Origin of the sequence: Planococcus ruber (genome assembly GCF_022819085.1) — a bacterium.
Lineage (GTDB): Bacteria > Bacillota > Bacilli > Bacillales_A > Planococcaceae > Planococcus > Planococcus ruber.
This window is the reverse complement of sequence record NZ_JALHAG010000001.1, coordinates 602,912-660,200: the sequence shown is the minus strand read 5'-3', so window position 1 is coordinate 660,200 and position 57,289 is coordinate 602,912. Positions and strand designations below refer to the sequence as shown.

The following is a 57,289-nucleotide window of genomic DNA, read 5'->3' as shown; positions in this document are numbered from 1 at the left end:
CGGATAAAACTCGCATTGGAAAAGGTTTTCCAAACTGTTTTTTATTTCCTCGTAGACGAAGTAATGCTCTGATTCATCCCAGTAGCCCTCGCTGTCTTTTCGGCATTTCTCCAAGTCCGCACGGGTTTGGAACGCAATGTCCCCGATATAGATTTTGCCTTCTGCCGAAAGCAGCGGCAGCAAGCTCTTGAGGAAGTCGACTTTTTGTTCATCCGAGAGGTGATGCAAAGCGTAAGTGCTGACAATCGCATCGTATTTCCGGCCTGCCAGCTCGTTCGGCAAACCTTTCGTGATGTCCCATTCCAACAAGTTGGCGAACGGCATTTTCGCTTTCGCAATGGCAATCATTTCCGATGAAAAATCGATGCCGTCGATCCGGTGGCCGTTTTCATATAATCGGCTCGCCAATATCCCCGTTCCGAAACCGATATCCAGCACCTCTGCATTTTCCCGTTCTCTGATTTCGTTATAGATGGCATTTAAAATTTCCTTGTATCCGGCAAACGGGTACTGATTATTTTCCTCACTCTGCTGAACTGTTTCGTCATACTGCCCTGCCCATAAATCAAAACCTTGTTTACTCAACATTGAATACTCCTCCTGTTAGCTGGACCAAACCGAGAGTATTCCCCACTCTTCAGCTGGTTCGCTGTTTTCCTCGTTTTAATTGCCCTTTACTTAATCTTGCCTGTTTCATTCCAATCTCCACCTTTCATTGTTAATCAAATATTAGCATAATTTTACAGAAAAATACCCTTAAACTTTCAATGCATAGACCCATACTTCTTTTTCATTCATGACGATTTTTTTCTCCAATGCCATGCCGATCGATTCAGCTACTTTTTGCGAAGCGATATTCCCGGGTTGGATGAGGGAAATGAAGCGTTTTTTCGCCAGGTAATGTGTGCCGTAATAGCGGAGGCCATTCGCTGCTTCTTTTGCATAGCCTTGCCCCCAGAATTCCTTGGCGATCCAGTACCCGATTTCCAGTTCCGGCTGCCCTTCGACTGTCTGTCTGACAAGCCCCGCATGTCCAATCGGCTTCCCGTCGCTTTTCCGGATAAGCACGCGCAACCCGAAATCCGGATCTTCCCGGTACGAGCGGTAAATCCAGTACAAAAACTCCACTGCGCCTTCACGGGTCCGTGTATTGCCGTTGCCGATATAGCGGACGACGTCAGGATCCGACAGCATGGAATAAAGAAATTCGAAATCTTCATCCCGATAGAGCCGGAAATCCAATCTTTCTGTCTGTATTTTCATGGTGATAGTCCTTTCGCTAACTGTTTTGGTTCACCTGATAAATCGTTAATCTTGGCCATCTTAAAAGCCAGTTCTTTGTCTTCAGGCGATTTTCGTAAACCGTTCCCAGTTCTTTATTTTCAATGAAATGCGGTGTCGGCCTTACGATTAAATTCAATGCATCACTTATTCCGCAAGGAGCTGCTAAAATCAATTGTCCCCGTTCATCCAGTTTAACTGCAAGTGCCGTTGCGGTTTCCGGAAATTTTGAGATGGCATCGATAGAAGAAGCGTATGGCGGAAGATCATTGATGCGTTGCATCCTCGCCTCATTCTTCACCGACCAAGGCAAATCAGGCATCAGCTGATGAAGCTTTTCTTCATAGCGCTTTTCCTCCGCTTCATCCACCGCTTCCGGATTAAAGTAAACCACATCAATATCCCCAAGCGGCGTCCGTTCGTTAAAGCCGTGCAACGCATCCCAGAGTTTGGTGCGGACAAAGCCTGCGCAAATCCACCAATCCGGCAGATCCAATCGCTTTGCCGCTTCCAATACAGCCATCATCCACGCGTCAGCTTCGATCGCTTGCAAAATATCCTGTTCGTTTTTCATTTATTCTCAGCCTTTCTGATCCCCCAGATACACGACAGGCAATTCGACTTCCTGCAAAGCCTCTTTATAAGAAACTTCATACGCTTTTGCAGCCTGCCGGGAACTGACAACCCGATGGAGTTCTGTGCCGATATAATGCAAGGCGGCTCCATCATCTGCGGCTATTCCGCCTTTTATCGCTTTTAATGTAATTGAGCGCTGGTATACCGGCCGCCGGTTTTCTTCTCCGTCGTAATGCGGGCAATTGCTTCCGGCTAAAAAACCGAGGCAGTGAATCGGCTCCAAGTGGTCTCCGTAGGAATCCGTGATGCCATCTTCAAACCAGCAAAGGGATCCGGCACTGATGCCCGCAAGCACCGTCCCTTGCTCCCAAGCTTTTCGAATGATGGCGTCCAATCCCCAGTCTTTCCATAGAGCCAAAAGGTTTTTGGTATTACCGCCGCCAACGTAGAGAATATCCTGAGCGAGGACAAATTCTTCAAGATCTCCGGCAGGCGGTTTGAATAGTGAAAGGTGCGTCGGCGAACAGTCCTGCTGCTCAAAAAAATCATAGAAACGCTGCGTGTACGTTTCCGAATCCCCGCTCGCTGTCGGGATAAAACAAATTTTAGGCTTTATTTTTCCTGATTGCCGAAGAATGTATTGATCCAATAATGGGTTTTCCGGCTCCATCGAAAAACCGCCTCCCCCAAGCGCAATAATCTGTTTCATTCTCTTTTCTCCCATTCCGGCTTCAATAGAGAAAAAATCAAGGCATCATGCGACTCGCCTCTTTGATAGATGTAGCCGCGCAGCCGTCCTTCTTCGCTGAATCCAAGTTTTTTCAAGAGCCCGCTTGATGGTTTATTCTCCGGGAAAGTTACGGCGCCTAACCGGTAAAATCCGCGTTCTTCAAAGCAATACCTCAAGATTTCACTGACCGCCTCTTTCGTAATTCCTCGTCCCCAGTAATCCGGATGCAGTTCGTAGCCGACTTCCGCTTTCTTCGAGCGGTTATTTAAATTATTCAATCCTATTGTTCCAAGAAATTGCCCGTTCTCTTTCCAGATGATTCCCCAGCGCATGCCCTGGCCGCTTTCGTAGCCGAATTGGAAGGCATCAATGAGACGGGCAGCTTCTTCCGGATCGGTCAGACTTTCACTCCCGTAATATTTCGTTACTTCATCCCGTGACATGATATCAAAAAACTCGTCTTTGTAGCGCTGTGTAATATGTACTAAATTTAATCGTTCCGTTTCGAATACCGGAAATGCCATGTGGTCGCCTCCTTAAGAAATCCATCTACCTGTCTTCGCCACGAGGAGCGATTTCCCCTTTTTACGCCCAAGTTTAGTTGAAATACGCCCAACTCCGCCGATTGGCCGCGCTCCAATAAAAAACCTGAACTGCCGGCCGGCAGTTCAGGTTTTGTTTTCAGATGAATTTTGCTACGTCTTCCAACGGCAGACGCGTTGTGCCGAATGCTGGAGCTGCTGCTTTTCCGACAGCGATCAACACAATCGGGAAAAGATGTTCCGGCAGTTCGAATCTCTCTGCGAATTTCGCTTTGTCGAAGCCGCCCATCGGAATTGTGTCATAGCCGCGCTCTTTTGCGACCAGCATCAACTGCATGGAGACAAGGCCCGCATCAAATGCCGCAATGTTCATGCGCGCTTCTACAGGAGCGTTCGGGTACATTGCATACGTATTAGCGACGGTCCGTTCTTTGATGGACTCGTCCATATGCCCGGCTTCCACATTTTGCGTGTAGATTTTCTCAACGTTCTTGTATGCGTCGATATTGCCGAGCACAGCGATGACCGCTGATGATTGCTCGACTTGCGCTTGGTTGTTCGCAATCGCGCGCAATTCTTTTTTGACTTCCTGGTCTTGGATCACGATGAAGTTCCAAGCTTGAAGGTTGCTGGAAGATGGTGCACTTGTTGCAAGCGTCAGCATTTCTTCCAATTCTTCTTTTTCAATCTTAAAGTTCGGATCGTAGACACGCACCGACTTTCTTTCTTTCATTACTTTATATAAGGGTGATTCTACGTTTACTGACATGAAAATGCCTCCTCTATTTACACTTACTTTTAGTAAGTCGCAAAGAGTAATTTATCACGCAGCTTTTAAGGTGTCAAAGAAGTTGAACCGAACGCCTTCTGTCAGTCGTTCGGGTTGATGATGGCGAGCATTTGATGGTCTTCCCAGACGCCATTGATCTGAACGTTTTTCTGGCTGATGCCTTCTTTATGAAAGCCTGCTTTCTCCAGAACCCGGATGGACGCGATATGATCCGGTTTCACCCCTGCTTCGATGCGGTGCAGCAATAATTCTTCAAACGCATAGCCGACGAGCAGTTTCACTGCGTCTGTGGCATAGCCTTTGCCGTTATGGTCCTGGTCCACCGTATAGCCCATAATAGCGCTTTGCACAGGCCCGCGGACGACTTGGACCAAATTGATGCTGCCGATCAAGGTGCCGTCTTTTAAGAACATCCCAAAATTGTATTCTTTGTCTTTTTGACGGTTTTCTTCTTGCCTTTGAAGCCTTGCTGCCTGGCCTTCCAGCGAATAGTAATCCGGGCTTCGCGTCACCGAAAATTGTTCAAAGAGTTCCTTGTTCTTGATCTCCACTGCTAAAATGTCTCCCAAATCTGCTTCTGTTAATTTCCGCAGCATAATCTTTTCGCTTTCCATACTTTTCCCCATTTCTACTGGAATCATCTTATCCTTCAACTTTATCACATTTTTAAAAATTCCATGGCGGCCTGAACCTTCCATTTCAAATAAATAAAAGCCGGCCCTTTTATGGACCGGCTTGAAAGATTCTTTTTACTGCAGCCCACTCGAAAGTTCGCCTGCGGATTTATTCCATTGTTTGATTTTATGGATTTCGACCGGCTTCGCGTAGTAATAGCCTTGGACTTCCTGGCAGATCAGCTGGCGAAGGAAGGTGCTTTCCTCTTCCCGTTCAATGCCTTCTGCGAGACAAGTCAGTTCAAAACGCTCAGCCATAGACGTGATCGTTTCCACAATGCGCTGGCTGTTTTGGTTGCTGTCGACCCGATCGATGAACTCGCGCGGCACTTTGATTTTATCCACTTTGACTTTTGCCAGAATGCCGAAAGAAGAGTAGCCCGTCCCAAAGTCGTCGATGGCAATTCGAATGCCGTGGGACCTTAGTTCTTCAATTTTTTGCAAGTCTTCCATCCGGTTTTCAAACAGCGACCGCTCCGTCAATTCAATTTCCAGGCGTTCCGGCGGGAATCCGGTCTTTTGCAGGATGGCCAAAGTTTCTTCGACGAACTGCTCTTGCTGGATTTGAATGAAGGATACGTTCACCGCCAAATTCAACGGCTCTTCCGAAAGCTCCGTCAGTTCTTGCACTTGCCGGCAGGCACGTTCTAAAATCCAATTTCCGAGCGGCACGATAAAGCCGTTCTTCTCAGCAATTTCGATAAAGATTCCGGGAGAGATGATGCCCAGCTCCGGATGCTGCCAGCGCACGAGCGCTTCGACGCCCACCATCCGGTTTGTCTCCAATTGAACTTGGGGCTGATAAACGACACAGAATTCCTTTTCTAAATCCGCTTGGTATAAAGCTTCAGAAATGGTGACTTGGTTCATGCTGTCGCGTTTGATTTCTTCTGAACAATATACCCAGCGGTTGATGCCCGAATCCTGTGCTACGTCGAGCGCGAATTGCGCATGCCGCATCAATTCATCGCTGGTCTGGCCGTCTGTTTTGGAACAGCTCGTCCCGATGCTGAAGGTCAGCATGTAACGGTGGTTTTTCAATTCGTAAGGGGCGGACAGAGCCTGCAGGATGTCTTCAAAATAGGACGTCACTTCTCTCTGCCCCAACTTATTTTCTACGGCAATCAAAAATCTGCTGCCTTCCGCTTTTGCCAAATATGAATCACCTGTCAATTTCCCTTCCAAACGCTGCTTCACCAATTTCAACAGTTCATCACTCTGTTGATGCCCAAGCACATCATAAACCGATTGGAAATGATTGATTTCAATTTTGCCGACGATGAAATGCTTTTCTTTTAGCATGTAATCTATGTATAAGTTAAAATCCATCCGGTTCGGGATTTTCAGAAATGGATCCTGATACGCCACCTCTTCTGCTTGGTCCATATAATGAACCAGCATCTTTTCCCGCTTGTTCATCGATCTCAGCCCCCAGTAAGCGAGGCCGGCAGCCAAAATCATCAACGACAGACGGAAAATATGATGGTCTGTGCCAATGGCGACGATCTGCTCTTTCGGCATGAGGACGGCCAAGCTCACCAATACGGCAAGTGACACCGCCAGTACGTAGGAAACCAGCAAAAAGCTTTGCAGGATCAATGCCACCATTAAATATAAAAAGACGACTGCCCAGATTGAAACTGCCACTTCATCGATAAAATAAAACAGAATAAGCGGAATCGACACGTAGTTAATGGCATATAAATGCTCTATAACCGTCCCCTGAATCGTCGTTCTCCCGAGCCATAGCGAAAACCCGCCTAAAATAAGCATGGCAAGAGGCACCGGATATTCGTTGAGCGTAGCGCCTTGTTCATTGGCGACCACAAACCAGCCAAACGCCAAGCCGCCTATAATATTCCCCCAACCGATGACATACCCGATCAAACTGTAGAAACGTTCCTTCAATCGATCCGCTTCACTTATGTAACTTCCATTCATGCGATGAATGTTCATCTATTCAAACTCCATTCAAAAAAACTTTTGCTGCTCCGTTACGACGCTTTTTTTCGGTTCGCCTTCCGGGCTTTCATTCGCCAAAGCTCTTCTGCTGCTCCTGAGCCAAAAAGCACGCCGAACATGATGACGATAAATCCGACCACATGCAGTCCCGTAATCGTTTCCCCAAGGAAAACGGCTGAACCGAGCAAAGCGAACAATGTATTTAAATTTATGAAGACCGCAGCTTTGGGCGGTCCGACTTGGCCTAGTGAATAATTGTACAGCATATGCCCAAGTGCTGTCGCGATTACCCCGGAGGCAATCATCAACAGCCAAAACGCCGCATTCATTTCAGCAAACATCCGCCATTCCCCCGGCTCTTGGATCAAACTGATGAGAAACAGGCCGACCGAACCCATTAAAAACATATAGCCCGTCTGCAGCCTTGGATCCAAGGTTTTCGAAGCTCTGCTGATGACTAAAAAACTCAGCACCTGTCCAAGAACGGCGAGGACGACGTATATATCACCGAGAGAGATCCGGCTCGTTTCGCTGTTTCCGGATAAGACCATCGCTGACACGCCAATAAACCCGAGCATCAGGCCGATCCATTGCAGTTTGGACGGGCGCAAGCGAAGAAGCGACAAGCTGAAAATAGCGGTTAAAATGGGGCTGGCTCCGAGGATCAATCCTGCATTTGTACCGGAAGTCAGCGACAGCCCCACCGAAATAAAGTAATGGTGGATGACGACATTGAGCAGCGATCCGATCCCTACGTACCGCCATTCCTTTATCGTGAGCTTTCGGACCAGGCCAAAGGAAAAGAGGACCCCAAAGACCATAAGCGCCGCCAAAAAAATACGGAGGGACGTCATGGTCACCGGCCCCATTTGCGCCGTTAAATATTTTACCGCCGGAAGATTGACGCCCCAGACGAACATAATGGCGATCAATAATAAATAAATTTTAAACCGATTCATGTGCACCCCTCTTTTTATCGGCTGCCGTTCCCTTTTTCTTAACCTTAAGCTGTCAAAAAGGGGGGCTTATCACCATGTAATGTCTTAGATTTCCCTTTATCCAGATCCTTGTAAACACATTTTTGGCTGCTTTAATAGAAAAGTATCAAAAAAGCCGTTCCGCTGAAGCCGGAACGGCTATTCTTTCCATGTTTTCCGGAAACCGTAGAATGGCCGGAATTGCTGTTTTTCATAGAAGGCCTTTGAATTTGCACTTGCCAGCAGCTCCATCCGAGTTTTCGGATAAAGCGCATGCACATGTGCCAGAAGCGCTTGGCCAATGCCGCTGCCGCGCTCTTTTTCATCGACGAGCAGCTCACATATATACAAAGTGACATATCCGTCCGTCAGCCCTCTGACGCAGGCAATCACTTTTCCGTCTCGCTCGGCAACAAATGCAATTTGAGAGTAGTGCCAGGCGGATTTTGTTTCTTCTTGCTTAGCTGCCAGATTGGTCCACCCTTCTTTTTCGTTTAAGCGGTGGATGGCAGGGAAATCTTTTTCTTCGTAAAGGCGTATTGAATAATTGGATGTTTTGATTGTCATGATTGGGATTCCTCTATTCTAAACTGAATAATATTTCTTGCAGAAACAATAAAATATTAAGCACTCAGCAACTCCCCTACAACATCCGGAAATGCTGCATAAGCCAACGTGATAATCACGAGGATCGCCAGCGGGAACTGGATCAAAGTGAAAAGGTAATCATTCGGATTTTTCGCATGCTTTTTCTCCATAACAGCGCGGACGGTTTCCTGGATCGCACCAAATATGATAAAGATGAAAAACATGTAAATTTGAATTGAGTAGAACGCAAAAATGGCAGCGACGACAATCGCAAAGACCGCCACCATCCGAATGGTCCAATCGATTCTTTGATGCTTTTCATTTACATAATTATTAGAAAACTTTTTTCTTCGCTCGACGCCTAACATTTTTCGCAACAGCATATTCAGAAGGAAAATCACCACGGCGCTTCCTATTAAGAAAAACGCCATGCTCCACCAGAATTCCGAGGTGTGTTGAGTGGTGTATTCAGGCGGCAAGCCGCTCGGATAAGTATTCAAGCCCATCTTCTCCTTTCAGCTTTCGTGTTATTTTGGTCGATTCGCTATCGCACGGCCTGCCACTCTTCCTGAAAACAGGCAGCCGCCAAGGAACGTCCCTTCAAGCGAGCGGTAGCCATGGACACCGCCGCCGCCAAAACCGCATACTTCTCCCGCAGCATAAAGTCCGGGAATCGGCTGGCCGGTTTCATCAAGGACGCAGGCGGACAAATCCGTCTGCAAACCGCCGAGCGTTTTGCGGCTGACGATGTTCAAACGGACCGCAATAAGCGGACCTTTCTTGGGATCGAGTATTTTATGCGGCGCCGCTACCCGAATCAGCCGGTCGCCCCGGTAGTTTCTCGCGCCCCGCAATGCCGTGATCTGAAGGTCTTTTGTAAACGCATTATCCATTTGCCGGTCTCTGGCCATGATTTGGCGCTCAACTTCTTTATAATCCACTAGATTTTCGGCGGTCAGCCGGTTCATGCCAGCGACCAGCTCTTGTAATGTATCCGCGACGATAAAATCTTCCCCTTTATCCATGAAGGCCTGAACTGGTGCCGTCGCTCCTTTTCGCACGCGCGACAGCACTTGCGGAATGCTTTTGCCGGTCAAATCAGGATTCTGCTCCGAACCGGACAGGGCGAATTCCTTCTCAATCATCGCCTGCGTTAAAATAAACCATGAATAATCGAAGCCGCTCTTTTGAATGGTTTCAAGGGTGCCTAAAGTATCGAATCCCGGAAAGTTGGGTGCCGGAAAACGTTTGCCGGTGGCATCAAACCACATGGATGACGGCCCTGGCAAAATCCGGATGCCGTGTTTGTGCCAGACCGGATTCCAGTTTTTGATGCCTTCCGTGTAATGCCACATCCGGTCGCGGTTCACAAGCCGGCCGCCTGCTTTTTCGGTGATGGCGAGCATGCGCCCGTCCACATGGGCCGGAACACCCGACAGCATATTTTCAGGAGCAGCACCTAAGCGCTCCGGCCAATTCTTCCGAATCAATTCATGGTTTCCGCCGATGCCGCCGCTCGTCACCAAGACCGCTTCTGCATGATAAAGAAAGTCTCCCACCGCGTTTCTGGAACTCGCTTCTCCTCTGGCTGCGCTGCTCGGCTCAAGCACCGACCCAAACACTCCTGTAACGTTATGGCCGTCTTTGACCAATCCGTCTACTTGATGGCGCGGCTTATAGTCGATCAATCCGGCTTTTATATGCGCACGCACGCGGCGTTCAAAAGGTGCTACAATTCCCGGGCCGGTTCCCCAGACAATATGGAAACGCGGCACGGAATTGCCATGCCCTTCCGCCAAATAGCCGCCGCGTTCTGCCCAGCCGACGACAGGAAAAAACCTGATGCCCATACTTGCCAGCCATGCCCGCTTTTCGCCCGCTGCAAAACCCACGTAGGCTTCTGCCCATTTTTTCCCCCAATAATCTTCGTCTTGTTCCCGGTCAAAACCGGCTGCCCCAAGCCAGTCCTGCCAAGCCAGTTCTTTTGAATCCTTGATGCCCATCCGTTTCTGTTCAGGTGAATCCACCAGAAACAATCCGCCAAATGACCACCATGCCTGCCCGCCGATTGAAGCTTCAGGTTCTTGGTCCAATAATAAAACCGTTTTTCCCGCATCGGCAATTTCCGCTGCCGCTACCAACCCTGCTAAACCGGCTCCCACTACAATCGCTTCGTATTCCACGCCGCCATCCCCTTTGCAGTCCGCTATTCTTTCTTCTCTCATCGTAGCAGAAACGATTGGTAAATTATAGGTATTTTCTGTCAATTTGTCGGATTGGGTATAGAATCAGCAAGGATAGAGAATTTATTTCGCTTCGGATTTGGTTGATATTGGAATATTTTCTTGTCGTTTAAAAAAATTTTAAAGAAAAGCGGTCGAAATTGCGGCGAACGCGCGCAAATCACTTTGAACGCGCGCATTTCTGTTTGAACGCACGCAAATTTCAGTGAACGAGCGCATTTTCATTTGAACGCGCGCAAATGCACGGTCATGGAGAAAACGCAGCTTTCAAATAAAATAAAAGAAAATATTTCCACACACAATTTCCGGAGCAATAAAAAAAGCCGAAACCATCAATCGGTTTCGGCTTTCTGCTATCCTTCCAAATGCTTTCGCTGGAATTCAGAGATGCTTTCGTATTCCTCCGTCAATAAACGCGATAAACGGATGTAGATCGGCAGCAATTCCCGGTAGATTTCACTCGTCGCAGCTTCCGGGTGATGGGTATGGGTTTCGCCGATCATTTCCGAAACGATGGAAAAGTCATGGATTTCACCAAGCGCATACATGCCAAGCACGACGGCGCCAAGGCAGGAACTTTCGAAGCTTTCCGGTACGATGACCGGCTTATCGAACACATCCGCCATCAGCTGGCGCCACATTTCCGAACGCGCAAAGCCGCCGGACGCTTGAATCCGTTTCGGTTCGCCGGTTAATTCCTCCACTGCCAGAAGGACGGTGTATAAATTGTAGACGATGCCTTCCAGAACGGAGCGGATCATGTGCTGTTTCTGATGGTGGATGCTGAGTCCGAAGAATGAGCCCCGGGCATTGGCATCCCATAGCGGCGCCCGTTCCCCGGTCATATACGGATGGAACAGGAGTCCGTCCGATCCCGGGTTGACTGTAGAAGCAATTTTGGTCAATACGTCATAAGGGTCGATGCCAAGGCGTTTCGCCGTTTCCACTTCGGAGGAAGCGAACTCGTCCCGCAGCCATCTTAAAACGATGCCGCCGTTATTGACCGGCCCGCCGACGATCCAATGGTCTTCCGTCAACGCATAGCAGAATGTCCGCCCTTTTGGATCCGTTTTCGGAACAGGTGAAACGGTGCGGATAGCGCCGCTTGTGCCGATGGTGACGGCGATGACGCCCGGTTCGATGGCGTTCACGCCTAGATTCGCCAAGACGCCGTCGCTCGCCCCCACGACAAACGGCAGCTGTTCAGGAATTCCCATGAATGCGGCGTATTCCGGAGCCATGCCTTTCATTTGATGGGTCGTCGGCACAGGCCGCGACAATTTGTCTGGTGAAATGCCGGCCAGTTCGAGTGCTCCATGGTCCCAATCCAATTGCTCCAAATTAAACAAGCCGGTCGCAGAAGCGATGGAATGGTCCACTGCATATTCACCGAACAGCTTATAGAAGACATATTCTTTAATGCCGATAAATTTAGCGGCTTTTTCACAAACTTCCGGCTTTTCGTCTTTCAGCCAAACCAATTTCGCAAGCGGCGACATCGCGTGGATCGGCGTTCCGGTGCGCAAATAAATGGCATGTCCATCATGCTGTTCCTTGATTTTTTTCGCATGCCTTGAGCTTCTCGTATCCGCCCACGTGATGCTTTTCGTCAGCAAGTTTCCTTCGCTGTCTACCGCAATCAGGCTGTGCATCGCCGAACTGAATGATACCAATTTCAATTGATCCGGACCGATTCCGCTTTTTCGGATTGTTTCCCGTACGGTTCCCAGCACAGCGCGGAAAATTTCTTCCGGATCCTGCTCCGCGACGATCGGGCTCGGTGTATCCAGCGGATAAAGAATCGTATCGCTGGCGATAACGCTTCCTTTTTTATTGAATAAAACCGATTTTGTTGATGTCGTGCCAATATCGACTCCTAAGTAATATGCTTGTTCAGGCATAATGGCCCTCCTTTTGAATACAAGAAAAAGAAAAAGGCACTCTCCCTTTTTCTTTTTCAAAATTGTTTAAATGAAGAAACTGATGACGAGCACCACGACGAATCCGGTTAGCCCGATAATCGTTTCCATGACCGTCCATGATTTCAGTGTATCTTTCACATCAAGCCCGAAATACCGGTTCACCAGCCAGAATCCGGAGTCGTTGACGTGTGACAGGACGGTCGCACCAGAAGCGATGGCAATAACGACAAGGCCCAGTGCCGGACCGGTCATATTCACCATTTCCAAAAGCGGCGTGATCAAGCCGGCTGCAGTTACCATCGCAACGGTTGCCGACCCTTGTGCCACACGTACAGCGGCAGCGATCAAGAATGCCAAAACGATTGGCGGAAGCGGCGAACCCGCCATCATATCTCCAAGCACTTCTCCAACGCCTGAATCGATTAAAACTTGTTTGAACACACCGCCGGCTCCAGTGACCAGAATGATGATTCCGGCTGGCTCCAGCGATTTCGTTGCAATGTCTTGGACTTCCTGGCGTGTATAGCCGCGTTTCGTTCCAAGAATGTAGAAAGTTAACAAAGTAGCGATTGTCAAAGCCACAAACGGGTGGCCAAGGAAGGTTAAAATATCCCGTACTGTATTTCCCTCTTCCAACATAACCCCTGAAACCGTATTCATCAAAATTAAAATAAGCGGAATGAGAATCAGGAACGTGATCAAGCCGAAACTTGGCAGTTCCTTATCGTACTCTTTCTGTTCCAATTCCATATATTCCGGAATGGCCACATGAATTTTCTTTCCTATGTACCGGCCGAATAGGGGTCCGGCTAAAATCATTGCAGGAACCCCCGCAATCGCACCGAATAAAATGACCCAGCCCATGTCCGCATTGACCAATTGCGCTACCGCGATCGGTCCTGGAGTTGGCGGGATAAAACTATGTGTAACGGCAAGACCCGCTAACAGCGGAATGCCGTAATGGAGTAGCGACTTTCCTGTTTTTCTCGCCAAGCCATAAACGATCGGCACCAAAATGATAAAACCGACATCGAAGAAAACCGGAATCGCGACGATAAATCCGGTAAGTCCAAGAGCCCATGGCGCTTTTTCCTCTCCGAATTTACTGATCAAAGTACCAGCTAAACGCTCAGCACCGCCCGAGACTTCGAGCATTTTCCCGAACATCGCACCAAGCCCAACGACGACTGCGACGAATCCGAGTGTTCCGCCCATTCCGCTTTGAACCGATTCGACGACTTCACCGAGCGGCATGCCCGCTGCGATGCCGACCAATAAGCTGACAAGCAATAAAGCGACAAACGCATGCAATTTCGTGCGCATGACTAAAAACAATAAAAGAAAAATACCTGCTACTGCTACCAAAATTAATGTTGAACCTGACATTTTCGTCCCTCCTCTTTCTCTAAACCGCTGTGTGCCTTATTTTTTTTCTACTGCATGGCCGCCGAATTCATTGCGCAGCGCTGCTACGACTTTGCCTGTGAACGTATCGTCTTCCAACGAGCGGTAGCGCATCATCAGCGACAACGTAATGACCGGGGCGGGAACATTCAAATCCAATGCCGTTTCCACTGTCCACTTGCCTTCGCCTGATGAATTCATGACGCCGCGGATGCCATCCAGTTTCTCGTCTTTCGAAAAGGCATTTTGCGTCAAGCCCATCAAATACGAACGGATGATGGATCCGTTGTTCCAAACGCCTGCCACTTTTTCGTAGTCGAAATCGAAATTGCTTTTATTCAGAATTTCAAAGCCTTCTGCGATGGACTGCATCATGCCGTACTCAATGCCGTTATGCACCATTTTCAAGAAATGGCCGCTGCCAGGCTCTCCTGTATACAAATAGCCGTCTTCGACCGAAATGTCCTGGAAGAGCGGTTCGATTTCCTTGAACTTCTCCGCGTCTCCGCCGATCATCGAACAAATGCCTTTGCGCGCCCCTTCTGTGCCGCCGCTTGTGCCGCAGTCAAAGAAATAAAGCCCTTGTGCTTTCAATTGTTCCGCACGGCGAACGGTGTCTTTATAATTGGAATTTCCGCCGTCAATGATCGAATCGCCTTTGGCTAATAGCGGCGTCAACTCGGAAATGACCGACTCCGTGATTTCACCTGCCGGCACCATTAGCCACACTGTGCGAGGCGTTTCCAATTTCTCGACAAGCTCTGCAATCGAAGCCGTTTTTTTGAAACCGTTTTCTTCAATTACCGCATGGCTGTCATAGCCGATCACTTTATGTCCGTGGTCCACCAAGTTAAGAGCCAAATTCAAGCCCATTTTGCCTAAACCGATTACACCGATTTGCATAATAAAACCTCCTGTATATGAAAGAATATTTTTCCGAATTAAAAATATTATATCAAATATTTTTCCATACACAACATGTTATTCTATAATTAAAGGAAACTCCCCAAAGAAATGAGGCGCGAATTGATGAAAGAACAGCCCTTTGCGCTGGCTGCCATTCGAGGCAGTTACCGCCACTTCAGCGAAAAAGAAAAAAAGATCGCCGACTATGTCTTGAACGATCCGAAAAATATTATCCATTTGACCATCAACCAAATTTCCGATGAACTCGGCTTAGCGGAGTCCACCATCTTCCGTTTCTGCCAGCGAATCGGCTTTAAAGGTTTTCAGGCTTTCAAGATTTCATTGGCCGCTGAAGTCGTAGCGCCGCTGAAAGATATCCATGAAAAAATCGAAGAAGGCGACAGCGTCGAGAGCGTCACGGAAAAAGTTTTCCGCTCTAATATCAAGACGTTGGAGGATACGCTCCAGATTGCGGACGCAGAAGCAATGGAACAAGCGGTCGATGCAGTCATGGACGCGCGCCGAATCGAGTTTTTTGGAAACGGAGGCTCGGCTGTCATCGCCATGGACGGCTACCATAAATTTATCCGGCTCGGCCTGCAGGTATCGATCAATCTCGATGCCCATATGCAGCTGATGGCCGCTTCACAGCTTCAGCAAGGAGACGTGGCCATTGTCATTTCCCATTCCGGCTCCACCAACGATGTTTTAGATGTACTGCGCATCCTGAAAGAAAAAGGCGTCACCATCGTTTGCGTCACCAATTTTGGCAAGTCTCCGCTGTCTAAAGACGCGGATATCGCCTTGTACACCTCATCGGAAGAAACGGATTTCCGTTCCGAAGCCCTTTCTTCCCGCATCGCCCAGCTCAGCCTGATCGATGCCCTTTATACGAACTTGATGATCGCCCGCGGAGAAGAAGGCAAAAAAGCCCTCCAAAGCATGCGTGAAGCCATGTCCCAAAAACGCCTGTAAACTAAAAAATATCCGGCAGCCTGTCGACAGGCTGCCGGATATTTTTCTTAGAAAGAAAATAAATGGTTTTATTCGATTAAATTAAACTGGTAGCCCCGCCATACGCCAGGGCCAGCACAATGATGAATGCCGGATGAATTTTTCTGATTTCAAGCATCCAGTAGCTGACGACGATCAGCACGACCGTTTGAATGCCGCCAAAGGATTCCGTTGAAGTCATAAAAAATTGGAGCGTCATCGCGCCAAGCAATACGGCAATAAGCGGACGGATTAACTTGGTGATGTTTTTTACTTGCGGCGAATCCTTGTACTTCATTAAGGTTGCCATTAGGAGGAGCATCAAAAACAGCGAAGGCGCCACAGAAGCGAACAGACCGACAATAGACCCCAAGACGCCGCCTTCCATATACCCGATATAGCCGGCCATTTTCGTCGCAATCGGGCCCGGAAGCGCATTTCCAAAAGCCAATACTTCGCCAAATTCCTGCGTGCTCATCCATCCGTACCGATCCACCACTTCTTTTTCAACCAGCGGAATGGACGCCGGCCCTCCACCGTAGCCTAAAATTCCAGGAATAAAAAACGCCAGAAAAATGGACCAGTAAATCACTTTGCTCCCCCCTTCCTTTTTCGGGGCATTAACACAATCACTAAAATGCCAACAATCAAAAACGCCGGATGAATGTTCAGCACTTCCATCAATACGGCAAACACGACTGTTAACCCGACTGCCCGCTGCCAGCCAAGAGATTCTCCGGACTTTTTAAAGAAATCCCAGGTCATGACGGCCAACATCACGCCGACAACCGGAACCACAGCAGCGGACATGCCATTCACCCATTCGACGTCTTTAAATTGCTGCAGCATGCCCAGCAATAAAACCATCAGCAGCACTGTCGGAACGACCGAAGAAACTAATGCCACTAAACAGCCCATGAGGCCGTTCACCCGGTAGCCGATATAGCCGGCCATTTTCGTCGCAATCGGTCCAGGCATGGTGTTCGCCAACGCAAGGGTATCCCCGAATTCATCTTCGGTCATCCACTTGTACTTTTTCACCGCTTCCCGGTGAAAAAGCGGAATCGCAGAAGGGCCGCCTCCGAACCCCAACATGCCGACACGGAAAAAGGCGGCAAAAATGTCGGCATTTGTTTGCAGGCCGGAAACGCTGCTTTTTTGCCCTTGTGTTTTATCTTCGCTTACCAAACAGCTATAGCTCCGTCTGTCCGCGCTTCTGTGCCGCCTGATAAAACGCCTGTTTCCGGATTGCGCCAAATAATCTGTCCTCGGCCGAACGCCCCGCCATCAGTGGAAGCTTGGATTTGATGGCCTTTTCGCGTTAAGGCCTGAGCTAAGTAATTCGGGAATTCCGGTTCAACCAAGACCGTTTTCCCTTCGATCCACTGCCACCTTGGCACATCAAGAGCCGCTTGCGGATTCAGCAAATAATCAATGGTGTTCGTGACGACTTGAAAATGCCCTTGCGGCTGCATATAGCCTCCCATCACCCCGAACGGGCCGACAGCTTTTCCGTTTTTCGTCAAAAATCCTGGAATGATGGTATGGTAAGTCCGTTTGCCGCCTTTTAAGACATTCGAATGCTCTTCTTCAAGAGAGAAATCAGCGCCTCGATTTTGAAGGCTGATGCCGGTGTCCGGAACAACAATTCCAGAGCCGAAGCCCATGTAATTGCTTTGAATATAGGAAATCATATTTCCTTCTTCATCCGCAGCCGATAAATAGACCGTGCCGCCTTTAGGCAATTCATAAGGAACCGGCAAAGAAGCATTTTCTCCAATGGTTTCAGCCCGTTTTGCGGCATATTCCTCCGACAGCAAATGCTCCACACTTACAGGCATTTCTTCCGGTTCGGTGATAAATTCCTTGCCGTCTGTAAAGGCAAGCTTCATCGCTTCAATTTGTTTGTGGTACGTCTTTGCATCTTGCCATTTCGGCTCCCCCAGATTTTTGAAAATGTTGAGGGCCATCAAGGCAACCATCCCCTGCCCATTCGGCGGGATCTCCCACACATCATACCCGCGGTAATTAACCGATACCGGATCTACCCATTCCGGTTTGAATGCCGCCAGATCTTCCGCCGCTAAAAAGCCTTTATGCTGCTGGACGTAATCGGTTATCTTTTTTGCAAGCGGCCCTTCATAAAATGAGCGGGCATCGGTTTCGCCGATTTCCCTCAATGTAGCCGCGTGCCCTGGCGAAGTCCATACTTCCCCGATTTCGGGAGCTTTTCCGTTCGGCGCGAACGTATCAAACCATGCCTGGTATTCTTCGGTGGTAAAAGAAGCTTTAAATTTATCGTACGCCAATTTCCAATATTTACCTAAAATCGGCGTTAACGGATATCCTTCTTCCGCATAGCGGATGGCCGGTTTTAATACCTCGGATAATGGGAGTTTTCCAAACTTGCGGGATAACTCTGCCCAGGCTGCCGGAGCGCCGGGAACCGTAATCGGCACTACGCCGTGCACAGGCATTTTGGTAAAACCGAGCGCTTTGACCGCTTCGGGTGAAATGTTTTTGGGTGATGGCCCTGAACTGTTTAATCCGTGCAGTTTGTCTTTTACCCAAACGAGCGCAAAGGCATCTCCGCCAATTCCATTCGAGGTCGGTTCTACGACTGTTAACGCAGCGGCAGCGGCAATCGCTGCATCGATCGCGTTTCCGCCATTGTGCATGATTTCAATTCCTGCTTGCGCAGCAAGCGGCTGGGACGTCGCCACCATTCCCTTTTTCGCAAATACCGTGTTTCGTTTTGAGCCGAACGGGTGCAATAAATAATCCATTGAAATACCTCCAGTATCAGAATAAAAGCCAGCTGCAGGGAAACATTCCCCGCACCCGGCTCACAGTTCTTCGCCAGCAAAATGGCATGCCGCGAAATGGTCTTTTTCTTGTTCGATAAAAGCGGGTTTCTCTACCTTGCAAATATCTTGCGCCATCGGGCAGCGTGTATGGAATACACAGCCGCTTGGAGGATTTGCCGGATTCGGCATATCGCCTACTAAGCGGATGCGTTCTCTTTTCGTGTTCATCTTCGGCCTTGGAATTGCAGACAGAAGCGCTCGAGTATAAGGGTGAAGCGGATGGCTGAAAATTTTCGACACATCGGCCAATTCCACCGTGTTGCCTAAATACATGACCAGCACGCGATCACAGAAATACCGTACAACTCCTAAATCGTGAGAAATGAATAAATAAGACAAGTTGTACTTTTCCTGCAAATTCTTCAACAATTTCAGCACCTGCGCCTGAACCGATACATCCAAAGCCGAAACCGCCTCATCGCAAATGATGAATTGCGGGTTTAAAGCGATGGCCCGTGCGATGCCGATCCGCTGCCGCTGTCCGCCGCTGAACTCATGGGGATAGCGGTCATAATGCTCCGCTTTTAGGCCGACTTCTCTCAGCAAATCGACCACGGCATCTTTTCTCTCCTGGGCCGGCATGTTGGTATGCATTTTAAACACTTCATCTAATGCATGGCCGACGCGCTGCCTTGGGTTCAAAGAAGCGTACGGATCTTGGAAAATCATTTGCATTTCTTTTACGAATTTCTTTTTTTCTTTCCTTTTTAAGTCCTGGATTTCCTCTTCATTGAAACTGATTTTGCCTTCAGTCAATTCCTCAAGGCCGAGAATGGTGCGGCCAAGAGTGGATTTTCCGCAGCCGGATTCGCCTACTACGCCAAGGCTTTCGCCTTTGTACAATTTTAAGGAGACAGATTCAACAGCCTTCACATTTCCTTGAACGCGTTTCAATACGCCGCCTCTAATGGGAAAGTATTTTTTTACGCCTTCTAATTCTAACAAAACTTCACGCTCGGACGGCCACTTTGTTACGGTGTTCATGCAATTCGCCCTCCTTTTCAGCCAGCCAGCAATTCGTGCAATGCCCATCGGACACGGTAAATTCCGGCGGCGCCTCCACCTTACATTTATCCATAGCGAATTTGCAGCGCGGATGGAAGCGGCATCCTGAAATTTGTTCATTCAGCCCCGGCATGTTGCCTGGGATGGGTTCCAGTTCGAAATCGGGATCATCGACATTCGGCACTGAATTCAGCAAGCCGACGGTATATGGATGCTGCGGATTGTTGAAGATTTCTTCTACCGGCCCTTCTTCAATCTTCTTGCCCGCGTACATGACCATTACCCGGTTGGCAACTTCCGCCACGACGCCCATGTCATGGGTGATCATCAACACACCCATATTGAGCTTTTCTTTTAAGTCGTTTATTAAGTCAAGAATCTGCGCTTGAATGGTGACATCCAGCGCCGTCGTCGGCTCGTCTGCAATCAGCAGGCTTGGATGGCAAGCCAGGGCCATCGCGATCATGACCCGCTGGCGCATGCCCCCGCTCAATTCGTGCGGATATTGGTTCAAGCGTTTTTCCGGATTGGGAATTCCCACTTGGCGAAGCAATTCAATTCCTTGTTTGGATGCTTCCGCTTTTGAGATTTTGTGGTGCAAAAGCAAAGGCTCTCTCAACTGGTAGCCGATCGTCAGCACCGGATTCAATGCCGTCATCGGCTCCTGGAAAATCATCGATATTTTATTGCCCCGCAGCTTCCGCATCTGTTCATCTGAAAGCTTTTGGAGAGGTTCGTTGTCCAACAGGACCTCTCCGCTTTCAATGACTCCATTAGATGCCAGCAGGCGCATGATGGATAGCGACGTAATGCTTTTTCCGCATCCGGATTCTCCGACAATGCAAAGCGTTTCTCCTTTATCGACATGAAAAGAGACATCTTTAACCGCTTGCAATGAACCCTCAGATGTACGAAACGACGTCACTAAATTTTTCACTTCAAGTAATGCCTCTCTCATACTTTCCCCTACTCTCTTGTTACGTTATACAAGCTCCATTGCCCGTTTGGATCCATTTGCAATCCTTTGATCGATTGATCCGTAGCAGAAGTTACTACGCCGTGGTACATGACAACCGCCACGTCTTCTTTCAACAGGATTTCGTTCGCCTGGTTCAAGTATTTCTCACGTTCGGCCTGGTCTACAGTAGTGCGGGACTGCTCCACCAACTGATCAAATTCCGGGTTGCTGTACTGCGACATATTGGAAACGCCGACGTTGTCCGAATGGAAGTTCGGGTAAAGCATTTCGGAGCCGTCGCCCGTTACGTTCGACCAGCTTAGGAAAGTAAGGTCGTAATTGCCCGCACGTGCAGTATCAAGGAAGGTTGCCCATTCCATTGTTTCAATTTCCACTTTAAATCCAGCTTCTGTTAACTGGGACTGGACGATTTCAGCCATTTGTACGAAAGTCCCGCGATTTGCGGCAAGCAATTTGACCGGCTCATCGCCAAATCCGTTTTCTTCCACTAGTTTTTTCGCAGCTTCAGGATCATAAGCCGTTGCGCCTGAGCTTGCCGCTTCACTGTATCCAAACAGTTTTGGCCCGATAATGCTGTCGTTTCTTACTGCCAACCCGTTCATCTGTTCAACGATGGCATCCCGATCTACGGCAGCGGCAATCGCTTTACGGAATTCCGGATTTTGCCCGCGTTCCGTGCTGTGGTTTGGAGACAGCCAATAAACCGGCGTTCCTTCTTGTTTCGTCACTTCTACATTTTTAATCGCTTCAATGCGCGACAATTGTTCTCCTGGCAACGCGTCAAGGAAATTAATTTCTCCTGTTTGCAGCATCGAAATAGCTGTTGAAACTTCCGGCACGACTTTGAAAGTCACTTTGCTCAAAGATGGTGCCCCGCCCCAATAATCTTCGTTCTTTTCAAGCACAATTTGGTCGCCGGTTGACCAGCTGACAAATTTGAATGGCCCTGTTCCTACGGGTTCTTTCATCAAGTCTTGTTTTTCATCAGCCGCTGGGGAAATAATAGAAGCATTTGAGTGAGACAATGCCGCTACCATTGAACCGTACGGGTATTTGGTTTTAATTTCGACCGTTGTTTCATCTACTGCGGTAATCTCTTCTACCGGCTCGAGCAGCGAAGCACGCGGTGCTGCAGTCGCTGGGTCACGCAATTTATCGAATGTGTATTTAACGGCTTCCGCATTGAACGGCGTTCCGTCTTGGAAAGTGATGCCTTCTTTTAATTTGATGGTCCAAGTCAATTCATCTGGATTCTCAAAAGATTCGGCGAGTTTTGGCACAAGTTCCAGTGTTTCCGGATCGCGTTCAAACAATGTTTCATAAACTTGTGAAATGACGCTCGATGAAGCGGAATCGTTTGTTAAAGTTGGCGAAAGTCCGACAGCGTCTGTCGTCGAACCGTAAATGACTTCTTGCCCTTCGGCCGGTGCAGTCGAACCTGATGAACCACTATTCGTGTTTTCCGCGCCTTCAGGAATCGTACTTTCTGAACATGCGCTCAATAAAATTATGCCAAGAACCGTTAAAAAAATGATCCAATACTTCTTCATCAATATTCCCCCCATATGTTTTATTCTTGTAAATCCATGTTCGGATCAAGCGCATCCCGCAAGCCATCTCCGAGGACGTTAAATGCAAACACCGTCAGCATGATGGCAATGCCGGGAACAATCGTTAAATGCGGCGATGACCACATGAATGCCTGCCCCTGGGAAATCATGGCCCCCCATTCAGGCGTCGGCGGCTGAGCCCCAAGGCCTAAGTAGCTGAGTGAAGCGGTGGAAAGAATCGCGGTAGCCATCCGCATAGTCGCAAATACGATGATGGGAGCGGACGCATTCGGCAAGATGTGCCGAACCATGATCCGCAAATCGGAGGCCCCCATCGAACGCATTGCCATGATGTATTCCTTCTCTTTAATAGAAAGAACCGATCCGCGCACAATCCGTGCACACGTTGGAATTGACCAGATGCTGATGGCTATTGCCACATTCACAAGGCTCGTGCCCAGAACGGCAATGATCAACATCGCAAGCAAGATTCCGGGAAAAGAAAACAACAGATCAACAAATCGCATAATGATTGCATCTAATTTCCGGTAATAGCCTGCCAGCAACCCAAGAACGATGCCGCCAACCAGGCCCAGCGCAACCGCTATACTTCCGACGACTAACGAAATGCGGGCGCCGAATACGATCCGGCTCCAGACGTCCCGGCCATAATTGTCGGTGCCGAGCCAGTGCTCGGGACTGAACATCGGCAATTCACTGGCAGCTAAGTTTTGCTTGATAGGGTCATGCGACGTAATCATTGGCGCAAACACTGCCATCGCTATTTGCAGCACAACAATGATCAAACCCAAAATGGCCAGTTTGTTTTTAAACAGCCGCTTCGCGGTAGTCACAATATATTTTTCACGTTTCTTTTCTTTTAGTTTGACTGTTTCAACCGTTGTCATAGCACTCCCCCCTTTTTATTCATATTTAATCCGCGGATCAATGTACGTATACACGATATCGACAATTAAATTGACGAGAACGAACAGTGTAGCGACGAGTAGGACCGAACCTTGCACCATTGGAAAGTCACGGGCTGCGATGGCATCAATCATCAAACGCCCAACGCCGTTGATGGCAAATACTTTTTCGGTGATGATCGTCCCGCCAAGCAGGAAACCGAAATTCAGTCCGATCACTGTGATAATTGGGATCATGGCATTTTTCAATGTATGGATCCAAATCACGCTTCTTTCTTTGACGCCTTTAGCACGTGCCGTCCGCACATAATCGGCCCGTATCACTTCAAGCATCGAACTTCTCGCCATTCGGGCAATCATGGCAGCGGAACCGGTGCCGAGCGTAATGGCCGGCAAAATCAATTCGCGAATGCCGTCGATCGTATAAAACGGATGCGCCATCCCCCCGACCGGCAGCCATTGCAGATTGACTGCGAAGACGAGAATCAGCAAAGCGCCCAACCAAAAGTTTGGAATGGAAATTCCGGCCAGTGCAAAAGTTGTCGCTGAGACGTCCAACCATGAATTTTGCTTCAATGCAGAAACCAAGCCCGTCAAAATGCCGATGATCACCGCTACGATCATACTGGCCACGGCCAGCTTCAGCGTATTCGGAAAACGGACAGCAATGGCATCCGCTACAGGTTGAGTCGTTTGGTAGGAGTACCCGAAATCTCCTTGGACAGCGTTGCCGAGATAGCGTGCATACTGAGCGAGGAACGGATCGTCCAATCCTAAATTTGCCCGTATTGCTGCGATATCTGTTTCTGTTGCTGTCGGTCCTCCGATAATAGCTGCCGGATCCCCTGGCGCTATGTACATGGATGAAAATACCAAAAAAGATATTCCTAAAAGCAAGAAGACTAACTGCAGTGTTCGACGAATAATTAGAGAAACCAAAATCTCACCCCCAAAAAACATTTGTAAATCACTTATTTAATTTTGCTTAACAAAAGTAAATAATTTAATAAATCCGATTATAAGTTAAAAGAATATAAAAATCTATAAGAATTTTCGAAAAAGTAGTATTTCCCTATCCTTATACAACATATTGAAGATAAATTTTGAAAATTTCTTACTTATTGTTCGCAAAGCCAGTGGTCTAATAATTATTTGTTAACCCTTTACGAAAGCGCTTCCAAAACATTTCGATTGGCAAAGAAAAAACCTCAAGCGACGGTGAATCGCTTCAGGTTCAACTATTTCTATGCAATTTCGCAGCCCATCCAAGAGAGGCAGGCCGCTTTTATAGTTTGAGTCCATTGCGGCTTTTGAAACGCCGCAAAAGAATATGGCTTTCTACACGCGTGATGCCTTCTAATGCATAGAGCTCTTCATTAATGAATTTTTCTAAATCGATAAAATCATCCACCAGCACATGCATGTGCAAAGTAGAAGGGCCGGTCATCTGATAGCAACTGGCTACACTCGGGTTGTCCGCCAATGCCTGAGCTACTTTAACGAGCGAGGCCGGCTCACAATCCACTTCAAAAAATCCCGAGACTTTCTTGCCCACTTTTTCGCTATTGATCACAACTGTAAACTTTTCTATAACGCCTTCTTCGGATAAATTATGGACGCGCTCCCGAACAGCAACTCTCGAAAGATTTAGTTCCTTGCCAATATCCACATAGGAGCAGCGTCCATTCACTGTCAGAAGTTCTAGTATTTTTTTATCGATCTCATCGAGTTTCATAAAACACCTCTATACTTATGTCTTGATTTGATTATAAGAGTTCCTCTTCCGTTTTGAAAGGCAAAATTTACTTTATTGCCCAATTCGGAACTGAGCAGGCAATTTCTATTGATCCAAATTTTTTTAGGAAAATGGGTTTCACCGCTTCCATGTGCCACTTTGGCGTCTTTTTCTTTTGTAAAATTATAAGAAGGAGAAAATGCTTTCTTTCCAGCGTCTTCTCCTTCTTTTTGTTTAAGCTTCTTCTAATAAAATATCATATGTAAACTTCTAGATATCCAATCAAAACAACTATATGAATACTTCCTACCCGATACCAAACCTTTTAATTACTCACCACTCAGAATACGTGAGCCATCCTGCTGGTTTTTTTCTTCCTGATTCTCAATCAATAATCCCGATAACCTATGCTAAGATAAAAGAGACATAGCTAAGGAAGGGATTGAATCTTTTGAAAAAAGAACTAGTAGATAGATTTATTACATACGTGAAGGTCGATACTGAATCGAATGACAGCATCTCATCTACGCCCTCTACTCCTGGTCAGCTCGTACTGGCAAATATGCTGGTAGATGAATTGATTGAACTCGGGATGGAGGATGTAACCATTAATGAGTTTGGCTACGTAATGGCAACATTACCTGCCAATCTAGAAAAAGACCTTCCTACTATTGGATTTATTGCTCATTTAGATACTTCAGAGGATTTCACAGGAAAGAATGTCCAGCCTCAGATTATTGAAAACTACAACGGAGAAGACATCCTGTTGAATTCAGCTTTAGGTATTGTTTTATCAACGAGCGATTTTCCTGAATTGCCTAGCTATAAAGGGCATACACTAGTAACTACAGATGGCACGACCCTCTTAGGCGCTGATGATAAAGCAGGAATCGCAGAAATCATGACCGCGATGGCTTACTTGATTCAGCATACTGAAATTAAACATGGACCCATTCGAGTTGCATTTACGCCAGATGAAGAGACCTCAAAAGGTCCACGTGAGTTTGACGTGGAGGCTTTTGGCGCTCAATTTGCTTATACCGTAGATGGAGGCCCACTTGGAGAATTAGAATGGGAAAGCTTTAATGCAGCGGAGGCGAAAATTACCATTCATGGGAGAAATGTTCATCCCGGCACAGCCAAAAATAAACTGATCAATTCAAGTAAAATCGCGATGGAGTTAGATCGCATGCTTCCTGTGGGAGAAGCTCCTGAAACAACGGATGGGTATGAGGGATTTTATCACTTGATCACTTTTGAAGGAAGTGTGGAACTTACCACGTTGGAGTACTTGATCAGAGATTTTGATCGAGATAAATTTACTGCGCGTAAAGATTTTCTCACGCAAAGCGTCAGAAAGCTGCAAGAAAAATACGGGGAGCATTGTCTCCAAATTGACATCACGGATGAATACTACAATATGAAAGAAAAAATAGCTCCTGTTTACGAAATAGTGGAGTTGGCCGAACAAGCTATGAAGAACTTGGACATCAAACCCGATATCAAAGCCATTCGCGGTGGAACGGATGGGTCCGTTCTTTCCTATATGGGGCTCCCGACTCCCAACATCTTCACCGGTGGGGAAAACTATCACAGCAAATACGAATATGCCTCCGTTAACAATATGGTAAAGGCTACCTCCGTGATTATCGAGATTGCACGGTTAGTTGCAGAGAAGAACAAACAACCTATTTTCCTCACAAAAATCTAACACCTATCTTTTCATCGTTAGTTTTTTGTTAAGCAGGAACAGAGAATTACGAACTGAACCCTTAATGTATGTTGCAGAAAAAGCAACCTCATATGGGGTTCAGTTATTTTCAGTGCTCTGTCTCTTCCGATAACCTCATGATATGTAAACCTAGTTCCGTTTAGATGAACTCTTACAAATTTCGGGAATAAATACTTGATATAATATTGGTTACGCAGTCAGTTTTTTTCTAAGCATCTTCAATTATTCAGTGTTGTTTCAGTCCTTTAATACCACGATAATAATGAAAAGGCTGTAATTAAGCAAAAACCATGAATTTTTCTGGTTCTGGACAGTATCGCCAACTTAGTGGAGAATTCGACTACCTAATGCTTCAACTTGCCATGCGGTTTGCGCTTCGCTTGTCATTCCACCGTCACTTCCGCAGCAAGAGAATACGAAAAGTCAGCTGGCAGATCGAACGGCATCACACGCACCAAATCTCCTTCCTTCAATTCTTCATAAGTCTCCACTTTCCCCTTGAAAACCGTGGCATCCGTCAAATGCACTTCCTCAATAGATGAATCGCCCCAAAAGCCAGTTGACACCGTTTCCACAGTAAAACTTGCTTCCGCTTTTTCAGTCACGACACCCTCAATGATTCCTAAAAAGAATGAACTTGACTGGATCAGCAAGGCAACCGCAACGAGCCAGACAAACATTTCGCTCAACGTAAAAAGGGATTGCTTCGGGTGCTTGGAAGCTTTCCACTCAAAGTACGCCTCCACTGCATAAGTCAGAATGATAAATACAATGAGATAAACGAGCATGTAAACAATTGAATTCTCTTCGACAATGACATAAAAAGACACTGCCAGCCCTGCAATCAGCAAAATCCCCCGTACAAACCAGTCCACTTTCAAGTGAGTTTCATTTACATAATTATTCGAAAAGAACATCTTCTTCCGCGGCTCGACCTTCAGCCACTTCTTGAGAGTGAATTTAATGATGGCGTTCACTGCGTACACAATGAATAGGAACAGTAATAGCTTAAACCACATATTGTGAACCTCCCTCCACTTACTTTTGCTGAATGATCAAAAAGAACTCCTTATATTGAAAATAGAATGGGAGTGCTTCCTTGTTCTTGCACTGGATAGAAGCAGGCAAAAATTTTTGCTTCCCATACTCCATCTTAACATTTACACAACATTCGGAATTTTATTTTTATTTTTTATCATATCTATCTTTCCCTTCAAACGGTTGTAAAACTATCAGTTCACATTAATATCCGCCACTTAAAAACCTGCAATAAACCTCCACAGAATGTGGCCGTTCGTACAAGTACACTTCTCCAAGCAACAAGGGAAGAAACCTTAATAGGTTCTTTCCCTTCTGATAACTTTGCGATATTTAAACTTATATTCTTTCAAAAGCGCGAATTTATATCCATACAGGATAGCCTTTTGAATGTATCATTTTTTCTAGCAACTCCATTCTTATCTCTCGCTCTTCGAAGATCGGTGAAATAAAGGTGTTGAATGTAACTTAATTAGCATTAAGTTACATTCAACACTCTATAAACGGTTCGTCAAAATCCCTCTTTTTTGAAAAAATGAAACTCAATTGGAAATCAGACAGTATATTCCTAGATTATTCACCAAAATCTTTAAAACACTTCTAATCACATATGTACCAAGCATTCTCTCTATTGTTATCCCTCACCTAAAAAGTGAAAAAGAGTATAAAAAAAGGGAAGCCTCTGTTATGTTTAAAGTGTCTAAACCCAAACATTGGAGGTTCCCTTATGGCTACTTTAAACGAAATGAAAACAAACTTCAACCCTACTTTGAAAATAGGTCTATCCCATGAAAGAATTACTTCGGATGGAGGGCTTATTCTTTATAAAGAGGCCGCACAAAAGATCGGCTATTTCCAATCTCTTCATAACACCCTGCATATTCAAGATAACCGGAATTTCCATGAACATAGCTATCCGTCCGTTGTTGAGCAACTTGTCTTTCAACATCCAGCGGGATATCACCGCGATCACGCTGCGAAACACCTTGTGGACGATCCCACATTTACTCTGGTTACATAAAAGGACTACTTGGCTAGTCAACTAACCCTTAACCCTTTCTAGAACATATGGTGTTCTCACATCCGAAAACATAGACCAAAGCAATGATTTCCTCCTTCAGGCAAGTATCGATGTTCATCAACGTTTAGATCAACAACAGATCACGATCGATGTCGATTCCACGTATTTTCAAACCTATGGAAATCAGGAAAAAAGTGCCTTTAACGTGCATTACAAAACAACTGGATTTCACCCCTTGTTAGCGTTCGATTGTATGACAGGTATGTGTCTCCGTGCGGTTAATCGCTCTGGAGAACAATATACATCGAAAGGGGCGGAAGACATGGTGACAGATATTATCGAAGGATACTTAAACAAGCTTCCGCATATGGATATTCTCGTCCGTGGTGATAGTGGATTTGCCATCCCTTCCTTGTATAAAACATGCGAAGCGAAACAAGTTCATTATGTCATTCGGCTAAAAGCAAACGCAAAACTTCATTCCATGGCGGAAGAAATAAGCCCTGCCCCTTCTCCTTCTTCTGAACATGGGGAGGTTCATTATGATGAATTTGACTATCAGGCAAGTTCCTGGGATCGTCCAAGAAGAGTAGTTGTTCGATATGAAAGGCAAACAAACGAACTTCTCTTTACCCATACTTTCATTGTGACGGGCCTGACTTCCGAGCCAAAGATGATTTTCCGGCTTTACAAAAAACGAGGAGAAATGGAGCTGTTTATTAAGGAAGCCAAAAATGATTTTGGCTGTAAATATACAAGCAGCCATGATTTTACGGCCAACTGCGCAAGAATGATGATCGCCCTCATCGCCTATAACTTACATATCGCTGCGAAGAATCTATTCTTTACTGCCGCGCTTAAATCGTTTCGGATGGGAACGTTTAGAAGCTTGGTAATCAAAATAGGAGCGAAACTTACGAACTCGGGCCGTTATCTTCATTTGAAACTGTCGAAATCCTTCGTCTACCAGGAAGAGTTCTTTAAGACGCTGCGGTTGATCCAAACCTAAAACATTATAAAGTCCCCTGAAATTTTGAAATTCATTCACGTACAAAGGTGAAGTCTGCCCTTTTTTAGGTCAACTCGTCATCAAAGAAGCGTTTCATATATAAAAATCTCATTTTTCTTCTATTGTCCAAGCAAAGAACGTGATACATTCCTTACAAACAGCTGATTTCTTGAAATCCAGGAGATTTTCTTTGATTATTATGGTGCTATGAATAATCTAGGTTTAAAAATGTTCTCATAAAGACAGAATCATCTGCAAGCAGAATTGTTTTCAAATTAAATAGCACCCTTCTCTATAATTCAGGCAAATTATGAAAGGGAAATTACAAGGAGAATCCTGGCGGCCCGGCTACCATGGAGTGAATATGCTGTAGGTCCGTGACTTTGCGTCTTTTACTTTCGTAAAATTTGCCACATTAGGTATATTAGCACGTAGAAATTTATCTATAAATAGCTAATTGAGTAAAATATACTATTTTACTAAAAAATTTTAAAAAATAACTACTAAAATTTTAGAACTATTCTATTATTTATTCATTCATAAATGAGTTTCGATTTCGCTCAGCCATCCATTTTGTCAACGAACGTGACAGGTTAGTGGAAAATCGTTTTAACATATTGAGCGGTGGCTAGAAAAAAAGAGAGCTCAGATATGTAGTAGATAAAATAAGGAGTAAATTTGGTGCAGATTCTCTTGTAAGCGCTGTGTTATATACATCCATCGGTAAGGCCGTGCATCGTTCTAAACTTGTACAAGGCCATAAAAAGTTGCGATTAAGAGAACTTCTTCTTACCCAAATCATTTTAATTTATACTTTGGGTATTAACTGAAACGGTATAAAATAGGTAGCTGTAAATGATTTCTCCTAGTTTTTATTCCATTAATCGGATTAATTGATAAATAAAAAGAAGCGGTTTGTCCGCTTCCCCCCCCTATAGGTGTTCCACTTTATATAGCTCACGCCAAAACTAATAATCAAAAAACTGCCATCCACTGTCTCTGGACAGATACGATGGCAGCGATAATATGACTTTATTTAGGAAGCTTGGAAGCAAGGACGTCAATATTTTCAATCACTGGTGGCTCTGTGAAAAGTTCAGGAGCTTTCTCCATCAATGCCGCAGCCACTTGACCAGAAAGGTGTGCTTGACGACCTGTGTCGTCCGGGAATGCGTCAAAGATGCCGAATGTCGTAGGTCCAAGTCGGATCGCAAACCATGCGATCGTTTCTGACTCCTCCTGAACCACAGGTAAGGCCCCACGTAGGAAGCTTTCAACTTCCGCTTCTTTTCCAGGTTTTGCTTCAAGTCGAACCAATAGCGCTACATTAACCATTTTTCTACCTCCCCCTCAAATTAGAAACTTCATCCATTAATATATCACATAACATTCCATCTTTAAAAGTACACACTTTATTGTTACATAGTATAAAAAAGTATACTATATCCTGAATTATTCACAGATTTTCTAAAATAGGCTAATATCGCCTATCTAATCAGCTTTCTCGTTCAAATTTAATGCATTAAAAAAATGAAAAAAGAATCCACTTCTGATAAAGTTAAATCACCATAAAATAGCCATCAGAAAGGATTCTTATAATGGCTACTTTACCCCAATTAACTCTTGATTTCAATCGTCAAATTAAAGTAGCGAATGATGGAGGTTCTCTTTCCTCTGATACAGGTGAATTCATCTTTAGAGAATTCGATGAGAAAATGGGTTTCTCAAAGACGTTGGCTAAACACTTAAACTTGAAAGATTCCAGAACTTACTTTGTTCATTCAAATGAAAATTTACTTCGTCAAAAGATCTATCAAATGATTGCCGGCTATTCAGAAGATGACGCTGCTGACCAGCTAACGAATGATCCTGTGTTCACCCAAATCATTGGGACACCGACCTTAGCTTCCCAGCCTAGTTTATCTCGCTTTTTTAGACGGTTTGATCAAACATCTATCGAACAATTAGAACGGGCCAATCAAGAGCTGATCGATAAAGTTCATACGTTCAGAGATTCTAAAGCACTTATCTTTGATTTGGATTCAACTCATTCAGATACCTACAGGCATCAAGAGTCAGCGGCTTACAATGCTCATTATGGAACCATTGGTTTCCATCCATTATTCGCTTTTGATGGTGTAACCGGCGACTTTTTGAAGGCAAAGCTGCGTTCTGGAAATGTGTACACTTCTAACGGTGTAATTGAATTTATACAACCACTTATTGAACATTACAACTAGAAATTCCCGGAAACTTCATTATTTGTTCGCGGAGATAGTGGTTTTGCCGTCCCTGCTTTATATGATTTGTGCGAAAAAGAATCGGTTTATTACGTCATTCGACTAAAGTCTAAAGCTCAACTTCAACAGATTGCGGAAGAATACCGTCCTACCTCTTTGCCTTCAGATGTCACAAAGACCGAATGCTATTTTGAAGAAACGATTTATCAAGCGAAGTCATGGTCTAAACCTAGAAAAGTGATTATACAATCGATACGTCCAGCAGGTGAACTGTTGTTTATCCATTCATTTTTTGTGACCAATTTAGAAGTTGCCTTTTCTCCAAAAGATATCGTCCGTGCGTACCAAAAAAGAGGGACGATGGAGAACTATATCAAGGAGGCCAAGAATGGTTTCAAATTCGATCAAATGAATAGTCATTTTTTTCAAGTGAACGAGGTAAGAATGATGTTGAGTCTTCTAGCTTATAACTTAACGAATTGGCTGCGAACCCTTGCTTTACCACCTGAACAAAAGAAGATGCAAATTGAAACTATTCGAACACGACTTATTAAAGTGGCAAGTAAGTTAGTAAAGTCAGGGAGATCCCTACACTTTAAATTATCTTCAAGTTTTGTCTATCAAGACTTCTTTTGGAAGGTGCTTGGCCGAATTCAAAGATTACAGATAGAATAACCTGCTCATTTGACACGTTTTTTAAAATCAGGGTTAATTCCAAGGGAGAAGTCTGCCCAAAAAGGGTAATTTTCAGAACTGAATTCTGAAAAAACTGTATCCAAGAAAAAAATAAACACCATTCTTTCAAAAGAACGGAAATCTAATCGACTTTTGGCTAGAACCATGCCTTTTGACGAAGGTATGAATAATTCAGGTTAAATAAACGAGTATAGAACATTTCTTTAAGAAATCATATCTATCCAATATTTTCTCCAGCAACAATATCATTCATCACATCTTCTAATGTTACATTTTTTAAAACTTTCTCCATTGCCCCTTGTGCGGTCGCAAATATAGGTTCTATAGTATTTTGGATATTCCGGCCAACGGGACAACTAAGCTGTGGATTTTCGTGTATACTGAATAATTCTTTATCTTGAACAACATTTACCGCTTTATAGACATCGAACAAGGTAATATCAGATAGTTTCATTGTAAGTTTTGCTCCTGCAATACCTGGGTGTACTTCGATCAAACCAGCTTTTTTAAGCATGCCCATAAGTTTCCGTATCACTGCTGGATTTGTGTTAACGCTCGAAGCTAAAAATTCAGAAGATGTTATTCCATCTTTATTAAATTCAATTAGAGTCAATATATGAATTCCGACAGCAAATCGGCTGCTAATGGACATTTACCTTCACCCCTTTATAAATTTCTATTTCTATATCTAATATCATGTAATTAATTTAGTTACAAGTTTATTGTATCAAATAGCAGGAAAAAAACAAATATTGCTATTCCTGTTGACAATTCAGTTACAAGTAACTAATATGAATACATGTAATCATTATTGTTACACCAAAAGCGAATTAGGGGGATTGGAAAATGAAAATATTAGTTACAGGGGCGACAGGAAAATTAGGTTCGAAGGTTGTAGAAGCAATATTGAAAACCCTGCCTGCAAGTAAGCTGGCGGTGAGTGTCCGAAACGCCGAGAAAGCAGAAGGGCTTCGTGCCCGTGGAGTGGAAGTTCGTCAAGCAGATTTTGACCACCCAGAAACTTTGGATAAGGCATTTGAAGGAATTGACCGCTTATTGATCATCTCCGCGGATGGCGACAATGAAACAAGAATCCGCCAACATACTAATGCTGTCCAAGCAGCTGAACGTGCAGGAATAAAATTCATTGTCTACACAAGTTTGGCTAACGCTACAGAAAGCGAAAATCTTATGGCGCCGCCTCATGTTGCCACAGAAGCGGCCATTATCAAGACCGGTATTCCCTACTCTTTCTTGCGCAACAACTGGTATTTCGAAAACGAAATCGGAAGCATTCAAGGTGTCCTAGCAGGAGCTCCATGGGTCACTTCTGCCGGTGAAGGCAAAGTGGGCTGGGCATTGCAACAAGATTACGCAGATGCAGCGGCAGCGGTTCTGGTTGGGGACGGCCACGACAATACAGTGTACGAACTTTCAGGTCCTCTTTTAACCCAAGAAGAATTGGCATCTGCTCTTGGTGATATATTGGGTAAAGAAGTGCCTGTACAACAAGTGAGTGACGAAAAATATGCAGAGATTATGAAAGGCTTAGGTTTACCCGATTTTGTGATTCCGATTGTTGTAGGAATCCAAGAAAGCATCCGGAACGGTTCACTTGAAGTGGAAAGCAACGATTTCGAGAAAATTCTTGGTCGCACACTGCCGATCAATGAATCATTGAACCAACTTGTTAATACAATTTCACAAACTAAATGAAATTAAAAGAATCGATATGATGGCATAATTGAGTCTTAGAGTCTCCTATCATATTCAAAAACAAGAAAACATAAAAGTTAATATTTTAAAAACCTATAAAAAATATTTTTTTCAAGCCGAGGCATTCTGCAAAGAATGTCTTTTTTGTTTAGTTTTTTCAACCAATATTTAAACTCATATTTCATTTGCTTCTCATAACTCTCTTGGTATCTTAAAATCTTAATTCCTTTCTCTTTCTTAAGATATACTTAGAGAATTAAGCACAACCATTCGTAAAATTACACTTTTAAAGAAAAAATGGTCAATGCATCTTTACTCTCCTCTGTATTTGAATAGCTTCTGATAACCTCATGATATGTAAACTTGTTTTAAGTAGTATATATGCTCAGTCTTCTAGAAGATTGATGTATTCTATTCCTCCACTCATAATTCAAATAGAGGCTATTGAAAATCTTCATTGTCAATAAAAAGGAGGCTCATTATGATTCATTTAATTGAAGACGAACAATGGAAATTGGTTTTAGAAGAAGAAAATCAAAAATACCGTTTTAAGTTCATCCATAAAAATTTTATAGAAATAACTACAATGCTCATTGAACTAGATAAGAAAATGCTGTTACATACACAGAGGGATTTAACAAAAATCGCCAAAGAAATTGAGAAAGGAAAAACAAAAAGCAAGTACGAATCAATTGAGCTCTTTGAAGATTTAACTGGAAACTTTTTGTTAACACTTAGCTTGAGCGAATACCATAACTTCACTTTACATTTTATAAACTACTCGGCCGATTTCCAATTAAATTTAAATGGGCATTCTTATGAACTGGTGCATTTGAGAGATGCAGTTGACTTAATCATTGAAGAGCAATCTTACTATTCCTAATTTACGAGTTAGATAATTAATTAAAAGTACACTTAAACGAACAAAAAAAGGTAGATGCTGCTTTTAACAGCTTCTATCCTTTCTATAATCCCTCATATGCAAGCCTAAGTCCTGCTAAAATTCGAACTTCAAACCTTATAGAATAGGCTTATGAATGTATCATTTTTTCTACAAAAATCAATTTCGTTGATTTTTAGGAGAGGTCAACGGAATCGGGAATGTGAATGTAACTTAATTTACATTATGTTACATTCAAACAAAAAACTCATTCATCAGTTTACGAGACTAATGGAATGATTTTTTTGTGGTTAAAGATTACATTATTATTTAACCAACAAGCTCTTCAATGCTTGTTTAACAGTAGCCATAGTAGTCAGATGGCTAAAGCTTACTTGTAATTCCCCTGCTTTTCTTGCTAGTTCAGGACGAATGCTGTCTCGGATGAACAAGTTCTCTCTATAGTATATCGTATTTATGCATTGAACTTTAAGCTATCTTTTTCATTCTTTACCTGTTGATTCTCGTTCCTCTATTTTTCGTTTTCGAAAAGCCATTGCCAATAGATCTATTCGATTTGTGATTTCAACGTCTGGAAGACTCTTCTCCAGCACTGTTAAAATCATGTTCAGCTCTACTTCTGTGAAGCTTAAGTACAGTCGGTTTTCTTCATATCAGTCAAATCGAATCGCTGTCATCTTCTCTTCAATTCCTACAATAAGAGTTTTCTTTCTTTTTAAGTATCGAGTTTACTAAATTTCTACCTATTCCTTTTTAGATATGCACTTGTACTTTTAAAACCATAATTTTAAAAAAGAAGTTTTCCTGTACAAGCCGAACTTCGTGAGAGGAAATTTTTAAGTTTATATCACTTCGCCTAATTCAACGCTTAAACATTCATCTTTTACCCTTTTTTACAACTTAGATCATAAGTAATCTAAAGTATTAAAGACTAGTATCAGTCCTACTATGCACATGACCCACGATAAGGTCGAATTAGAACTACTTGTTAATTTATTCATTAGGTGAGTTAGTAGATTATTAATATACTTACCAAAAGTTTTATACAATAAGAAAAAGATTATCGCAGGTGATACCATTATCAAATTATATGAAGCTAAAAGTGATAACCATTGATACATAGGTACGTCATTAGTAGTTAATAAACCAATTGCAGTAAAATATGGGAGTGCTGTTCCTGCTTCAATAAAGAATGTTGTGATACCAATGAATATGATGGAAAGGAAACTTTGATCTTTAGGTATTGGAATATTTTTTTTGTTACTTGGAGAAATGAAAAAACTAGACGTGAATAATGACAGACCTATAATAAAGATAGTCCAGCTAAAAAACCTGTTAAGAAGTATATTCGAGAAAGAATCTATGAAATAATTTGCGCCTACCATCATTACTATTCCCAGTAAAAAATATAATATAACAACTGTGAGTAAATAAAAAAACAATTTCATCAGCAAATTCTTTCTATTATTAGCTAGGATAAGAAAAAGAGTAACGCCAACTATTGTCGGGCTTAGAGTATCTAACAAGGCTAAACCACCTATATAAAGTAACAATTCTATTTGCATTTATTCCTCCAAAATTGCTAAATTTTTTCTAAATAATGATTATAGGCTTGTTGCATAAAATCGAGCACTTTCTGATCGATAGGATAAAGGTTATAGTTATCTGAAGCTTGTGGAGACATCCGAATCTTCCATAATTCGTCTAGAAAGTCATCTTCCCCTCCGTAATCCTCAAGTCTTTTTTCATCCATTCTTCTAATGATATTTTGTATGCGTGAATGACTGTATCCTAATTTCATGTGTTTATTCAATTGCCCAATCAAAGCAATCCATTCTAAGGAATCTGCATCTGTACTCGACATTTTCGGCAACTTGTTCAATACTTCTGCATTTCTTATTCTTAAATCAGCTTTATCGTACGGAGGAATGTTTCGTGATTTCTTCGAATATAAATCCATTAGTTTTTTTATCCTAAAATCTTCTCCGTCGATTACGACCCCGTTTATCAGTTCTCTTAGATTAAATTCGATTTCAGTAAGATCATCTTTCTGGGCTTTAACGTAAGAAAGTTGCTTCATCAGACTAGATGACCAGTCCCATTCCTCTGAATCTAGCATTTTTTTAATCTCTTTCAACTGAAATCCTATTGTTTTTAAAAACTGGATTTGCTGCAGTTTTTTCAGCTCAATACTTGAATATAACCTATGCCCTCCTTCCGTTTTAGAAATAGGCTTCAAGAGATTCATTTGGTCGTAATACCTTAAAGTTCTGACAGATACTCCGCTAATTTTTTTCACTTCATTGATATGCAATAATTTCATCCCAACCCCCTACTTCTTTTCATCACTTATTAAAAAGGTTTTCAACAAATATCCTATCCCCAACCCAATAAGGGCCCCCGGAAAAGCATTATCAAACATTATCCCGATTCCAACTCCGACGATTACACACCCGTATATGATGATATCTTCTTTTTTCAAGTGGAAGCTCCTCCTTTAATTTATTTAAATAGTGAACTACAAGTAACAGTATATAAAATGACGCTAAGTCACTTTCAACCCATTTAAAACAATTAATTCAAAAATGTTGAAAATGACTCGACGTCATCTTTTATACTCACTGAGAGGAGGTTAGTTCCATGAAGAAAAATTTTTTTGTAAGCATAATTTTATTAATCACTCTAACTGGCTGTTCATCAGGAGAAGAAAAAGTAATCACCAACAAGGCTTCTACAGAAGGGATAGAAGAAATATATATCAACTTTAATAGTACAGATGTTACCATTCTACCGAGCACAACTGGAGATTTGGAAACCCATCTCACTGTTTATGATGATGGATCCGATGTAGAAATTGACAACTCACTCAAACAGTTATCGATTAGTTTAGATAGCAACACTGCTCGCCTCTTTAATTTAACGAAAATGCCTAAATTAGAAATTAAAATTCCTGATTATTACGAAGACTTAATTGTGTTAAATGGGTCCTCTGGAAATGTATTTGGAAAGAATCTTGGAAAAAATAAGATCAGGGTAAACACAAGCAGCGGGAATATCAAACTGGAGTTTGCCAAAATAAACAATGATGTAGATTTATCAACAACAAGTGGGAATGCTTCAATTGTTCTTGATGAAAAAGAACCTGATTTACATTTATTGATTACCACAAATAGCGGTAGGCAATCAATCAACCTTCTACTAAATGAGGTTTACCGAAATAACAAAGGATTAGAAGGTACTTTAGGGAACGCCAGCAATAAAATAGAGATTAACACAAGCTCAGGGAATATAAACTTGAACTGACTATTTCACTTTTGATACATTTCACTCAATCACAAAGTAAACATTTTCATTAAGTTTTGTTCACTCAAATCACTAGATACTTAAATTAAAGATCTTCTAACCTCTGTCCTAATTTTGTTAAGCTCTAACTTTGAAGACACCCTATCTAAAGATTCTATATTTCGATTCCTATATTACTTTTCTTCATGCAAGTTAAAAAGCTGGTCCATCTTAAACCCATATTTCCGTTTAAATATTCCCACCCCATATTTAAATCATATAGGTTTATAAAATAGCCATTTATCGAAGGATACTTATACAAATCAAAGGGGAGAGTAGATGCTAATTAAAACACATCTTCTCTCCCCTTCTATTATTCAGCTACCGATAATCCCTCATATGTTAACTTTTTTTATATACCGATAAATCTACCTCTATACATTTAAAAATAGGCTGAAAGGCAACTAAGAAAAGCTATCACGTTAGATTTCACAAGGATTTGGAGTGTCTTTCCTTATTGAAACTTTCTTGCCCTACCTCCCTCCTTATGCTATGCTGAAAAACCTTTGCTGTAGACCCACTCGATAAGCGGCTGTTATCATATTCAAGTGACTTTGAAAGTGGGGGAATGAACTATGGAACAAGAAAGATATGATAATTTAAAGCTGGGGGAAAAGGGTGCGATCATTAGTATTACCGCCTATATTATCTTATCTGTACTCAAGCTGTTTATTGGGTACATAGCCGATTCGGCAGCCCTTACAGCAGATGGATTCAATAATGTGACCGATATCGTCGCTTCTATAGCAGTTTTGATTGGATTGAAATTTTCCCAAAAGCCCGCAGATGATAATCATCCGTATGGACATTGGCGAGCTGAAACAATCGCTGCATTAATTGCCTCTTTCATTATGATGGCAATTGGCTTGCAGGTAGTCTATGCGGCTATCACTTCTGTTTTTGCCGGACGCCACGAAGCTCCCGATCTGCTTGCAGCCTGGACGGGCGGTTTTTCTGCAATTATCATGTACTTTGTCTACCGATATAACATAAAGTTGGGTAAAAAAATCAACAGTCAGGCAGTCCGTGCTGCAGCAAAAGATAACCTTTCCGATGCCTGGGTAAGCATCGCGGCAATGGTTGGAATTATCGGTGCTCAATTTCATTTGCCATGGCTTGATACCTTGACAGCCGTACTGGTGGGCTTCTTAATTTGCAAAACCGCATGGGGAATTTTTTGGGATGCCACCCATGATTTAACGGATGGGTTCGACAAAAATTTGATTGAATCATTTAAAGAAACCGTCTTAAGCGTTTATGGTGTCACAGGAGTCAAAGACATCCGAGCCAGAAACTATGGCAATCGTGCGGCAGTGGATATTGTTCTGCTTGTCCGGTCCGATTTGGATATTCGCGTTGCTCATGACATTTCAACAAAGGTGGAAAAAGAATTGATGAAGATGTATGATATCTCTGCTGTTCATGTGCATGTGGAACCAAATTAGTAGAAAAACGCTAAAGATTCTAACTCTATAAGAGATTTCCTTAATAAAACAACTTTTCGAGAAATCTTAGTATTTCGCTGATTTAAATTGCTGCTTAAGGAGTAGGATTTAAAGAAGGACACTTGAAACATCAAAAAGGAAGAGAAAATGCTCTAATTGGCAGCTTCTCTTCCTTTTTTCTTCATTAGATGTATAGTTTATCTCTGCCGATAATCTGATGATATGTAAACTCTAATTTTAGTTAGTGCCTCTTGGACAGCAATAAGGTAAAGAAAATTATTTTATAGATATGGCATCATGTGGTAAAACACTATTTTCCAGCCAGTTTTTAATCATTTGATTAAAATAACTCGGGTTTACTAGAGATATGCCATGACCTACACCAGGTATAATGATTCCTATACAATTTGGATTTTTCGACAAGATGTCCATAGCTGATTTCTTCATTAGTCCTTTTTCTTTCTCTCCAACAGTAACTAGCACCTTGCCCATTGTTTTATCAAATTCATCAGGTATCTTGAATGACATATTTTCTTCTAATATTCGAATAAGAGTATCTGAACTCATTTGAGAACTCTCTTTATAATACTTTTCAAAATCTCCTTCCTCAATGTACAGCGTTTTAGATTGAAGCTTTGAAAAATATCTATTTTTCACTAACGGAAGTGTAATTTTGATAGATGGTCTGATCATTTTTCGTACAAACCCATTCGGTCTTACTAATGCACTATTGATAATAGCGCTGTGAATTAAACTTGGATTCATACTCAACATTTGAATAAGTACTTGTGCACCCAATGAAAAACCAATAACAATTATTTTCTTACCATTAGCTAGCTTCTCTATTAACTTAGCAATATCCTCTGCGCTTTTTCGAATGGAAAAGTATTCCGCATTCTTACTCTCCCCTTGTTCTGGTAAATCGATGGTGATGCAATGATAGTCAGAAAAATATTGGACTTGTTTAGCCCACATCCAACTACTAACTCCGCCACCGTGTAAAAATACCATTAACGGAGCATTCTTATTTCCATACTCTTGATAATATAATTTCAATTAATCCACCTCCTTAAATATTTTTTAATCAATACAATAAGTTATGAAAATTCAAAAACTTATTACCAAGTACTATTTTACATTAAATTTACTTGTTAGTATGATTCCTTCCATAATCTTAAAGCGTTCGTAAAAGTACACTTTTACGAACATATCAGGAGAAAATGTAGCTCTAAATGGCCATATCTCTCTCCTCTATTTTATTAACGAACTATCCCGTCACTTAAAAAAATAGAAGTTCTCCTTTGGGTTTCAGCCATATCGAGTGTAACGTTTTTTGAATTTTATTTTTTAAATATGTTACAATATAGGAAAGAGGTGAGTACCGATGGAACTTTATCAATATCTATTAGATGAATACGGATACGATGAACCTATTCTCACGGAGCAACTAAAAGAGGAGCTCAAGCTGAATCCAAGTACCCTCAGGCAGTATATCAAGCGCCTTTCTGACAAAGGTCTGCTGGCGAAAGTCCAGAACGGCATCTACTTCATCCCAAAAAAGAAACCGCTGTTCGGCTCAGCTGTGCTAGATACAGACCAGATTGTGCGAAAAAAATTTTTAGAGGATCGGGATCGTATCATCGGTTACAAGTCAGGTACCAATTTCGCCAATGCTTTGGGCCTGACTTCCCAAACAGCAGCGGTTGCGACCATCGTGACAAATAATGCTTCCGCCGCCAAGCGGGAAGTAAATGTCTACAAAAAAAGGTTCATCATCCGAAAACCAAGAGTAAACGTGAATAAATCCAACTACAAGCTTCTTCAAGTGCTCGACCTATTGAATAATTATGAGCAGTACAGTGAAAAACCGCTTGAAGTGGTGAAAGAGAAAATCTTGTCCTATCTAGAGGGCGTGTCATTGAATGAACGGGAAGTGAAGGAATATCTCGATGTGTACCCGATAAAAACAAAACTGAGAGTATATGAATTGGGGTTATTAGATGCGATTGCACGAAGAGAACGAGTTGTTTAATGAGTTGGTCCGGTCAGCGGCTGCAGCGTATGGACTGCAGAATTTCCAGATTGAAAAGGATTATTATGTGTCCCTGCTTCTGAAGCGGCTGGTTTCCGTCTTCCCTGGCGTTGTATTTAAGGGCGGAACCTCCCTCTCGAAGTGCTACGATGTCATCAAGCGTTTTTCAGAAGACCTAGATCTCAGCGTTCCGCTTGGAGACAACAATAAGCTGCCGAGAAGCGAAAAAAAGAAGCTGAAAGCGGCGATCGAATTTGTGATTGAGGACCTCGGATTTTCCCTGCTTAATCCGGATCAGATTCGATCAGGCCGGGAGTTCAATGAGTATGAAATTGCCTATCGAAAAGTATTTGAAGGTGACGATGAGATGTCCCCTCACATCCTTGTGGAAACGAATGTCGCCTATAAGCCCTTTCCATTCGAACAGCTTGGAGTAAGCAATTACATCACGAAGTTCGTTATGGCTGCAGAGGGCGACGAAGCGGAAAAAGAACGGTTTTTGGATGAATACGAGATGAGACCATTTGCGGCGAATGTGCAGACGATCGACCGGACGTTTCTTGATAAAATCTTTGCCATCTGCGATTATTACGAAAAAAAAGAAAGTACTCGCTATTCAAGGCACCTATACGATCTGCATATGATTGAAGGAAGTGGATTCGTCGATGCAGCAGGATTGAAATTACTAATTCCTGAGGTGATCGAGATTCGAAGAGATGGTCGGGACACGGCTTCCTGTCAGCCTGGCTATGAACTGATAAAGACATTGAATGAAATCATTAGCACCGATTTCTATAAGCAGGACTATAACCGCAATACGAAAACGTTCCTGGCTGAAGATGTGTCTTATGAAGAAACCATCGATAGCTTGAAAAAAATTATCGACAGCGACTTTTTACCAACTGTCATCCAAATATAAACGCCCAACCAGCTAACTGGTTGGGCGATTTTTGTCGAAAACCATGAAAGCTATAGTCTTTAGCCAGTTATCGAAAAGACCGGAGTTCCTCATTCTTTTTGAGCTTCAGTGAACCGCCCGATTTCATTAGTAATTGATTCTGCTTCCGATAAGGGGTCATATGTAAACTTCAAATAGTTAGAACAAAGTAAGAAAAAGCGCCTGGAGACTGAATCTCTTAGACGCTTCTTTTCTATATATATTTTTTATCCTTCTTTGCTCAAAGATTTTACCGCAACTTGAAAGCTCTCGTAGCTCTCTGGTCCAAACATTTCCGGATTCCCCTGGAAAAAGGTTGTCAGCATGAAATCCCGTGCGCAATCGACGGTGCATTGGCGCGGGTTCATGATAAGGGATAAATAGGAACGGAAATAGTCGGGCTGCAAACGCCCTCCGTGATTCACGGTCATCTGTCATCTCTCCTTTAGCAGCAGCCCGAACTGCCGGCTGCAACCGGTTGTGTGCCGTTCGGAGAAAGGTTGACGCTGCAGACGCCGGTTTCCGGCAGATCCAATTCCACGTTCCGGGCGGCCTCGAAATCTCCCGTGAGGTACGCGACGACGGAACGGACCTGTTCGTATCCGGTGGCCATCAGGAACGTCGGCGCCCGGCCGTAGCTCTTCATGCCGACAATGTAGAAATTCTTTTCCGGTTGCCGCAGTTCCCGTTCGCCGTGCGGACGGACCGTGCCGCAGCTGTGAAGGTTCGGGTCAATCAGCGGTGCCAATGCATCCACACTTTCGGTGGCCGGATCAATGCTGAGGCGCACTTCACGCAGGAATGAAAAGTCCGGTTGGCTGCCGGTATTGACGATCACTTCATCGAGTCCATCAATCGAATGGTTTGCTTCCTTCCATTCCCCTTCCAGCGTCAACGTTTCCCCATTTCGGTTCACGTCATAAATTCGATAAGGCGTGTAGACATCCACTTGGCCGGAATCCACCAACTGATGAATCCGGGAACCCAGTTCGCCCCGTGCTTGGAGCGCATCGTTCGCTTCTCCTCCATAAGCGTCTTCCACGTGGTTCTTGCGCAGAATCCACGTGATTTTCGAATCGGGCAGTTCAGCCAGTTCCAGGATGGTATTGATGGCGGAATGGCCGCCGCCTACCACCGCGATCGGCTTTCCGCTGAACCGTTCACGATCCTTTCCTTGGACATCCGGGATGCCGTAATAGATGTGCTGACTCAGCTTCTCTTCGTTTTTCGTCGTTATGCCGCCGGCACTTAACGAGTTCGGCTGTCCCCAAGTTCCCGTAGCGTCGATGATGGCTTTCGCTTCGATGCGCTGGGTCGTTTCTCCGTTTTCTTCTAGATAAAGGACAAACGGCAGGTTCCCCCGACCAGCGGTCTTCATTTTGTCTTGGCCTTTTCGGCTGATGCCCCGTACCCGGGTGTGGAGTTGGATAAAGGGCTGTATAACTGGCAGCTCTGCCAGTTTCGTCAAATACTGGTCGACGAGCTCCTTGCCTGTGGGCAATTCTTCCTCGACCGGTGCTTCCCACCCCGATTGTTCCAGCAATTCCCGAGCGACTTTGTCGATGTTGTACTGCCAAGGGGAAAACAGGCGGACATGTCCCCATTGCAACACGTGATGGCCGATAGAGGTCCCTGCTTCAAGCACCCGGAACTTCTCTCCAGCTTTTGCCAGATGCGCGGCTGCGGCCAATCCAACCGGACCGGCCCCAATGATAACGATCGGCAGCGCATTCGTTTCTTTTTTCGGTAAGTCAAACTGGATGGGAAATACCTTCGGTGAACAACAAGCTGCTTGCGTGTTCATATAACTTCCTCCTTTGGTCGTTCTATAATAAAACTTGATTTTTGCAAGTATTAATTCCGTTCAGTTAAAACATGGGCTTGCAACAGACCGTTGACTTGGCCATGGCTTGGTTCAGCAACTGCATCGATTGCAAGACAATTTCGCGTTCGAATTCATTCAAGTGCGAGAAAATCTCGTCCAGATGCGTCTCGATGCCTTCTTGGATCACCGTGGCCGCGAATTTCCCTTCGGTTGTCAGTTGCAGGACATAGATGCGTTTATCGGCTTCCGACGGTGACTTCGTCACCAGGTTCATTTTAATGAGCGTCTGGATCTGGCGGCTGAACGTGGACAAATCGGTTGCCAGGGCGTCTGCTACTTCCTGCATCGAAGGCGTTTGCCGTTTGTCGATTTCGTACAGTATGTGGCTTTGCACCAAGCTGATTTCCATGTCTCCGACCATGCAGCAGTTCTTGTTCAACAATCCGAACCGCTTAACCATGCTTTGAAACAATTCTCGTTTGTTTTCCATGTTCAACACCTCATCCATAGCATACAAATAATACTTGCATTTTGCAAGTATTTTCTCTATCCTATTAAAAACAATAAGGAAATTGAGAGGAGTTGGATTATGCACCGCATCATCCGAACATTCGCAACAGCGGATTGGCCTGCCGTGAAACGGATTTACGAAACCGGACTGGCCACCGGTCTGGCTTCGTTTGAAACTGAAGCACCTTCTTATGAAAAGTGGGCCGACCAAACCGATTCAACGTGTCGTTTGGTACTGGAAGAAGGGCAGCAAATCATTGGCTGGTGTAAAGTGTCGGCTGTTTCAAGCCGCCAAGTATACAAAGGGGTCGGAGAAGTCAGTGTCTACGTTGATCCGGCCCACAAAGGCAAAGGAATCGGAATGGCCTTATTGCAGGCATTAATCCGCGCTTCCGAAGCACAAGGCTTTTGGACCTTACAAGCCAGCATCTTTCCAGAGAATCACGCCAGCTTGCAGCTCCATTTGAAGAACGGTTTTCGGGAAGTCGGCCGCCGGGAACGCATCGGCCAACGCGCTGGCGTATGGCGAGACACGATTCTCCTAGAAAGAAGAAGCCAAGTGAATGGATGGGCATAAAAAAAGAGCTCACCCATGAGCTCTTTTTCATCTAGCACCCGGTGGGTGCGCCAATCATGACCAGACCGGCTTGTTCTCCCTGTTCCTCGAAATCCAAGGTCAGGTTGTCTGCGATTTCTTTTGCTTCCGGGGCAACCGCCATCCGGATGCCGTTAACGTCCAGTACTTCGTCTGTCGCTTCCGGCGCATCCAACGACATGCCGATCTACGGTCCACAGCAGCCAGCGACGGCGTGAATCCGCAGCCCTTCCGCTTTTTGCTCGTCCAGGATGGACTGGATGTATTGTTTGGCTTCATTGGTGATCATCATGGGTAAGATCTCTCCTTTTGGGTTTAAGTTTTATTTATTCTAGCACTCTTCAGGCATCGGGGAAAATCCGCTGAAGGGACTCTTTCAACGCCGGTTTCACGTTGATTTTCTGGCGGACGGACGTGGCCTGGGCTTCCGCTTCTGCGATGCTATCCGCTTGCCCAAGGGATAACAGTGTGCCAATGGCCACCGTGCCGGTGCGATTGCTGCCGCCTGCACAGTGGAAATAGATTTTTTTGCCGTCGTTGTAGGCGTCCACCACTTGATCAATCGCTTTCTTGACCGATTCATCCTGCTGGTTGTCGGAATCGTCTACGATGGGGCTGTGGACCCGGAGGTATTCGTACTCCCCTTCGGTCACTTCTGCCCGCAAATCCACCACCAAGTCAATCTGTTCGGTGTCGACTGCGTCTTTGGCATCCGCTGCGCCGCCAATAAAAATGCGGTTCTTGACCAGTTCCTGATAATTTTTGCTCATGGTGTTACCACCTTCCATTATTTATCCCGTTAAGTTGAAAAAAGATACTGTACTACGCATTTGGTTTTTACAAAATAAATTCTTTCAGCTGGGTATAACCAATCTTTTCTTCCTGCAGCCAAGGAATCACGGCGCATTTCGACGCCAGTTCTTCGTTCACTTTTTGGATCCATTTCTTCTCGGAACTTGCCCGGCCGCGTAAAATCGGATCCGTCGTTTCCGTGGCATACAGGCTTTGGTTGATGACCCACCATTTCGGTTCGATCTGCGCGCGCTTCAAGTCCTCCTGCAGCCGTGCCGCTTCAAGTACGGGCGTCGCTTCCGCCAGCGTCACGATGACGACGACGGTTTCTTCTGGATTGCGCAAGCGCGGCAAGAGCTTTTTCACGTTCTCCGGCACATCGCCGGTCGAACGGCTCATTTCCTTGTGGTACGCTTCCGTCGAATCCAGCAACAACAGCGTATGGCCGGTCGGCGCCGTATCAATCACGACAATTTCGTTCTCCGATTTCTCGACCACCGCCGCAAACGCTTGGAACAAGGCGATTTCTTCCGTACACGGCGATTCCAGGTCTTCCTGCAGGTGGGCCAGCTCTTCGTCGCTCAACCCGTTCCCGGCATTCGCAAGAACCGTCTGTTTGTAGCGTTCGACTTCAATTTGGGGATTGATGCTGCTGATGGACAAATTATCGCGCGTTTCACCGCCTGCAAAGGTATAGGCCAGATGGGCCGCCGGATCGGTGGTGGTCAAATGGACGCGATGCCCTTTTTCAACCAAGCCCACCGCAATGGCTGAGGCAATCGACGTTTTGCCGACGCCGCCTTTGCCCATCGTGAAGATGACCCGGGTGTTTTTCTCCGAGAAATCTTCAATCACTTGGTTCAAGCCCGGAAGGGCCAACGCTTCTTCGTTTGTGTCTTCCACTTCGAATGTCGTCATGGCATACGAGCTGAACAGGTGACGCAAGTTCTCCACGCCCGTCAGGGAATACGAAACGAACGGCAGCGCATATGTCATGACCTGTTTCAAGGCTTCCGGCGTTTCCTGCAACGCTTGACGCTGACGGCTGTAGAACGCGGTCGATACCGCATCTTCCGGCTGATGCGTCTGCAAGAGACCATTCACGATCAGCAATTGGTTCCGAATGCCGATTTCCTTCAGTTCGCCTGATGCCCGGTCAGCTTCCAACAACGATGAATTGTCGGGACGCGCAATCAATAACAACGTCGTCTTTTCCCGGTCGGAAAGCGAAGCGACCGCTTTGGCGTACATCTCTTTCTTGCCTTCCAATCCCGCCAGTGGCCCCAAACACGAAGCGCCATGCGTACTTTCCTCCAGGAAGCCACTCCAAGCCGTCGGCAACTGCAACAGCCGTAACGTATGACCGGTCGGTGCCGTATCGAACAGGACATGATCAAACTGGTCCAAGATGGTTTCATCCGCCAACAGATGCGAGAATTCGTCAAAGGCGGCGATTTCTACCGTACAGGCACCGGACAATTGCTCTTCCATGGTCGCGAGTACTGCATCCGGCAACTTGCCACGGTACGGGCCGACCACGTTTTCCTTGTAAGCGCGCGCTGATTCTTCCGGATCGATGTTGCACGCAGACAGATTCGGAACGCTTGGAATCGCCATCGGCTCATTCGTCAAGTCGACTTCCAGCACGTCCTGCAGATTAGAAGCCGGGTCTGTGCTGACCAGCAGCACGTTCTTGCCCTGATCAGCCAGCGCGACCGCCGTGGCGCAAGCGGTCGAGGTCTTGCCGACCCCGCCTTTTCCGGTGAAGAACAGGAACGGCGTCAGCGGCATGTTTTTCGGATTGAATAGCGAATACATAGAATATGCTCCTTTACTTGCCAAAATTGACCGACACGCGAATCCGCGGCTTTTCCTGCAATTCGGCGGGCGTGGTGTCGAACCATTCCGCCAACTCTTCATTGGTCGGATACGCCGCCATTTTGACGACTTCGTTATCAACCAGAACCAACGGCAGCACTTCCGGTCCTTTTTCTACCAATGCTTGGTTGACGATTCCGTTTTCGACAAAGGCACCGGGGTCATTGGTCAGGTTATAACGCGCAATCGTGAAGCCTTTCTTTTCAAGGGAATAGACAGCTGACGCGATTCTGGTTAAGTCCGGGTCTACAACGGGACCGCAGACACCGGTGGAACAGCACATCGCCGGATCGTAAATTTCGACTTTTTTCATGATAGTTTCTCCTCCATTACGAGTTTAGAATAGACGCATGTAGCACTGAGAAAGAAAGCCGTGATACCCGATCACGGCTCTTTGATTACTTGCCTGTTTCTGCGAATTCACGGATACGGGCACCGATTTCATCACGAATGTTCTGGAAGACCGTCCATTTCTCCTCATCGGTTCCTTCCGCTTTCGCCGGATCTAAAAATCCCCAATGATCGCGCTTCACGTGAGGCGGCGTCATCGGGCATTTGTCCGCGGCATCGCCGCATAATGTCACGACAAAGTCCGCATTGTTCAGAATGTCTAGGTCAATAATGTCTGAAGTCTGATTCGAAATGTCGATATCCACTTCGTTCATCGCTTTTACCGCATTCGGGTTCAGCCCGTGTGCTTCGATGCCAGCGCTCAATACCTGCCACTCGTCTCCAAGGATTTCTTTCCCCCATCCTTCCGCCATTTGGCTGCGGCATGAGTTGCCCGTGCAGAGGAAGTACAATGTTTTTTTCGTCATAATGGTAAGCTCCTTTTGGATAAATAGATTTTTTTAGAGAATCAATAACCACAAGTACAATCCGATGAGGGTTGCGAGAAGCGTCGGAATCGTCAGGATGATGCCGACCTTGAAATACGTTCCCCATGAGATTTTCACCCCTTTTAATGATAGGACGTGCAGCCACAATAGCGTAGCGAGCGACCCGATTGGGGTGATTTTTGGACCCAAATCCGATCCGATGATGTTCGCATAAATGAGTGCTTCCCGGATGGTTCCGGTTGTCTGCGTCTCAGATATAGCGAGCGCATTGATCATCACCGTCGGCATGTTGTTCATCACCGACGACAGGATGGCCGCAATGAAGCCCATCGAAATCGTGGCGACAAACAAGCCTTGCTCCGCCGCCATCTGAATGACATCTGCCAACACGCCGGTCAAGCCGACATTCCGCAGTCCATAGACCACGACGTACATGCCGAGCGAGAAGAAGACGATGTTCCACGGCGCACCACGTAAAATGATGCGCGTCCGGACCGCTGGGCTTTTTTGTGCCATCAATAAAAAGAAGATGGCAATGATGCCCGCGACAATCGAAACTGGCACCCCGATGAATTCACTGGAGAAATATCCGACTAGCAGAATCGCCAGAACAAACCACGACAGGCGGAACATCTTGTGGTCCTTGATGGCGTCGTTCGGCTTTTTCAAATTCGCCACTTCGTAGTTTTTCGGAATGTCTTTCCGGAAAAACAAATACAGCACCAAAATACTGGCCACTAACGCAAACAGGTTCGGGACGATCATCCGGGAGGCGTATTCCGCAAACCCGATGCCGAAAAAGTCGGCCGAGACGATGTTCACTAAGTTACTGACAACTAACGGCAACGAGGTCGTATCCGCAATAAATCCGCTGGCCATGATGAATGGAAAAATCATCTTTTCCGAGAAATTCAAATTCCGGACCATCGCCAAGACGATTGGCGTCAAAATTAAGGCTGCCCCATCGTTCGCAAACAACGCCGCCACAAAGGCACCGAGGATGCTGACAAAGACAAACATGCGCAAGCCGTTCCCTTTGGCGATTCGCGCCATGTGAAGCGCTGCCCATTCGAAGAAGCCGATTTCGTCCAAAATCAATGAAATGATGATGATGGCGATAAAGGCCAGTGTGGCATTCCACACAATTCCAAATACATCTGCTACATCTTGAAAATCAACGACTCCAACCAACAAAGCAACTACTGCCCCGCCAATAGCCGACCAACCAATCGATAGATTGCGTGGCTGCCAGATGACGAGTACCAGGGTGAGGAGGAAGATGACCGATGCTAAAATTCCTTGTACCATTTAGTTCCCTCCATTATTCACAGCTGATTCGCAGTCCTTGTTTCTCCAATTCCTTCATTCGTTCATCCTGACTCGGAATCACCTCCAGGATATGCAAGACCATTTCGTACAGTTCGCTGTCTTTGTTCAATGAATAGAAAATCCATTGGCCTTTCCGGTTTTCCTTCACCAATCCGACATCGCGGAGTTTCCGCAAATGCTGGCTGATGGCCGATTGGCTGATGTTGAAGATGGCCACAAATTCGCAGACGCAGCACTCGTTTTTCTCCAAGAGCTTCATCATCGCAAGGCGCGTCTTGTCTCCAAGTAATTTAAGGACAATACTGGCTTTCTCGATTTCAATTTCCTTCGCTTTCACTTCCATCTGTTCTTTCACCTCACTCTACGGGTTGTATCGTTTTTTGATTAAGTAGGATTTCTTTCGTTACCTGTTTGTAATCCAATAACAGCATACCAGCATATGCTTATATGTTCAAGTCCCTATTTCTAATTGTGTTTCATCCTTTTACTGACACTATGATTACGGGAATAAAAAAGAAAGACAGAGGGTTAAGCATCCGTCTTTCTTTTTGTATATTTACTATTAAGCTGTTTTTCTTTTAAGGAGCAATAGTTGAGATGCGATGGCCAATATGGGCAATTCAATCAGCGGGCCAATGACCAAGGCTAACGCAATCAACGGCTGATCCGGAAAAGCGGTGACCGCAATGGCCAACGAAACGGGCGAATTGCGGGCGATGATCGTCAGGCTTAAACTCACCGTATCTTCATAGGAAAATTTCAGCGCTTTTCCCACCGATTGCGCCCCGATAAAGTTGATGCCAAAGAACAACAAAACCGGCAGCAACAAGATGGAAATGACCTCAAGGTTGTTGAGCAGGTACTTCCCTTGCGAAGCAAACATCGCCAGGATCGCCAGGGACAAAAAGAAAATCTGTGCCGTAGCGAAAAAAGGCACGAGTTTCTCATTCAAGAATCTCTCCTTCTTCCGCAAGGCATAGCGCGTCACATGCGCCAGGGTAAATGGAATGATCAGCACCAGGACAATGCTTTCGCCGATGGTTGATAACGGGATCGGCTCGATTGTGCCGGCAAAAATGAACAGGTAGACCGGCAGCAGCACGACCTGCAGAATCAAATTAATCGGCAAAACGGACGTGGACAAGGGGACATTCCCTTTGGCAATCGACGTGAACATCAAGTACCAGTCGGTACAAGGCGTCACCATCAGCATGATAAACCCAATCCATAAGGCTGGATGGTCCGCAAGGAAGACAGCCCCCAGTCCCCATGCTATCAAAGGCGTCCAGAAAAAATTGATAAGGATGCTGGTATTCAAGAACTTGCGATTTTTAAAAGCGTCTTTCAAGTGCTGCAAGGGTATGGTAAGAAATAATCCATAGAGCATCAGCAACAAAAATGGCACGATGAAGGATCCGGCGTATTGTTCAAAAAAGTAGAGTTGACCGAATAAAAGACCGATCCCCACTGCGGTTAAAATAATGACGGTTTGAAATTTCTCAAATACGTTCATGATGGCACTCCTTTACGAAAAGAGAAAACTAACGATATGAGCGACTGCCTATTAAGATTAACCAAGTCAAAAAAATTAAGCCAGCACTTTTACACACAAAAAGAGAGAAGACAAGCTTTGAATAGCCTCTTCTCTCCTTCGTATATTCAACTTTCGATAACCCACTGATATGCAAACTAATTTAGCATCTGTTGGAATACTCTATTTCATCACATAAAAATATGTACGTCCATTAAACAACTTAAATTGATAAGCAATAGAAAACGTGGTAAAACTAAAGTAATTATAGACTTTGCCTATGACTAGACTTCGTGAGATGGAAAAATTCCACTTGAAGCATAGATACTGCGTAGTTGAAGAAGTTTAAATCAAGTTTTAAAGCCTGAGTGCCTTTCACTGGAATATACGAAGCAGGAGGTGGAGGTATGTGCATTTCCCATAATGAAATTGAACGTCAGGCATATATTATGAGTGAAAAAATCAGAAAGAATTCTATCTATAAACCGATCAGGCTTGATTTCATTAACGGAAAAAGCACTGAATTTAAGAATCAGGCTTTAGAAGGCATTGGGAATGGAAGAGACCTTCCTTTAGTTAGCCAAGTCATTTTAGAAGATAAAGAAGGTCTACGCTTCGGAATAGAACCAAATGAGATTGGATTTCGTTATGCTATAGGAGAAATCACTTATAAGGAGTATAAACAGTTGCAAAACAAAGAAAGCAAACTGTTTATAGGATATGTCACAGCGCTATCAAGTGGCTTTCTGTTGATAAGCTGGGCGGCTCTGAAATTGTTTTTTATGTAGCCGTCAAAACTTAGCAGTTGCGTCTGCTGCCAATCAAATGAATGATGATTTTGAAAAAGAAGCGTAAACAGGCAGCCAGAATAAATCGGGCTGCCTGTTTTTAATTGTAGCTGTGTCAACATTATTGGCAATCTCAACACATACAAAAAGGAAGAGTAAAAGCTCAATCTCCAGTCCTTTCTTTCCGAAAGCATTGTAATACAGAAACTGAAAAATCCGATTTATCTTTCACCGTGCCAATAATAATCACTAAGTACTTCGGCAAACGCTTCAATGGTCCGGCTGATTTCTTCCGCCGTATTGTCCACTCCACCAACTTCAATAATTACCGATTGAGGCGCAAGGTCTTGATTATAAACCCCATTTCCTTGGCTGCTGTCTTTTTCCAATATTCCTTTGGACAGGCCAGGGTATCTCTCTTCGATCTTTTGATGTAAACCGGCTGTGAACGACAGGTTCTTTTCAAACTCTGCGTGGCCTGTTCCAACGACAAACAGCAATTGCGCAAACGCATTTCCTTTAATTTCTGTTGTTGTGGAATCTTTTCGCAAAGAATCCCGGTGAATATCCAAGAAAACTTCCAGATTGCGGTTTTCTTTTTGGGCAGCCTGAACGTGTTCCCGTGATACCGGATAAGAACTGCCATAAGTCAATCCTCTGGCACCGAGTTCTTTTCCAATGTCTGAAGCGTCTACTTGCGTCCCGATTCCACGGCGTTCCATCGCTTCTCCGAGCATCTTTCCGATCAACGTGACGTTTGCTGTCGCGTGATAGGCTTCTTCCGGCTTTTCAGTGTTTTTTAAATACGTCAAGAACGCTTCTCGGCTATGGGAGTGATAAATGTACAGTACATCTTTTCCATCGGTTGTATGCATCGGATCTATTTCTTTGGGGTGTCTTCTATCTATAAAATATCTTTCAATGTTTGCTCTAATCAGTTCTCTATCCTGGAACAGGCTTTCCATAGTGGGCTGGAATTCATCTCTGAATCGCGGACCTATAGGTCTTTCTGAATTGGCTGCTTCACCGGTCTGTCCATCAGCGGTTTCATTTGATGATTCCAAAAGTTCAAAGTAAACATTCTCCTTGTCTGTTTCAATAGAAGATGCCACATCCACCCTATTTTGTTTCTGATTTTCATTCTTTATAAAGTAATAGCCGAGCACGAGGCATAGAACCAGCAAAAACAGCAGAAGCACAAGAGTCAGATTCGATCGATCACGCCGTCTCCTTTCTTCTTGAACTGTTCTTTTCTTTTTGTTATCCAAAACCATGAAGGACCTTCCTTTTCTCAACACGCCTCTTTCACATCTTACGGGCAATGGGCATTCCCGTTATTTTCGTTTGAGTATTTTCGTTTTATCTTTCTTTATATCGGCTGCGTCTCCTTTTTCTTAACAATTTAACTGGTAAAAGGATCTTTAGAACGGCTTTTTCCCCTAGAATCCAATCAGGTCAATCAAATGAAAGTCATTCAAGGTAATCCGATTTCCGCAGCCTTTGCAGGTGAAGCTCAATTCAAAATCAATGGTTTCTGAAAACGCATTTTCAGTAATCTGGTCCTCCAGGAGTTCTCTTCGTTCTTTATTGCTTGTCGCTTTGCCTAATTCGTTAATAAATTCTTCCTGAAAATTCTCGATGACCTCGTTCTTCCAGTTCACACCTATCCGAAAATTTTGTTGGACTGAGTGGATGCCGACTTCACCGTTTCTCTTAGATGGAGTTAATTCGTCAATTACCTTACACGCTTCACAAATGAGTTGAATCTTCATTTCCCTCTCCTCCAGTTGAAAGACTCTGGGTATCCTAAAAGTACAGCCCATTTTTCTAGAAATCCTTCCTTCTATGCTTTTAAGAGTTTGGCATTGATGGCAACAATGACGGTGCTGAGACTCATGAAGACCGCGCCGATTGCCGGACTGATCACGATGCCCCAAGGAGCCAAGACGCCGGCAGCGAGGGGAATCGCAAAAATATTATAGCCGGTCGCCCACCATAGATTTTGCACCAGTTTCCGGTACGTCTTTTTCGACCAGTCGATCAGCGACACCACATCGTTCGGATCGCTTCGGACAAGGACCACATCGGCTGTCTCCATCGCGACATCCGTCCCTGCGCCGATGGCAATCCCGAGGTCAGCTGTCGCCAGTGCCGGCGCATCGTTCACGCCGTCTCCCGTCATTGCCACTCTGCGCCCGCTATCTTTGACTTGCTGAATTTGATGGGCTTTCTCGTTCGGCAGCACTTCCGCATAGACTTCATCGATGGCCACTTGTTTCGCTACCCAATTGGCCACTTTCCGGTTGTCGCCCGTCAGCATGATTGAATGGATACCTTTCGCCTTCAAGGCAGCAACAGCTTCCTTGGCGCTATCGCGGACAATATCCGCCAAGGCAATCATTCCAGCTAGTTGGTCTTCCGCCAGTACAAAGACGACTGTTTTCCCTTCTTCGGATAACTGTTCAAATCGTTCCTGATTGTAGCGAAGTTCATGACTTTCCATATAGCCTGGACTGACCACATTCACTTTCTGGCCATTCACATTTCCTTGAATCCCTTTACCGGGTATCGATTCAAAATCGCTTACTTTTCCGATGGTTAGCCCTTTTTCTTTGGTCGAATTTACGATACCGGCGGCGATCGGATGCTCGGAATTCTGTTCGATGGCCGCAGCCAGTTGCAGCACTTCTTCATCAGTATAATTCTCGATCGGCACAACATCTGTGACACCGAACTTCCCTAGAGTCAGTGTCCCGGTTTTATCAAACACCACGGCATCCAAGTTTCGGGCCCCTTCGAAGTCGGCGCGATTCCGGATCAAGAGCCCTTGCTTGGCGGAAATGGATGTGGAGACCGCTACGACCAGCGGTGCCGCCAAGCCCAACGCATGCGGACATGCGATGACCATTACCGTCACCATGCGTTCAATGGCGACATCAAACGCATAACCGAACGCCAGCCACGCGAATAGGGTGATAAACCCTGCTGCCAGCGCCAAATAAAAGAGCCATTTGGCTGCCCGGTTTGTCAGATCCTGTGTCCGGGATTTGGATTCCTGTGCTTCCTTGACCATCTTGATGACTTGCGATAGATAGGAAGCCTCCCCCGTTTTTTCCACTTGGATGATGAGTGAGCCTTCCTTGTTTACCGAACCACCAATGACACCATCCCCTGTTCCTTTATCAATCGGGACAGATTCCCCAGTCAGCATCGATTCGTCGATTGTCGATTTGCCTTCCAATATCAACCCATCCACTGAGATCTTCTCGCCCGGCTTGACCAGCACCCGATCATTGTTTTGGATATCAGCTAACGGGATGTCTTGAACCTGATTGTGTTCATCGAGCTTGTGCGCTTCGCTCGGCATCAGCTTCACCAACTGTTCCAACGCATTAGAGGCCCCCATTATGGAACGCATCTCAACCCAGTGCCCGAGCAGCATAATGACCACCAGCGTCGCCAGCTCCCAGAACAGCTGGTTGCCGTCCCATCCGAAGACCACTAGAGTGCTGTATCCATAAGCGATAGTGATGGCCAACGCAATCAAGGTCGTCATGCCCGGATTCTTCTCTTTGAGTTCCTGGATTCCGCCGGTTAAGAATGGCCAGCCTCCGTAGAAAAAGACGATGGAGGATAATGCGAATAAGATATAAAGATCGTTGTTGAAACGCCAATTAACGCCCATAAAGTGCTGAATCATTGGCGATAACGCTAAAATCGGGATGGTGAGCATCAAAGAAATAAAGAACCGTTTTTTGAAATCCGCCACCATATCGCCATGTCCGGAATGCCCCTGGTGCCCGTGGCTCCCATGTTTCGGATGTGTCTGTTTCGGCTGGATGGTGGATTCATCTTGAAGCTTCCTGTCCGAAGGATTTGGGTGGTCCTTGGAATGTGCCGGTTCATGATGATGATGCTCTTCCTGTTTCGACATTGCGGTTCACCTCTTCCATCAATTTTTCGGTTTCGAAAAATCCAATCTTCTTCTGTTGATTATAGAAAGAAACTATCGAGAAATTATGGAGAAAATTCAGTTTCATAGAGGAAACGCATCAAATTGTGCAGTTTCTATGGAGTTTAAGAAATTCCGTTTAGTGGCGAGTCCAAAGGGAAGAAGTAGACAAGAGACAAAACTAAAAATGGAGGTTTTACACATGGCACATGAACAGCATCAGGAATTGATTCAGGCTTTACACGATTGCGCAGCGGAATGCAATCACTGTTTTGACGCTTGCCTGCAGGAAGATAACGTAAAAATGCTGGCTGACTGCATCCGACTCGACCGGGAGTGCGCAGACATATGCGCATTTTTGGAACACGCAATCACCCGCAATTCGCCGTTTGTAGCTGAACTGGCAGCTGTTTGCGCGAAAATCTGTGAAGCATGCGGCAATGAATGCGACAAACATGCAGACATGCATGAACACTGTAAACGCTGTGCGG

General features: G+C 44.8%; 57 protein-coding genes, 2 pseudogenes and 1 riboswitch (2 of these 60 cut by a window edge). Of the genes and pseudogenes, 14 read left to right on the top strand and 45 right to left on the bottom strand.

The features are described from left to right. From MTR82_RS03325 to gnd, 15 genes are all read right to left on the bottom strand, one after another. A protein-coding gene (locus MTR82_RS03325; RefSeq protein WP_246807712.1) for a class I SAM-dependent methyltransferase crosses the window boundary here: on the bottom strand, positions 1-588 show its 5' portion. It extends 51 nt beyond the left edge of the window; 588 of the gene's 639 nt are visible here — the first part of the coding sequence; the start codon lies at positions 586-588; its stop codon lies beyond the left edge, outside the window. A 168-nt stretch (positions 589-756) separates the two neighbouring features. Then, on the bottom strand, positions 757-1,263 hold the full coding sequence (locus tag MTR82_RS03320; protein WP_052649752.1) for a GNAT family N-acetyltransferase: 507 nt from the start codon (positions 1,261-1,263) through the stop codon (positions 757-759). Between the two features lie 16 nt (positions 1,264-1,279). Continuing rightward, positions 1,280-1,855 (bottom strand): nucleotidyltransferase family protein, encoded by a 576-nt coding sequence (locus MTR82_RS03315; protein WP_246807709.1) that lies wholly within the window; start codon positions 1,853-1,855, stop codon positions 1,280-1,282. Between the two features lie 6 nt (positions 1,856-1,861). Next, complete coding sequence (locus tag MTR82_RS03310) at positions 1,862-2,566, bottom strand: Type 1 glutamine amidotransferase-like domain-containing protein (protein ID WP_246807707.1); 705 nt, start codon at positions 2,564-2,566, stop codon at positions 1,862-1,864. Next, a complete protein-coding gene (locus MTR82_RS03305) occupies positions 2,563-3,111 on the bottom strand; it encodes a GNAT family N-acetyltransferase (protein WP_246807705.1) in 549 nt (182 codons plus the stop codon). The genes MTR82_RS03310 and MTR82_RS03305 overlap by 4 nt, the downstream gene beginning before the upstream one ends. A gap of 157 nt (positions 3,112-3,268) precedes the next feature. Continuing rightward, positions 3,269-3,898, bottom strand: a complete 630-nt coding sequence (locus tag MTR82_RS03300) for a nitroreductase family protein (RefSeq protein WP_052649744.1) — start codon at positions 3,896-3,898, stop codon at positions 3,269-3,271. A gap of 101 nt (positions 3,899-3,999) precedes the next feature. Next, positions 4,000-4,560, bottom strand: a complete 561-nt coding sequence (locus MTR82_RS03295; protein WP_425023639.1) for a GNAT family N-acetyltransferase — start codon at positions 4,558-4,560, stop codon at positions 4,000-4,002. A gap of 108 nt (positions 4,561-4,668) precedes the next feature. Then, positions 4,669-6,549: a putative bifunctional diguanylate cyclase/phosphodiesterase gene (locus tag MTR82_RS03290; RefSeq protein ID WP_246807703.1), complete on the bottom strand. Its 1,881-nt coding sequence runs from the start codon at positions 6,547-6,549 to the stop codon at positions 4,669-4,671. Between the two features lie 38 nt (positions 6,550-6,587). Next, complete coding sequence (locus MTR82_RS03285) at positions 6,588-7,514, bottom strand: DMT family transporter (RefSeq protein ID WP_246807701.1); 927 nt, start codon at positions 7,512-7,514, stop codon at positions 6,588-6,590. Between the two features lie 177 nt (positions 7,515-7,691). Beyond that, complete coding sequence (locus MTR82_RS03280; protein ID WP_246807695.1) at positions 7,692-8,099, bottom strand: GNAT family N-acetyltransferase; 408 nt, start codon at positions 8,097-8,099, stop codon at positions 7,692-7,694. A gap of 56 nt (positions 8,100-8,155) precedes the next feature. Continuing rightward, positions 8,156-8,620 (bottom strand): DUF4181 domain-containing protein, encoded by a 465-nt coding sequence (locus MTR82_RS03275; protein WP_246807694.1) that lies wholly within the window; start codon positions 8,618-8,620, stop codon positions 8,156-8,158. Between the two features lie 27 nt (positions 8,621-8,647). Continuing rightward, the gene (locus MTR82_RS03270; protein ID WP_246807693.1) at positions 8,648-10,303 is read right to left on the bottom strand and encodes an FAD-binding dehydrogenase; all 1,656 of its coding nucleotides are present in this window, start codon (positions 10,301-10,303) and stop codon (positions 8,648-8,650) included. Positions 10,304-10,716: 413 nt separating this feature from the next. Beyond that, a complete protein-coding gene (gene gntK / locus MTR82_RS03265; protein WP_246807692.1) occupies positions 10,717-12,264 on the bottom strand; it encodes a gluconokinase in 1,548 nt (515 codons plus the stop codon). A gap of 66 nt (positions 12,265-12,330) precedes the next feature. Continuing rightward, entirely contained in the window at positions 12,331-13,671 is a 1,341-nt protein-coding gene (locus tag MTR82_RS03260) for a GntT/GntP/DsdX family permease (RefSeq protein ID WP_052649733.1), read from the bottom strand. Positions 13,672-13,707: 36 nt separating this feature from the next. Further along, the gene (gene gnd / locus MTR82_RS03255) at positions 13,708-14,592 is read right to left on the bottom strand and encodes a phosphogluconate dehydrogenase (NAD(+)-dependent, decarboxylating) (protein WP_246807691.1); all 885 of its coding nucleotides are present in this window, start codon (positions 14,590-14,592) and stop codon (positions 13,708-13,710) included. Between the two features lie 126 nt (positions 14,593-14,718). On the opposite strand from gnd, the gene MTR82_RS03250 reads away from it, so the two are divergent. After that, positions 14,719-15,570 (top strand): MurR/RpiR family transcriptional regulator, encoded by an 852-nt coding sequence (locus MTR82_RS03250; RefSeq protein WP_246807690.1) that lies wholly within the window; start codon positions 14,719-14,721, stop codon positions 15,568-15,570. 76 nt (positions 15,571-15,646) lie between these two features. Here MTR82_RS03250 and MTR82_RS03245 read toward each other — a convergent pair whose 3' ends face one another. From MTR82_RS03245 to MTR82_RS03205, 9 genes are all read right to left on the bottom strand, one after another. Continuing rightward, positions 15,647-16,180 carry a chromate transporter gene (locus MTR82_RS03245; protein WP_246807689.1) on the bottom strand — a complete coding sequence of 178 codons (534 nt, stop codon included), beginning with the start codon at positions 16,178-16,180 and terminating at the stop codon, positions 15,647-15,649. Next, positions 16,177-16,683: a chromate transporter gene (locus tag MTR82_RS03240; RefSeq protein ID WP_052654296.1), complete on the bottom strand. Its 507-nt coding sequence runs from the start codon at positions 16,681-16,683 to the stop codon at positions 16,177-16,179. Before MTR82_RS03240 ends, MTR82_RS03245 begins: the two co-directional genes overlap by 4 nt. A gap of 86 nt (positions 16,684-16,769) precedes the next feature. Continuing rightward, positions 16,770-18,374: a gamma-glutamyltransferase family protein gene (locus MTR82_RS03235; RefSeq protein ID WP_246807688.1), complete on the bottom strand. Its 1,605-nt coding sequence runs from the start codon at positions 18,372-18,374 to the stop codon at positions 16,770-16,772. A 60-nt stretch (positions 18,375-18,434) separates the two neighbouring features. Continuing rightward, entirely contained in the window at positions 18,435-19,439 is a 1,005-nt protein-coding gene (locus tag MTR82_RS03230; RefSeq protein ID WP_246807687.1) for an ABC transporter ATP-binding protein, read from the bottom strand. After that, entirely contained in the window at positions 19,405-20,418 is a 1,014-nt protein-coding gene (locus tag MTR82_RS03225) for an ABC transporter ATP-binding protein (RefSeq protein WP_052649721.1), read from the bottom strand. The genes MTR82_RS03230 and MTR82_RS03225 overlap by 35 nt, the downstream gene beginning before the upstream one ends. A gap of 8 nt (positions 20,419-20,426) precedes the next feature. After that, complete coding sequence (locus tag MTR82_RS03220; RefSeq protein WP_246807686.1) at positions 20,427-21,989, bottom strand: ABC transporter substrate-binding protein; 1,563 nt, start codon at positions 21,987-21,989, stop codon at positions 20,427-20,429. A gap of 20 nt (positions 21,990-22,009) precedes the next feature. Further along, positions 22,010-22,897: an ABC transporter permease gene (locus MTR82_RS03215; RefSeq protein WP_052649719.1), complete on the bottom strand. Its 888-nt coding sequence runs from the start codon at positions 22,895-22,897 to the stop codon at positions 22,010-22,012. A 15-nt stretch (positions 22,898-22,912) separates the two neighbouring features. Beyond that, positions 22,913-23,854 carry a nickel ABC transporter permease gene (gene nikB / locus MTR82_RS03210; protein ID WP_246807685.1) on the bottom strand — a complete coding sequence of 314 codons (942 nt, stop codon included), beginning with the start codon at positions 23,852-23,854 and terminating at the stop codon, positions 22,913-22,915. A gap of 346 nt (positions 23,855-24,200) precedes the next feature. Beyond that, positions 24,201-24,650, bottom strand: a complete 450-nt coding sequence (locus MTR82_RS03205; protein ID WP_052649716.1) for an Lrp/AsnC family transcriptional regulator — start codon at positions 24,648-24,650, stop codon at positions 24,201-24,203. 451 nt (positions 24,651-25,101) lie between these two features. On the opposite strand from MTR82_RS03205, the gene pepT reads away from it, so the two are divergent. Further along, positions 25,102-26,361 carry a peptidase T gene (gene pepT, locus MTR82_RS03200; RefSeq protein ID WP_246807684.1) on the top strand — a complete coding sequence of 420 codons (1,260 nt, stop codon included), beginning with the start codon at positions 25,102-25,104 and terminating at the stop codon, positions 26,359-26,361. A 404-nt stretch (positions 26,362-26,765) separates the two neighbouring features. Here the strand turns inward: pepT and MTR82_RS03195 are convergent, their stop codons facing one another. Then, positions 26,766-27,401, bottom strand: coding sequence for a DUF4181 domain-containing protein (locus tag MTR82_RS03195; RefSeq protein WP_246807683.1), 636 nt, complete (start codon positions 27,399-27,401; stop codon positions 26,766-26,768). A gap of 746 nt (positions 27,402-28,147) precedes the next feature. Here MTR82_RS03195 and MTR82_RS17055 point away from each other — a divergent pair. Next, positions 28,148-28,441 (top strand): transposase, encoded by a 294-nt coding sequence (locus tag MTR82_RS17055; RefSeq protein WP_279576962.1) that lies wholly within the window; start codon positions 28,148-28,150, stop codon positions 28,439-28,441. Between the two features lie 43 nt (positions 28,442-28,484). Next, positions 28,485-29,450: pseudogene (locus MTR82_RS03190) on the top strand (IS1380 family transposase); the annotation flags it as partial. Between the two features lie 335 nt (positions 29,451-29,785). Beyond that, a riboswitch (cyclic di-GMP riboswitch) is annotated at positions 29,786-29,872 on the bottom strand. Between the two features lie 610 nt (positions 29,873-30,482). On the opposite strand, the gene MTR82_RS03185 reads toward MTR82_RS03190, so the two are convergent. Continuing rightward, positions 30,483-30,785 (bottom strand): putative quinol monooxygenase, encoded by a 303-nt coding sequence (locus MTR82_RS03185; protein ID WP_246807682.1) that lies wholly within the window; start codon positions 30,783-30,785, stop codon positions 30,483-30,485. A gap of 263 nt (positions 30,786-31,048) precedes the next feature. Between MTR82_RS03185 and MTR82_RS03180 the strand changes: the two are divergent. Beyond that, a pseudogene (locus MTR82_RS03180) lies at positions 31,049-32,365 on the top strand (IS1380 family transposase). 238 nt (positions 32,366-32,603) lie between these two features. On the opposite strand, the gene MTR82_RS03175 reads toward MTR82_RS03180, so the two are convergent. Next, positions 32,604-33,038, bottom strand: coding sequence for an Rrf2 family transcriptional regulator (locus MTR82_RS03175; protein ID WP_246807681.1), 435 nt, complete (start codon positions 33,036-33,038; stop codon positions 32,604-32,606). 194 nt (positions 33,039-33,232) lie between these two features. On the opposite strand from MTR82_RS03175, the gene MTR82_RS03170 reads away from it, so the two are divergent. Further along, positions 33,233-34,102 (top strand): SDR family oxidoreductase, encoded by an 870-nt coding sequence (locus MTR82_RS03170; RefSeq protein ID WP_246807680.1) that lies wholly within the window; start codon positions 33,233-33,235, stop codon positions 34,100-34,102. 481 nt (positions 34,103-34,583) lie between these two features. Next, positions 34,584-34,985 carry a hypothetical protein gene (locus MTR82_RS03165; protein ID WP_246807679.1) on the top strand — a complete coding sequence of 134 codons (402 nt, stop codon included), beginning with the start codon at positions 34,584-34,586 and terminating at the stop codon, positions 34,983-34,985. 923 nt (positions 34,986-35,908) lie between these two features. Here the strand turns inward: MTR82_RS03165 and MTR82_RS03160 are convergent. The 3 genes from MTR82_RS03160 to MTR82_RS03150 are packed head-to-tail and all read right to left on the bottom strand — an operon-like array spanning position 35,909 to position 37,485. After that, positions 35,909-36,568, bottom strand: coding sequence for a GAP family protein (locus MTR82_RS03160; protein ID WP_246807678.1), 660 nt, complete (start codon positions 36,566-36,568; stop codon positions 35,909-35,911). A 17-nt stretch (positions 36,569-36,585) separates the two neighbouring features. Next, positions 36,586-37,326: a MerR family transcriptional regulator gene (locus tag MTR82_RS03155; RefSeq protein WP_246807677.1), complete on the bottom strand. Its 741-nt coding sequence runs from the start codon at positions 37,324-37,326 to the stop codon at positions 36,586-36,588. 9 nt (positions 37,327-37,335) lie between these two features. Continuing rightward, positions 37,336-37,485, bottom strand: coding sequence for a hypothetical protein (locus MTR82_RS03150; RefSeq protein WP_246807676.1), 150 nt, complete (start codon positions 37,483-37,485; stop codon positions 37,336-37,338). A gap of 158 nt (positions 37,486-37,643) precedes the next feature. On the opposite strand from MTR82_RS03150, the gene MTR82_RS03145 reads away from it, so the two are divergent. Together MTR82_RS03145 and MTR82_RS03140 are read left to right on the top strand one after the other, a co-directional pair. Further along, positions 37,644-38,306: a DUF4097 family beta strand repeat-containing protein gene (locus MTR82_RS03145; protein WP_246807675.1), complete on the top strand. Its 663-nt coding sequence runs from the start codon at positions 37,644-37,646 to the stop codon at positions 38,304-38,306. Between the two features lie 614 nt (positions 38,307-38,920). Next, positions 38,921-39,790 (top strand): cation diffusion facilitator family transporter, encoded by an 870-nt coding sequence (locus MTR82_RS03140; protein ID WP_203334048.1) that lies wholly within the window; start codon positions 38,921-38,923, stop codon positions 39,788-39,790. Positions 39,791-40,066: 276 nt separating this feature from the next. On the opposite strand, the gene MTR82_RS03135 is transcribed toward MTR82_RS03140, so the two are convergent. After that, positions 40,067-40,846: an alpha/beta fold hydrolase gene (locus MTR82_RS03135; protein ID WP_279576961.1), complete on the bottom strand. Its 780-nt coding sequence runs from the start codon at positions 40,844-40,846 to the stop codon at positions 40,067-40,069. 328 nt (positions 40,847-41,174) lie between these two features. Between MTR82_RS03135 and MTR82_RS03130 the strand changes: the two genes are divergently transcribed. Beyond that, positions 41,175-41,822, top strand: coding sequence for a DUF6088 family protein (locus MTR82_RS03130; protein WP_246807674.1), 648 nt, complete (start codon positions 41,175-41,177; stop codon positions 41,820-41,822). Continuing rightward, on the top strand, positions 41,791-42,741 hold the full coding sequence (locus MTR82_RS03125; RefSeq protein ID WP_246807673.1) for a nucleotidyl transferase AbiEii/AbiGii toxin family protein: 951 nt from the start codon (positions 41,791-41,793) through the stop codon (positions 42,739-42,741). Before MTR82_RS03130 ends, MTR82_RS03125 begins: the two co-directional genes overlap by 32 nt. 245 nt (positions 42,742-42,986) lie before the next feature. Here MTR82_RS03125 and MTR82_RS03120 read toward each other — a convergent pair whose 3' ends face one another. From MTR82_RS03120 to MTR82_RS03110, 3 genes are all read right to left on the bottom strand, one after another. Further along, positions 42,987-43,190 (bottom strand): hypothetical protein, encoded by a 204-nt coding sequence (locus MTR82_RS03120; RefSeq protein ID WP_246807672.1) that lies wholly within the window; start codon positions 43,188-43,190, stop codon positions 42,987-42,989. Between the two features lie 14 nt (positions 43,191-43,204). Then, positions 43,205-44,563, bottom strand: a complete 1,359-nt coding sequence (locus tag MTR82_RS03115; RefSeq protein WP_246807671.1) for an NAD(P)-binding domain-containing protein — start codon at positions 44,561-44,563, stop codon at positions 43,205-43,207. Between the two features lie 64 nt (positions 44,564-44,627). Then, positions 44,628-45,074, bottom strand: coding sequence for a MarR family winged helix-turn-helix transcriptional regulator (locus MTR82_RS03110; protein WP_176295252.1), 447 nt, complete (start codon positions 45,072-45,074; stop codon positions 44,628-44,630). A 99-nt stretch (positions 45,075-45,173) separates the two neighbouring features. Here MTR82_RS03110 and MTR82_RS03105 point away from each other — a divergent pair, with 99 nt between their 5' ends. Further along, the gene (locus MTR82_RS03105; protein WP_246807670.1) at positions 45,174-45,671 is read left to right on the top strand and encodes a GNAT family N-acetyltransferase; all 498 of its coding nucleotides are present in this window, start codon (positions 45,174-45,176) and stop codon (positions 45,669-45,671) included. 31 nt (positions 45,672-45,702) lie between these two features. On the opposite strand, the gene MTR82_RS03100 is transcribed toward MTR82_RS03105, so the two are convergent. From MTR82_RS03100 to MTR82_RS03065, 8 genes are all read right to left on the bottom strand, one after another. Then, entirely contained in the window at positions 45,703-45,870 is a 168-nt protein-coding gene (locus tag MTR82_RS03100; RefSeq protein ID WP_246807669.1) for a hypothetical protein, read from the bottom strand. Positions 45,871-46,030: 160 nt separating this feature from the next. Further along, positions 46,031-46,459 (bottom strand): protein-tyrosine phosphatase family protein, encoded by a 429-nt coding sequence (locus tag MTR82_RS03095; RefSeq protein WP_246807668.1) that lies wholly within the window; start codon positions 46,457-46,459, stop codon positions 46,031-46,033. Positions 46,460-46,526: 67 nt separating this feature from the next. Then, positions 46,527-48,299: an arsenical pump-driving ATPase gene (gene arsA, locus MTR82_RS03090; RefSeq protein ID WP_246807667.1), complete on the bottom strand. Its 1,773-nt coding sequence runs from the start codon at positions 48,297-48,299 to the stop codon at positions 46,527-46,529. 13 nt (positions 48,300-48,312) lie between these two features. Further along, positions 48,313-48,672, bottom strand: a complete 360-nt coding sequence (gene arsD, locus MTR82_RS03085) for an arsenite efflux transporter metallochaperone ArsD (protein ID WP_246807666.1) — start codon at positions 48,670-48,672, stop codon at positions 48,313-48,315. Positions 48,673-48,757: 85 nt separating this feature from the next. Continuing rightward, positions 48,758-49,177: an arsenate reductase (thioredoxin) gene (gene arsC / locus MTR82_RS03080; protein WP_246807665.1), complete on the bottom strand. Its 420-nt coding sequence runs from the start codon at positions 49,175-49,177 to the stop codon at positions 48,758-48,760. Between the two features lie 33 nt (positions 49,178-49,210). Next, the gene (locus MTR82_RS03075; protein ID WP_246807664.1) at positions 49,211-50,506 is read right to left on the bottom strand and encodes an arsenic transporter; all 1,296 of its coding nucleotides are present in this window, start codon (positions 50,504-50,506) and stop codon (positions 49,211-49,213) included. 13 nt (positions 50,507-50,519) lie between these two features. After that, positions 50,520-50,870 carry an ArsR/SmtB family transcription factor gene (locus MTR82_RS03070; protein ID WP_246807663.1) on the bottom strand — a complete coding sequence of 117 codons (351 nt, stop codon included), beginning with the start codon at positions 50,868-50,870 and terminating at the stop codon, positions 50,520-50,522. A gap of 219 nt (positions 50,871-51,089) precedes the next feature. Continuing rightward, on the bottom strand, positions 51,090-52,040 hold the full coding sequence (locus MTR82_RS03065) for an arsenic resistance protein (RefSeq protein WP_246807662.1): 951 nt from the start codon (positions 52,038-52,040) through the stop codon (positions 51,090-51,092). A gap of 425 nt (positions 52,041-52,465) precedes the next feature. Here MTR82_RS03065 and MTR82_RS03060 point away from each other — a divergent pair, with 425 nt between their 5' ends. Continuing rightward, positions 52,466-52,846: a hypothetical protein gene (locus MTR82_RS03060; protein WP_246807661.1), complete on the top strand. Its 381-nt coding sequence runs from the start codon at positions 52,466-52,468 to the stop codon at positions 52,844-52,846. 221 nt (positions 52,847-53,067) lie between these two features. On the opposite strand, the gene spoIIP is transcribed toward MTR82_RS03060, so the two are convergent. The 3 genes from spoIIP to MTR82_RS03045 form a co-directional block, all read right to left on the bottom strand. Further along, positions 53,068-54,120, bottom strand: coding sequence for a stage II sporulation protein P (gene spoIIP / locus MTR82_RS03055; RefSeq protein WP_246807660.1), 1,053 nt, complete (start codon positions 54,118-54,120; stop codon positions 53,068-53,070). Between the two features lie 165 nt (positions 54,121-54,285). Further along, the gene (locus tag MTR82_RS03050; RefSeq protein ID WP_246807659.1) at positions 54,286-54,618 is read right to left on the bottom strand and encodes a hypothetical protein; all 333 of its coding nucleotides are present in this window, start codon (positions 54,616-54,618) and stop codon (positions 54,286-54,288) included. 71 nt (positions 54,619-54,689) lie between these two features. Next, positions 54,690-56,780: a heavy metal translocating P-type ATPase gene (locus MTR82_RS03045; protein WP_425023626.1), complete on the bottom strand. Its 2,091-nt coding sequence runs from the start codon at positions 56,778-56,780 to the stop codon at positions 54,690-54,692. A gap of 220 nt (positions 56,781-57,000) precedes the next feature. Between MTR82_RS03045 and MTR82_RS03040 the strand changes: the two genes are divergently transcribed. Then, positions 57,001-57,289: the 5' portion of a four-helix bundle copper-binding protein gene (locus MTR82_RS03040; protein ID WP_246807658.1), read on the top strand. It continues 44 nt past the right edge of the window; 289 of the gene's 333 nt are visible here — the first part of the coding sequence; its start codon is at positions 57,001-57,003; its stop codon lies off the right edge, out of view.

Excerpts from the sequence above, each read along its gene's own strand:
- MTR82_RS03285 (WP_246807701.1), bottom strand. The coding sequence starts at position 7,514 with ATGAATCGGTTTAAAATTTATTTATTATTGATCGCCATTATGTTCGTC.
- MTR82_RS03175 (WP_246807681.1), bottom strand. The coding sequence starts at position 33,038 with ATGTCCATTAGCAGCCGATTTGCTGTCGGAATTCATATATTGACTCTA.
- MTR82_RS03165 (WP_246807679.1), top strand. The coding sequence starts at position 34,584 with ATGATTCATTTAATTGAAGACGAACAATGGAAATTGGTTTTAGAAGAA.
- arsC (WP_246807665.1), bottom strand. The coding sequence starts at position 49,177 with ATGACGAAAAAAACATTGTACTTCCTCTGCACGGGCAACTCATGCCGC.
- MTR82_RS03145 (WP_246807675.1), top strand. The coding sequence starts at position 37,644 with ATGAAGAAAAATTTTTTTGTAAGCATAATTTTATTAATCACTCTAACT.
- MTR82_RS03100 (WP_246807669.1), bottom strand. The coding sequence starts at position 45,870 with ATGTCGTTGGATGCGCCGGAAGCGACAGACGAAGTACTGGACGTTAAC.
- MTR82_RS03220 (WP_246807686.1), bottom strand. The coding sequence starts at position 21,989 with ATGAAGAAGTATTGGATCATTTTTTTAACGGTTCTTGGCATAATTTTA.
- MTR82_RS03195 (WP_246807683.1), bottom strand. The coding sequence starts at position 27,401 with ATGTGGTTTAAGCTATTACTGTTCCTATTCATTGTGTACGCAGTGAAC.
- MTR82_RS03140 (WP_203334048.1), top strand. The coding sequence starts at position 38,921 with ATGGAACAAGAAAGATATGATAATTTAAAGCTGGGGGAAAAGGGTGCG.
- gnd (WP_246807691.1), bottom strand. The coding sequence starts at position 14,592 with ATGCAAATCGGTGTAATCGGTTTAGGCAAAATGGGCTTGAATTTGGCT.
- MTR82_RS03120 (WP_246807672.1), bottom strand. The coding sequence starts at position 43,190 with ATGACCGTGAATCACGGAGGGCGTTTGCAGCCCGACTATTTCCGTTCC.
- MTR82_RS03290 (WP_246807703.1), bottom strand. The coding sequence starts at position 6,549 with ATGAACATTCATCGCATGAATGGAAGTTACATAAGTGAAGCGGATCGA.
- MTR82_RS17055 (WP_279576962.1), top strand. The coding sequence starts at position 28,148 with ATGGCTACTTTAAACGAAATGAAAACAAACTTCAACCCTACTTTGAAA.
- MTR82_RS03310 (WP_246807707.1), bottom strand. The coding sequence starts at position 2,566 with ATGAAACAGATTATTGCGCTTGGGGGAGGCGGTTTTTCGATGGAGCCG.
- MTR82_RS03295 (WP_425023639.1), bottom strand. The coding sequence starts at position 4,560 with ATGATTCCAGTAGAAATGGGGAAAAGTATGGAAAGCGAAAAGATTATG.
- MTR82_RS03260 (WP_052649733.1), bottom strand. The coding sequence starts at position 13,671 with ATGTCAGGTTCAACATTAATTTTGGTAGCAGTAGCAGGTATTTTTCTT.
- MTR82_RS03300 (WP_052649744.1), bottom strand. The coding sequence starts at position 3,898 with ATGTCAGTAAACGTAGAATCACCCTTATATAAAGTAATGAAAGAAAGA.
- arsD (WP_246807666.1), bottom strand. The coding sequence starts at position 48,672 with ATGAAAAAAGTCGAAATTTACGATCCGGCGATGTGCTGTTCCACCGGT.
- MTR82_RS03050 (WP_246807659.1), bottom strand. The coding sequence starts at position 54,618 with ATGAAGATTCAACTCATTTGTGAAGCGTGTAAGGTAATTGACGAATTA.
- gntK (WP_246807692.1), bottom strand. The coding sequence starts at position 12,264 with ATGCCTGAACAAGCATATTACTTAGGAGTCGATATTGGCACGACATCA.
- MTR82_RS03130 (WP_246807674.1), top strand. The coding sequence starts at position 41,175 with ATGGAACTTTATCAATATCTATTAGATGAATACGGATACGATGAACCT.
- MTR82_RS03205 (WP_052649716.1), bottom strand. The coding sequence starts at position 24,650 with ATGAAACTCGATGAGATCGATAAAAAAATACTAGAACTTCTGACAGTG.
- MTR82_RS03185 (WP_246807682.1), bottom strand. The coding sequence starts at position 30,785 with ATGGTTAATGTAGCGCTATTGGTTCGACTTGAAGCAAAACCTGGAAAA.
- MTR82_RS03105 (WP_246807670.1), top strand. The coding sequence starts at position 45,174 with ATGCACCGCATCATCCGAACATTCGCAACAGCGGATTGGCCTGCCGTG.
- MTR82_RS03250 (WP_246807690.1), top strand. The coding sequence starts at position 14,719 with ATGAAAGAACAGCCCTTTGCGCTGGCTGCCATTCGAGGCAGTTACCGC.
- MTR82_RS03115 (WP_246807671.1), bottom strand. The coding sequence starts at position 44,563 with ATGAACACGCAAGCAGCTTGTTGTTCACCGAAGGTATTTCCCATCCAG.
- MTR82_RS03065 (WP_246807662.1), bottom strand. The coding sequence starts at position 52,040 with ATGAACGTATTTGAGAAATTTCAAACCGTCATTATTTTAACCGCAGTG.
- arsA (WP_246807667.1), bottom strand. The coding sequence starts at position 48,299 with ATGTATTCGCTATTCAATCCGAAAAACATGCCGCTGACGCCGTTCCTG.
- MTR82_RS03075 (WP_246807664.1), bottom strand. The coding sequence starts at position 50,506 with ATGGTACAAGGAATTTTAGCATCGGTCATCTTCCTCCTCACCCTGGTA.
- MTR82_RS03095 (WP_246807668.1), bottom strand. The coding sequence starts at position 46,459 with ATGAGCAAAAATTATCAGGAACTGGTCAAGAACCGCATTTTTATTGGC.
- MTR82_RS03230 (WP_246807687.1), bottom strand. The coding sequence starts at position 19,439 with ATGAACACCGTAACAAAGTGGCCGTCCGAGCGTGAAGTTTTGTTAGAA.
- MTR82_RS03305 (WP_246807705.1), bottom strand. The coding sequence starts at position 3,111 with ATGGCATTTCCGGTATTCGAAACGGAACGATTAAATTTAGTACATATT.
- MTR82_RS03215 (WP_052649719.1), bottom strand. The coding sequence starts at position 22,897 with ATGACAACGGTTGAAACAGTCAAACTAAAAGAAAAGAAACGTGAAAAA.
- MTR82_RS03280 (WP_246807695.1), bottom strand. The coding sequence starts at position 8,099 with ATGACAATCAAAACATCCAATTATTCAATACGCCTTTACGAAGAAAAA.
- MTR82_RS03160 (WP_246807678.1), bottom strand. The coding sequence starts at position 36,568 with ATGCAAATAGAATTGTTACTTTATATAGGTGGTTTAGCCTTGTTAGAT.
- MTR82_RS03070 (WP_246807663.1), bottom strand. The coding sequence starts at position 50,870 with ATGGAAGTGAAAGCGAAGGAAATTGAAATCGAGAAAGCCAGTATTGTC.
- MTR82_RS03155 (WP_246807677.1), bottom strand. The coding sequence starts at position 37,326 with ATGAAATTATTGCATATCAATGAAGTGAAAAAAATTAGCGGAGTATCT.
- MTR82_RS03320 (WP_052649752.1), bottom strand. The coding sequence starts at position 1,263 with ATGAAAATACAGACAGAAAGATTGGATTTCCGGCTCTATCGGGATGAA.
- MTR82_RS03240 (WP_052654296.1), bottom strand. The coding sequence starts at position 16,683 with ATGTTGGGGTTCGGAGGCGGCCCTTCTGCGATTCCGCTTTTTCACCGG.
- MTR82_RS03110 (WP_176295252.1), bottom strand. The coding sequence starts at position 45,074 with ATGGAAAACAAACGAGAATTGTTTCAAAGCATGGTTAAGCGGTTCGGA.
- MTR82_RS03170 (WP_246807680.1), top strand. The coding sequence starts at position 33,233 with ATGAAAATATTAGTTACAGGGGCGACAGGAAAATTAGGTTCGAAGGTT.
- MTR82_RS03235 (WP_246807688.1), bottom strand. The coding sequence starts at position 18,374 with ATGGATTATTTATTGCACCCGTTCGGCTCAAAACGAAACACGGTATTT.
- MTR82_RS03045 (WP_425023626.1), bottom strand. The coding sequence starts at position 56,780 with ATGTCGAAACAGGAAGAGCATCATCATCATGAACCGGCACATTCCAAG.
- MTR82_RS03315 (WP_246807709.1), bottom strand. The coding sequence starts at position 1,855 with ATGAAAAACGAACAGGATATTTTGCAAGCGATCGAAGCTGACGCGTGG.
- MTR82_RS03060 (WP_246807661.1), top strand. The coding sequence starts at position 52,466 with ATGTGCATTTCCCATAATGAAATTGAACGTCAGGCATATATTATGAGT.
- spoIIP (WP_246807660.1), bottom strand. The coding sequence starts at position 54,120 with ATGGTTTTGGATAACAAAAAGAAAAGAACAGTTCAAGAAGAAAGGAGA.
- MTR82_RS03225 (WP_052649721.1), bottom strand. The coding sequence starts at position 20,418 with ATGAGAGAGGCATTACTTGAAGTGAAAAATTTAGTGACGTCGTTTCGT.
- MTR82_RS03125 (WP_246807673.1), top strand. The coding sequence starts at position 41,791 with ATGCGATTGCACGAAGAGAACGAGTTGTTTAATGAGTTGGTCCGGTCA.